The 54080-nt window shown below is 68.2% G+C and carries 58 protein-coding genes and 1 other RNA gene (1 of these 59 running past the window's edge); 29 read left to right on the top strand and 30 right to left on the bottom strand.

Annotated elements, in window-relative coordinates:
- Window positions 1–354: 354 nt before the first annotated feature.
- Window positions 355–1308, top strand: a complete 954-nt coding sequence (locus ASE02_RS04830) for an IS110 family transposase (RefSeq protein ID WP_056731706.1) — start codon at window positions 355–357, stop codon at window positions 1306–1308.
- A gap of 38 nt (window positions 1309–1346) precedes the next feature.
- Here ASE02_RS04830 and ASE02_RS04835 read toward each other — a convergent pair whose 3' ends face one another.
- Complete coding sequence (locus ASE02_RS04835) at window positions 1347–2324, bottom strand: NAD(P)H-quinone oxidoreductase (RefSeq protein ID WP_056731708.1); 978 nt, start codon at window positions 2322–2324, stop codon at window positions 1347–1349.
- An 84-nt stretch (window positions 2325–2408) separates the two neighbouring features.
- Here ASE02_RS04835 and ASE02_RS04840 point away from each other — a divergent pair, with 84 nt between their 5' ends.
- The gene (locus ASE02_RS04840; RefSeq protein WP_056731709.1) at window positions 2409–2615 is read left to right on the top strand and encodes a DUF1192 domain-containing protein; all 207 of its coding nucleotides are present in this window, start codon (window positions 2409–2411) and stop codon (window positions 2613–2615) included.
- 135 nt (window positions 2616–2750) lie between these two features.
- A complete protein-coding gene (locus ASE02_RS04845) occupies window positions 2751–3257 on the top strand; it encodes a DUF1465 family protein (RefSeq protein WP_056731712.1) in 507 nt (168 codons plus the stop codon).
- A gap of 266 nt (window positions 3258–3523) precedes the next feature.
- On the opposite strand, the gene rpmE is transcribed toward ASE02_RS04845, so the two are convergent.
- Window positions 3524–3748: a 50S ribosomal protein L31 gene (gene rpmE, locus ASE02_RS04850; RefSeq protein WP_056731714.1), complete on the bottom strand. Its 225-nt coding sequence runs from the start codon at window positions 3746–3748 to the stop codon at window positions 3524–3526.
- 119 nt (window positions 3749–3867) lie between these two features.
- Between rpmE and ASE02_RS04855 the strand changes: the two genes are divergently transcribed.
- Window positions 3868–5718, top strand: coding sequence for an ABC transporter transmembrane domain-containing protein (locus tag ASE02_RS04855; RefSeq protein WP_056731717.1), 1851 nt, complete (start codon window positions 3868–3870; stop codon window positions 5716–5718).
- Window positions 5719–5823: 105 nt separating this feature from the next.
- Here the strand turns inward: ASE02_RS04855 and ASE02_RS04860 are convergent, their stop codons facing one another.
- The 4 genes from ASE02_RS04860 to ASE02_RS04875 all read right to left on the bottom strand — a co-directional run bounded on the left by ASE02_RS04860 (window position 5824) and on the right by ASE02_RS04875 (window position 9563).
- On the bottom strand, window positions 5824–6846 hold the full coding sequence (locus ASE02_RS04860) for a glycerophosphodiester phosphodiesterase (protein ID WP_056731719.1): 1023 nt from the start codon (window positions 6844–6846) through the stop codon (window positions 5824–5826).
- A gap of 47 nt (window positions 6847–6893) precedes the next feature.
- Window positions 6894–7688 (bottom strand): inositol monophosphatase family protein, encoded by a 795-nt coding sequence (locus ASE02_RS04865; protein WP_056731721.1) that lies wholly within the window; start codon window positions 7686–7688, stop codon window positions 6894–6896.
- 104 nt (window positions 7689–7792) lie between these two features.
- Complete coding sequence (gene thiE / locus ASE02_RS04870; protein ID WP_056731723.1) at window positions 7793–8440, bottom strand: thiamine phosphate synthase; 648 nt, start codon at window positions 8438–8440, stop codon at window positions 7793–7795.
- 40 nt (window positions 8441–8480) lie between these two features.
- The gene (locus ASE02_RS04875) at window positions 8481–9563 is read right to left on the bottom strand and encodes a cytochrome ubiquinol oxidase subunit I (RefSeq protein WP_056731725.1); all 1083 of its coding nucleotides are present in this window, start codon (window positions 9561–9563) and stop codon (window positions 8481–8483) included.
- 193 nt (window positions 9564–9756) lie between these two features.
- Between ASE02_RS04875 and ASE02_RS04880 the strand changes: the two genes are divergently transcribed.
- Both ASE02_RS04880 and bfr read left to right on the top strand, forming a co-directional pair.
- Window positions 9757–9942, top strand: coding sequence for a bacterioferritin-associated ferredoxin (locus ASE02_RS04880; RefSeq protein ID WP_056731727.1), 186 nt, complete (start codon window positions 9757–9759; stop codon window positions 9940–9942).
- Window positions 9943–10053: 111 nt separating this feature from the next.
- Entirely contained in the window at window positions 10054–10545 is a 492-nt protein-coding gene (gene bfr / locus ASE02_RS04885; protein WP_056731729.1) for a bacterioferritin, read from the top strand.
- A gap of 66 nt (window positions 10546–10611) precedes the next feature.
- Here the strand turns inward: bfr and ASE02_RS04890 are convergent, their stop codons facing one another.
- Window positions 10612–10860, bottom strand: a complete 249-nt coding sequence (locus ASE02_RS04890; protein ID WP_056731731.1) for a hypothetical protein — start codon at window positions 10858–10860, stop codon at window positions 10612–10614.
- Window positions 10861–10964: 104 nt separating this feature from the next.
- On the opposite strand from ASE02_RS04890, the gene ASE02_RS04895 reads away from it, so the two are divergent.
- Entirely contained in the window at window positions 10965–12071 is a 1107-nt protein-coding gene (locus tag ASE02_RS04895; RefSeq protein ID WP_056731733.1) for an alpha/beta fold hydrolase, read from the top strand.
- 15 nt (window positions 12072–12086) lie between these two features.
- On the opposite strand, the gene fba is transcribed toward ASE02_RS04895, so the two are convergent.
- The 3 genes from fba to gap all read right to left on the bottom strand — a co-directional run bounded on the left by fba (window position 12087) and on the right by gap (window position 15490).
- Complete coding sequence (fba, locus tag ASE02_RS04900; protein ID WP_056731735.1) at window positions 12087–13172, bottom strand: class II fructose-bisphosphate aldolase; 1086 nt, start codon at window positions 13170–13172, stop codon at window positions 12087–12089.
- A gap of 23 nt (window positions 13173–13195) precedes the next feature.
- Window positions 13196–14386: a phosphoglycerate kinase gene (pgk, locus tag ASE02_RS04905; RefSeq protein ID WP_056731737.1), complete on the bottom strand. Its 1191-nt coding sequence runs from the start codon at window positions 14384–14386 to the stop codon at window positions 13196–13198.
- A gap of 93 nt (window positions 14387–14479) precedes the next feature.
- Window positions 14480–15490 (bottom strand): type I glyceraldehyde-3-phosphate dehydrogenase, encoded by a 1011-nt coding sequence (gene gap / locus ASE02_RS04910; RefSeq protein ID WP_056731739.1) that lies wholly within the window; start codon window positions 15488–15490, stop codon window positions 14480–14482.
- Between the two features lie 182 nt (window positions 15491–15672).
- Here gap and ASE02_RS04915 point away from each other — a divergent pair, with 182 nt between their 5' ends.
- On the top strand, window positions 15673–16500 hold the full coding sequence (locus tag ASE02_RS04915; protein WP_056731741.1) for an MliC family protein: 828 nt from the start codon (window positions 15673–15675) through the stop codon (window positions 16498–16500).
- Window positions 16501–16554: 54 nt separating this feature from the next.
- Here the strand turns inward: ASE02_RS04915 and ASE02_RS22215 are convergent, their stop codons facing one another.
- The 4 genes from ASE02_RS22215 to tkt are packed head-to-tail and all read right to left on the bottom strand — an operon-like array spanning window position 16555 to window position 20320.
- Window positions 16555–16731 (bottom strand): hypothetical protein, encoded by a 177-nt coding sequence (locus ASE02_RS22215; protein WP_156405909.1) that lies wholly within the window; start codon window positions 16729–16731, stop codon window positions 16555–16557.
- 59 nt (window positions 16732–16790) lie between these two features.
- Window positions 16791–17099, bottom strand: a complete 309-nt coding sequence (locus ASE02_RS04920) for a hypothetical protein (RefSeq protein ID WP_056731743.1) — start codon at window positions 17097–17099, stop codon at window positions 16791–16793.
- Between the two features lie 45 nt (window positions 17100–17144).
- Complete coding sequence (gene purT, locus ASE02_RS04925; RefSeq protein ID WP_056731745.1) at window positions 17145–18344, bottom strand: formate-dependent phosphoribosylglycinamide formyltransferase; 1200 nt, start codon at window positions 18342–18344, stop codon at window positions 17145–17147.
- 5 nt (window positions 18345–18349) lie between these two features.
- On the bottom strand, window positions 18350–20320 hold the full coding sequence (gene tkt, locus ASE02_RS04930; RefSeq protein ID WP_056731747.1) for a transketolase: 1971 nt from the start codon (window positions 20318–20320) through the stop codon (window positions 18350–18352).
- 149 nt (window positions 20321–20469) lie between these two features.
- Here tkt and ASE02_RS04935 point away from each other — a divergent pair, with 149 nt between their 5' ends.
- The 5 genes from ASE02_RS04935 to ASE02_RS04950 all read left to right on the top strand — a co-directional run bounded on the left by ASE02_RS04935 (window position 20470) and on the right by ASE02_RS04950 (window position 22888).
- A complete protein-coding gene (locus tag ASE02_RS04935; RefSeq protein ID WP_056731749.1) occupies window positions 20470–20775 on the top strand; it encodes a DUF4164 family protein in 306 nt (101 codons plus the stop codon).
- Between the two features lie 5 nt (window positions 20776–20780).
- Complete coding sequence (locus ASE02_RS04940; protein WP_056731751.1) at window positions 20781–21107, top strand: cell division protein ZapA; 327 nt, start codon at window positions 20781–20783, stop codon at window positions 21105–21107.
- Between the two features lie 174 nt (window positions 21108–21281).
- Window positions 21282–21442, top strand: a non-coding RNA gene (ssrS, locus tag ASE02_RS21935) — 6S RNA.
- Between the two features lie 23 nt (window positions 21443–21465).
- Window positions 21466–22041 (top strand): 5-formyltetrahydrofolate cyclo-ligase, encoded by a 576-nt coding sequence (locus tag ASE02_RS04945; RefSeq protein WP_235536614.1) that lies wholly within the window; start codon window positions 21466–21468, stop codon window positions 22039–22041.
- A gap of 7 nt (window positions 22042–22048) precedes the next feature.
- Entirely contained in the window at window positions 22049–22888 is an 840-nt protein-coding gene (locus ASE02_RS04950) for a TIGR00282 family metallophosphoesterase (protein ID WP_056731753.1), read from the top strand.
- An 89-nt stretch (window positions 22889–22977) separates the two neighbouring features.
- On the opposite strand, the gene ASE02_RS04955 is transcribed toward ASE02_RS04950, so the two are convergent.
- A complete protein-coding gene (locus tag ASE02_RS04955; protein ID WP_056731755.1) occupies window positions 22978–23550 on the bottom strand; it encodes a hypothetical protein in 573 nt (190 codons plus the stop codon).
- Window positions 23551–23649: 99 nt separating this feature from the next.
- A complete protein-coding gene (locus tag ASE02_RS04960) occupies window positions 23650–23859 on the bottom strand; it encodes a 4-oxalocrotonate tautomerase family protein (RefSeq protein WP_056731757.1) in 210 nt (69 codons plus the stop codon).
- A gap of 73 nt (window positions 23860–23932) precedes the next feature.
- On the opposite strand from ASE02_RS04960, the gene ASE02_RS04965 reads away from it, so the two are divergent.
- Entirely contained in the window at window positions 23933–24292 is a 360-nt protein-coding gene (locus tag ASE02_RS04965) for a phage holin family protein (protein ID WP_056731994.1), read from the top strand.
- Window positions 24293–24438: 146 nt separating this feature from the next.
- Here ASE02_RS04965 and groL read toward each other — a convergent pair whose 3' ends face one another.
- The gene (groL, locus tag ASE02_RS04970) at window positions 24439–26082 is read right to left on the bottom strand and encodes a chaperonin GroEL (RefSeq protein WP_056731758.1); all 1644 of its coding nucleotides are present in this window, start codon (window positions 26080–26082) and stop codon (window positions 24439–24441) included.
- Window positions 26083–26133: 51 nt separating this feature from the next.
- Window positions 26134–26421: a co-chaperone GroES gene (groES, locus tag ASE02_RS04975; RefSeq protein ID WP_056731760.1), complete on the bottom strand. Its 288-nt coding sequence runs from the start codon at window positions 26419–26421 to the stop codon at window positions 26134–26136.
- Window positions 26422–26635: 214 nt separating this feature from the next.
- On the opposite strand from groES, the gene ASE02_RS04980 reads away from it, so the two are divergent.
- From ASE02_RS04980 to ASE02_RS05000, 5 genes are all read left to right on the top strand, one after another.
- Window positions 26636–27055 carry a hypothetical protein gene (locus tag ASE02_RS04980; protein WP_056731761.1) on the top strand — a complete coding sequence of 140 codons (420 nt, stop codon included), beginning with the start codon at window positions 26636–26638 and terminating at the stop codon, window positions 27053–27055.
- Window positions 27056–27135: 80 nt separating this feature from the next.
- Window positions 27136–27516, top strand: a complete 381-nt coding sequence (locus ASE02_RS04985; RefSeq protein WP_056731763.1) for a VOC family protein — start codon at window positions 27136–27138, stop codon at window positions 27514–27516.
- A 361-nt stretch (window positions 27517–27877) separates the two neighbouring features.
- Window positions 27878–29191 (top strand): acyl-CoA dehydrogenase family protein, encoded by a 1314-nt coding sequence (locus tag ASE02_RS04990; RefSeq protein WP_369818524.1) that lies wholly within the window; start codon window positions 27878–27880, stop codon window positions 29189–29191.
- 290 nt (window positions 29192–29481) lie between these two features.
- On the top strand, window positions 29482–30240 hold the full coding sequence (locus ASE02_RS04995; RefSeq protein ID WP_056731767.1) for a sulfite exporter TauE/SafE family protein: 759 nt from the start codon (window positions 29482–29484) through the stop codon (window positions 30238–30240).
- Entirely contained in the window at window positions 30237–30824 is a 588-nt protein-coding gene (locus ASE02_RS05000; RefSeq protein WP_056731769.1) for a GNAT family N-acetyltransferase, read from the top strand. The genes ASE02_RS04995 and ASE02_RS05000 overlap by 4 nt, the downstream gene beginning before the upstream one ends.
- A gap of 134 nt (window positions 30825–30958) precedes the next feature.
- On the opposite strand, the gene ASE02_RS05005 is transcribed toward ASE02_RS05000, so the two are convergent.
- Window positions 30959–31834, bottom strand: a complete 876-nt coding sequence (locus tag ASE02_RS05005) for an SDR family oxidoreductase (protein ID WP_056731771.1) — start codon at window positions 31832–31834, stop codon at window positions 30959–30961.
- Between the two features lie 125 nt (window positions 31835–31959).
- On the opposite strand from ASE02_RS05005, the gene ASE02_RS05010 reads away from it, so the two are divergent.
- Window positions 31960–33678 carry an alkyl sulfatase dimerization domain-containing protein gene (locus ASE02_RS05010; RefSeq protein WP_056731773.1) on the top strand — a complete coding sequence of 573 codons (1719 nt, stop codon included), beginning with the start codon at window positions 31960–31962 and terminating at the stop codon, window positions 33676–33678.
- Window positions 33679–33844: 166 nt separating this feature from the next.
- Here the strand turns inward: ASE02_RS05010 and tadA are convergent, their stop codons facing one another.
- Window positions 33845–34303 (bottom strand): tRNA adenosine(34) deaminase TadA, encoded by a 459-nt coding sequence (tadA, locus tag ASE02_RS05015; RefSeq protein WP_056731775.1) that lies wholly within the window; start codon window positions 34301–34303, stop codon window positions 33845–33847.
- 12 nt (window positions 34304–34315) lie between these two features.
- Between tadA and ASE02_RS23300 the strand changes: the two genes are divergently transcribed.
- Window positions 34316–36250, top strand: coding sequence for a pseudouridine synthase (locus tag ASE02_RS23300; RefSeq protein WP_082601887.1), 1935 nt, complete (start codon window positions 34316–34318; stop codon window positions 36248–36250).
- The gene (gene rsmD / locus ASE02_RS05025) at window positions 36250–36825 is read left to right on the top strand and encodes a 16S rRNA (guanine(966)-N(2))-methyltransferase RsmD (RefSeq protein WP_056731777.1); all 576 of its coding nucleotides are present in this window, start codon (window positions 36250–36252) and stop codon (window positions 36823–36825) included. Before ASE02_RS23300 ends, rsmD begins: the two co-directional genes overlap by 1 nt.
- Here the strand turns inward: rsmD and ASE02_RS05030 are convergent.
- Window positions 36808–37083: a YjhX family toxin gene (locus ASE02_RS05030; RefSeq protein WP_056731779.1), complete on the bottom strand. Its 276-nt coding sequence runs from the start codon at window positions 37081–37083 to the stop codon at window positions 36808–36810. The genes rsmD and ASE02_RS05030 overlap by 18 nt on opposite strands.
- Before the next feature lie 291 nt (window positions 37084–37374).
- On the opposite strand from ASE02_RS05030, the gene ASE02_RS05035 reads away from it, so the two are divergent.
- The 4 genes from ASE02_RS05035 to ASE02_RS05050 all read left to right on the top strand — a co-directional run bounded on the left by ASE02_RS05035 (window position 37375) and on the right by ASE02_RS05050 (window position 41921).
- A complete protein-coding gene (locus ASE02_RS05035; protein WP_056731781.1) occupies window positions 37375–38412 on the top strand; it encodes a MerR family transcriptional regulator in 1038 nt (345 codons plus the stop codon).
- A 187-nt stretch (window positions 38413–38599) separates the two neighbouring features.
- Entirely contained in the window at window positions 38600–40213 is a 1614-nt protein-coding gene (locus tag ASE02_RS05040) for an ATP-binding protein (RefSeq protein WP_056731783.1), read from the top strand.
- A gap of 62 nt (window positions 40214–40275) precedes the next feature.
- Window positions 40276–41334, top strand: a complete 1059-nt coding sequence (locus ASE02_RS05045; protein WP_056731785.1) for a DUF2157 domain-containing protein — start codon at window positions 40276–40278, stop codon at window positions 41332–41334.
- Window positions 41331–41921, top strand: coding sequence for a GDYXXLXY domain-containing protein (locus tag ASE02_RS05050; RefSeq protein ID WP_056731787.1), 591 nt, complete (start codon window positions 41331–41333; stop codon window positions 41919–41921). Before ASE02_RS05045 ends, ASE02_RS05050 begins: the two co-directional genes overlap by 4 nt.
- Window positions 41922–42027: 106 nt before the next feature.
- Here the strand turns inward: ASE02_RS05050 and mutL are convergent, their stop codons facing one another.
- Entirely contained in the window at window positions 42028–43899 is a 1872-nt protein-coding gene (gene mutL, locus ASE02_RS05055; protein WP_056731789.1) for a DNA mismatch repair endonuclease MutL, read from the bottom strand.
- Window positions 43900–43964: 65 nt separating this feature from the next.
- On the opposite strand from mutL, the gene ASE02_RS05060 reads away from it, so the two are divergent.
- On the top strand, window positions 43965–44951 hold the full coding sequence (locus tag ASE02_RS05060) for a TraB/GumN family protein (RefSeq protein ID WP_056731792.1): 987 nt from the start codon (window positions 43965–43967) through the stop codon (window positions 44949–44951).
- A gap of 98 nt (window positions 44952–45049) precedes the next feature.
- Here ASE02_RS05060 and ASE02_RS05065 read toward each other — a convergent pair whose 3' ends face one another.
- From ASE02_RS05065 to ileS, 3 genes are all read right to left on the bottom strand, one after another.
- Window positions 45050–45616, bottom strand: coding sequence for a DUF3035 domain-containing protein (locus ASE02_RS05065; protein WP_056731794.1), 567 nt, complete (start codon window positions 45614–45616; stop codon window positions 45050–45052).
- Window positions 45617–45692: 76 nt separating this feature from the next.
- Complete coding sequence (gene lspA / locus ASE02_RS05070; RefSeq protein ID WP_056731796.1) at window positions 45693–46178, bottom strand: signal peptidase II; 486 nt, start codon at window positions 46176–46178, stop codon at window positions 45693–45695.
- Between the two features lie 2 nt (window positions 46179–46180).
- Entirely contained in the window at window positions 46181–49093 is a 2913-nt protein-coding gene (gene ileS, locus ASE02_RS05075) for an isoleucine--tRNA ligase (RefSeq protein ID WP_056731798.1), read from the bottom strand.
- 345 nt (window positions 49094–49438) lie between these two features.
- On the opposite strand from ileS, the gene ASE02_RS22220 reads away from it, so the two are divergent.
- Together ASE02_RS22220 and ASE02_RS05080 are read left to right on the top strand one after the other, a co-directional pair.
- Window positions 49439–49591, top strand: coding sequence for a hypothetical protein (locus ASE02_RS22220; RefSeq protein ID WP_156405910.1), 153 nt, complete (start codon window positions 49439–49441; stop codon window positions 49589–49591).
- 19 nt (window positions 49592–49610) lie between these two features.
- Entirely contained in the window at window positions 49611–50003 is a 393-nt protein-coding gene (locus ASE02_RS05080; RefSeq protein WP_056731799.1) for a GreA/GreB family elongation factor, read from the top strand.
- On the opposite strand, the gene ASE02_RS05085 is transcribed toward ASE02_RS05080, so the two are convergent.
- The 5 genes from ASE02_RS05085 to ASE02_RS05105 all read right to left on the bottom strand — a co-directional run.
- Complete coding sequence (locus ASE02_RS05085) at window positions 50000–50935, bottom strand: bifunctional riboflavin kinase/FAD synthetase (protein ID WP_056731801.1); 936 nt, start codon at window positions 50933–50935, stop codon at window positions 50000–50002. The two genes, ASE02_RS05080 and ASE02_RS05085, sit on opposite strands and share 4 nt — an antisense overlap.
- A 4-nt stretch (window positions 50936–50939) precedes the next feature.
- Window positions 50940–51374 carry a MaoC family dehydratase gene (locus tag ASE02_RS05090; RefSeq protein WP_056731803.1) on the bottom strand — a complete coding sequence of 145 codons (435 nt, stop codon included), beginning with the start codon at window positions 51372–51374 and terminating at the stop codon, window positions 50940–50942.
- 44 nt (window positions 51375–51418) lie between these two features.
- Window positions 51419–52282: a TIGR01459 family HAD-type hydrolase gene (locus ASE02_RS05095; RefSeq protein ID WP_056731805.1), complete on the bottom strand. Its 864-nt coding sequence runs from the start codon at window positions 52280–52282 to the stop codon at window positions 51419–51421.
- Between the two features lie 49 nt (window positions 52283–52331).
- Window positions 52332–53594, bottom strand: a complete 1263-nt coding sequence (locus ASE02_RS05100) for an EAL domain-containing protein (protein ID WP_056731807.1) — start codon at window positions 53592–53594, stop codon at window positions 52332–52334.
- 103 nt (window positions 53595–53697) lie between these two features.
- Window positions 53698–54080, bottom strand: the final stretch of a protein-coding gene (locus tag ASE02_RS05105) for a 3-hydroxybutyryl-CoA dehydrogenase (RefSeq protein ID WP_056731809.1). Its footprint extends 496 nt past the window's final position; 383 of the gene's 879 nt are visible here — the last part of the coding sequence; the start codon falls outside the window, past its right edge; the stop codon is at window positions 53698–53700.

Raw genomic sequence — 54080 nt, forward strand, 5'->3', positions numbered from 1 at the left:
GATCATCCTCAACCTGTCACGGATGTCTCCGAACACCCGTCACCGATGTCTCCGGTCTGAACAGTAGCGGGGGAGGGGGACCGCGAAGCGGTGGAGGGGGCGGCCTCAAGCTCAGAGCCCAGTCTCGCCCCCACCACCACCCTTCGGGCGGTCCCCCTTGTTTGTTGGAACGCTGGTAGTTTGCGGCTGTCTTCCGGGACGTCCGCCTGGCGTTAGGCGCGCCAGGCGGACAGCCTGCGGAGGGACCGTTTTCCCCTGAGCCTTTGTGGACTGTGGGGGAGCAGGGTCGCCGCTGGCGTTTCATGACCCGGATGGTTGCAGGGACTTTGGGTCCGAAGCCACAAGGATGGGTCGATGGAACAGCGCCAAACTAGCACGAAGATCGCCGGGATCGATGTCGGCAAGTCGAAGTTGGATGGCGCGGTGCATGGCCTGGAGGACACGACGCAGGTCGATAATGCGCCGGCCGGGTTCAGCGAGCTGATCGGCTGGCTGAAGGCCCGCGCGGTGGGCCGGGTGGGGCTGGAGGCCACCGGCGGCTACGAGCGCGCCGTGCGACAGGCCTTGGAGGCCGCGGGCTTCGAGGTGGTGGTGCACCAGCCCATCGAGGTCCGGCGCTTCGCTCAAATGAAGCGCTGGCGGGCCAAGACCGACCGGCTCGACGCCCAGCTGATCGCCGCGGCCACCGCGCAGGTGGATGCGGTGCGGGCCGCCCAGGATCCTCGACTGCAAGCGCTGGCCGAGCGGTTGACCACCTATGAGCAGATCACCGACCAGGCCGCCCAGCTCAAGACCTTCCTGGAGCACGTCACCCTGGCGGACCTGACCCAGGCCGTCTGTGTCCAGATCGCCGCCATGACCGCGCTAAAGGCCAAGCTCGCCGCCGAGATCCTCAAGCAGATCAAAGCCCACGACGACCTGCTCGCCCGTTACAGACTGCTCGTCTCGCTGCCTGGCTTCGGACCGATCGTGGCGGCCACCCACGTCATCCGCATGCCCGAACTCGGCCAGATGCGGCGCGGCCAAGCCGCCTCGCTGATCGGCGTCGCGCCCTTCGCCCGCGACAGCGGACAGTACAAGGGCCAGCGCTTCATCGGCGGCGGACGCAGCCGGCCGCGGCGGATGCTCTATATCGCCGCCCTCGCCGCCAAGCGCTGGGATCCCGCCCTCAGGGCCTTCGCAGAACAGCTGCTCGCCCGCGGCAAGCCGCCAAAACTCGTCATCGTCGCCGTCATGCGAAAACTCGTCGAGGCCGCAAATCTCGTCCTCAGCCGAGGACAGCCATGGCTGCGACAACCCCCAGCCTGAACATGGTTGCTCCCCCATCAGGATGGGGGAGGAAAGAGTCAGGCGGCGATCAGCATCACCTTGCCGACGTGGCCGCCGGCTTCGAGATAGGCGTGGGCCGCGGCGGCCTCCGCCAACGGGAAGGTCTTGTCGATCTGCGGCGTCAGCTTGCCCGCCGCGATCCAGGGCCAGACGGTCGCCTCGACGGCCGCCGTCAGGCGGGCCTTCTCGTCGGCGTCGCGGGGCCGCAGGGTCGAGCCGGTGATCACCGCGCGCTTCATCATCAGGGCGAAGATCGGCAAGGTCACTTCCGCGCCGGCCTGGCTGGCGATGTAGACGATGCGCCCGCCGGTGCGGATCGAGGCCAGGCCCTTGGCGAAATAGTCGCCGCCGACCATGTCCAGGATCACGTCGACGCCGCCGTCGGCCTTGGCGACCTCGGCGAAGTCCTGGGTGGTGACGTCGACGCTGAGGTCGGCGCCCAGCTTCAGCGCCTCGGTGGCCTTGCCGGCGCCGCGGCCGGTGGCGATCACCCGGGCGCCGGCGGCCTTGGCCATCTGTATCGCCGTTGTCCCGATGCCGGACGTCGCGCCGTGGATCATCACGGTCTCGCCGGCCTTCAGGCTCCCATGCTCGAACACATTGGCGAAGACGGTGAACACCGTCTCGGGCAGGGCGGCGGCCTGCACATAGTCGAAGCCGGCCGGGATCGGCAGGGCGTGGCGCGCGTCGCAGGCGGCGTATTCGGCGTAGCCGCCGCCGCCCAGCAGGGCGCAGACCTTGTCGCCCACCTTCCAGCGTCCGGCCGCGACCACGACCTCGCCGGCGACTTCGAGGCCCATCGTGTCGGGCGCGCCGGGCGGCGGGGCGTAGGCGCCCAGGCGCTGGATGATGTCGGGACGGTTCACGCCGGCCGCATGGACCTTGATCAGGATCTGGCCTGGACCGGGAACCGGTCGCGGAATCGAAACCGCCTTCAGGTTTTCCGCAGGTCCTCGCCCGCCCTCCACAGCGATGGCGGTCATGGTTTCGCTCACGGGTGTGCCCTCCGGTATTTTTGCGGGTAAAGTTTCCTTACGTGCTCAGATAGACGTCGAAGGACGCCCGGCAAAGGGAGGCTCTTGGTGGAAGAACCCGTGGAAGTCCGTGTGGGGCGCGGCCAGCGCCTGACCGAGGCGATGCGCGAGGACCTTGAACTCTACGCGGTCGCCGAGCTGGAAGAGCGTATCGAAGCCCTGGAAGCCGAAATCGCCCGATGTCGTGCCCAGATTGAGCGTAAGCGTGCGGGCCGCGCCGAGGCCGACGCGCTATTCTCACGCCCAAGCTGATCGTGCTCACGGCTAACCGAACGTAAACGACGATCATCGATAACGGATGTTTACGTTTGGCACGGGGGTTGCAAGCCCATCGGTCCGAGCGCCGCATTCCGAAGCGGGCGAAGTTTTTAGAGGCTAAGTGCTTTCATGACCGATGGATTTGCCCCGGCGGGCGCCTGGCGAGCGGACGTGATCCAGGACTTCGCCCGGTCCGAGTTGTTCGACCGGACCTTTCAGGAAGGCATGGACCTCGTCGAGGAGACCGCCGGCTATCTGGACGGCTCCGGCCGACAGGAATCCAAGCTGCTGTCGCGCAGCGCGGCTCTGGCCTATGCGGCCGAGAGCATGCGGCTCACCACCCGGCTGATGCAGGTGGCCTCCTGGCTGCTGGTGCAGCGCGCGGTGCGTGAGGGCGACATGCCGCCCGAGGGCGCCTGCGAGGAACGCTACCGGCTCGGCGCCGAAGACGTCTGCCGCGGCGCCACCACCGAAGACCTGCCTTCAGGCCTGCTGGCGCTGCTGGACCGTTCTGAGCGGCTCTATGAGCGCGTCCGTCACCTGGACCGCCGCATGTACGTTGAAGAGACCACCATCGAGGTCCCGAACCCGGTGTTGTCCCAGTTCGACCGCCTGCAAGCCGCCTTCGGGGCTTAAGCTTCTCTCAGGTGTCATCCCGGAAAGCGCGTAGCGCTTGTCCGGGATCCATTCGCGCCGAGCGCGCCGAATGAATCCTTGATCAGGGCGATCCTTATCCAGGCGCCCTGATCTCCACGATCAGGTGTTCATAGGTCCCGGACAAGCGCTGAGCGCTTTCCGGGATGCCAATCGTTGACGACCAGCCACGCAAAAAACGCCGCGCACGGGACGCGGCGTTTGTTCGCTTGTGAGGCGCCAGGGCGCGCTGAGCGCGCCGCAGGGGCCTACTTGCGGGTAAAGGCGCCGAACTTGGCGTTGAAGCGCGACACGCGGCCGCCGCGGTCCAGCATGTGCTGGTTGCCGCCCGTCCAGGCCGGGTGCGTCTTCGGATCAATATCCAAATTCAGCGTCGCGCCTTCTTTGCCGTACGTCGAGCGCGTCTGATAGCTCGTGCCGTCGGTCATCACCACGGTGATGAAATGATAGTCGGGGTGGGTGTCTTGTTTCATCGAGAGGGCAACCGACGTAAAGGAGCGGCAGGAATATATCGCTCCGCCAGAGATGGCAGGCGCGAGGAAGCCGCGCGTATACAGGAAAAGGCGCGGTAAGAGCAAGGGCGCTAGTTTATATGAGTGATTTGGCCCCTGAGGCTCCCGCCCCCGGTCGCCCCAGCGCGGGCGCCGCATTGGCCCAAGATCTGAACGAAGCCGCCGACCGCCGCGCGCGTAGCCGCAACGTCAAGGCGCTCGGCCGCCTGACGCCGTTCCTGGCCCTGCATAAGGGCGACGCGGCCTGGGCGGGCCTGTTCCTGATGACCGCGACGGCCTCGACCCTGGGCCTCTCCGGCGCCGTGCGGTTGCTGGTCGACCATCTGACCGGACCCAAGGCCAGCGCCGCGACGGTCGATCCCTGGTTCTGGCTGATCGGCGGGGTGGCCCTGGCGCTCGCCGCCTCCAGCGCCCTGCGCTACTTCTTTGTGACCAAGCTGGGCGAGCGGATCACCGCCGACCTGCGCAAGGCCGCCTACGCCCACATTCTCACTCTCGACCCGACCTTCTTCTTAAAGACGCGTACGGGCGAGGTGCTCTCGCGCCTGACCACCGACATCCAGATCGTCGAAAGCCTGCTCTCCACATCTATCTCCGTGGCGCTGCGCAACCTGCTGACCCTGATCGGCGCGCTGATCCTGCTGGTGATCGTCAGTCCCGGCATGACGGGCCTGGTGTTGGGCATCTTCCCGTTCGTGCTGGCGCCGCTGTTCCTGTTCGGCAGGCGGGTGCGCAAGCTGACCATGTCGACCCAGGACCAGTTCGCGGCCGCCGTCGGCCACGCCGGTGAAACCCTCGACGCTCTGGAGACTGTACAGGCCTTCGGGCGCGAGGACGCCGGCGCGGCGCGGTTCGGCGACGCGGTCGAAAGCTCGTTCCAGACCTCCCTGCGCCGGATGACGGCGCGCGCCATCATGACCGCCCTGGTTATCGGCCTGGTCTTCGGCGGCGTGGTGGTGATCTTCTGGCTGGGCGTCCATGCCGGACTGCGCGGCGAGATGACCTGGGGCGCGCTGTTCCAGTTCGCCTTCCTCTCTGTGATGGCCGCCGGCTCGGTCGGCGCCCTGGGCGAGACCTGGGGCGACGTCCAGAAGGCCGCTGGCGCCATGGAGCGGATCTCCGAGCTGCTGGCCGCCAAGCCGTCCATCGCCGCCCCGCCGGCGCCCAAGGCGCTGCCGGTCCCGGCGCGCGGCGAGATCGCGTTCGAGGACGTCAGCTTCGCCTATCCCGGCCGTCCCGACGCCCTGGCGCTCAGCGGCTTCTCCCTGAACGTGGCGCCTGGCGAGCGGGTCGCCCTGGTCGGCCCCTCGGGCTCGGGCAAGAGCACCGTCTTCCGGCTGCTGCTGCGCTTCTATGACCCGCAGAGCGGGACGATCCGCCTGGACGGCGTCGACCTGCGCGACGCCGATCCCGCGCAGGTCCGCGCCCGCATGGCGCTGGTCGCCCAGGACTCGCCGCTGTTCTCGGGGTCGGCGGTGGAGAACATCCGCTTCGGTCGCCAGGACGCTGATCTGGTCGCCATCCGCGCCGTCGCCCAGGCCGCCCAGGCCGAGACCTTCCTGGACGCCCTGCCGCAGGGCTTCGAGACCCCGCTCGGCGACCGCGCCCGCAGCCTGTCGGGCGGTCAGCGCCAGCGGCTGGCCATCGCCCGCGCCCTGATCCGCGAGACCCCGATCCTGCTGCTCGACGAGGCCACCAGCGCGCTGGACGCCGAGAACGAGCAATTGGTGCAGCGGGCGCTGGAGAGCGCCATGGTCGGCCACACCACCCTGGTCATCGCCCACCGCCTGGCCACCGTGCTGAAGGCCGACCGCATCGTGGTCATGGACGGCGGCAAGGTGGTCGAGCAGGGCACGCACGGCGAACTCGCGGCCAGGGGCGGTCTTTACTCCCGCCTGGCGGCTTTGCAGTTCGGGGATGCCGCGGCTTAGGCCCCCTCCGTCGCGCTTCGCGCGCCACTTCCCCCAGCGGGGGAGGATCGCGCACAATAGATGCTCCCCCGCTGGGGGAGCTGTCGGCGTAGCCGACTGAGGGGGTTAGCCCCGCGCGGCGACGGCGAGGCCGGGGAAGTCGCTGAACACGCCGTCGACCCCCGCGGCGTAGAGCGCGAGGAAGACGGCTTCAGCGTCGCCATGCTCGGCGAGCGAGGTTCCGCGCCGCAGCTTGGCCGGCAGGAAGCGGTTCTCGGCGCGCACGGTCCAGGGATGGACCAGGAGGCCCACGGCGTGGGCGTCGGCCACCAGGGCGCTGGGCGGGCCCAGCGCGCCGTCCAGGGTCGGCAGGACCATCGACCAGTCGGGGCCTACCCCGTCGGCGTATTGTGCGATGGCCTTCAGGCCCTCGGCGCTGACCATGGCAGGGTTGCCGGCGCCGACCAGCTGCACGCGGCGAGCCTTGGAGAGGGTCTTGAAGGTCGCCAGCGGGGCGGCTTCGAAGCACTGGACGAACACGGGGGCGTCGCGCGCGTCCAGGCCGTTGGTCTTCAAGGCGGCGGCCAGTCGCGCCTCGATCGGCAGGCCCAGGCTGGCCAGAAACGCCGGGTGCTTCATCTCAGGATAGACGCCGATCGTGCGGCCGACGCGGCGGCTCTCAGCCGTGGCCAGGTCGATGACTTCCTGGAAGGTCGGGACGGCTTCGCGGCCGTCGAACTTGGCGCTGCCGGGACGCAGGTCGGGCAGGCGCTCGCGGGCGCGCAGGGTCTTCAGTTCGGCCAACGTAAAGTCTTCGGCGAACCAGCCCTCGACCTTTTCGCCGTCGATGAACTTGGCCGTGCGGCGGACCGCGAATTCGCGCCGCGAGGCGATGTCGGTGGTCCCGGAGATCTCGTTCTCGTGACGAACCACCAGGACGCCGTCCATGGTCAGCACCAGGTCGGGTTCGATGAAGTCGCAGCCCTGGTCGACGGCCAGGCGATAGCCCATCAGCGTGTGCTCGGGCCGCTCTCCGCTGGCCCCGCGATGGGCGATCACGATCGGCTTGCGCGCCGGGCTGGCCAGGGCGGGCGTCGCCGCAAGGGCGGCGGCGGTGGCGGCGGTGAAGGCGCGGCGGGTCAGATGCATGAGGACGACTTAGCCGTCCTCGATGACATCTCCGTCAAGGCCAAGCTCTAGCCGGCGGCCTTCAGCTTATCGAGCATCAGCGGGTGCAGTTCGAGGTTGGCGGTGCAGATCGAGCCGTTGGTCAGCATGTCTTCGCCGCCGTCCATGTCGGTGACCTTGCCGCCAGCTTCCTGGATCATCAGCAGACCCGCGGCCATGTCCCAGGGCTTCAGGTCGCGTTCCCAGAACCCGTCCAGGCGGCCGGCGGCCACGTAGGCCAGGTCCAGCGAGGCGGCGCCGAAGCGGCGGACGCCGGCGACGCGCTGGCTGATCTGGTGCAGTTCCTTCAGGAACCGGGCGTGCTGGCCGTGGCCCAGGAACGGGATGCCGGTGCCCAGCACGCTCTCGTCCAGGTGCTTGCGGCCGGCGACGCGCAGGCGCTTGTCGTTGACGAAGCAGCCCTTGCCCTTTTCGGCCCAGAACAGCTCGTTGGTGACCGGGTTGTAGGTCACCGCCGCCACGATCGCGCCTTCGCGCTGCAGGGCGATGTTGATCGCGAAGTGCGGGATGGCGTGCAGGAAGTTGGTGGTGCCGTCCAGCGGGTCGACGATCCAGGTGTGGGTCTTGTCGGTGCCTTCGATCAGGCCGCGTTCCTCGCCGAGGAAGCTATAGCCGGGACGGGCCTTTTCCAGCGCTTCGAACACGGCTTGCTCGGCCTTGAGGTCGGCGGCGGAGACGAAATCAGCCGGCGCCTTGCGCGACACCTGCAGCTCGGAAAGCTCGCCGAAATCACGGTTCAGGCCCCGGGCCGCCTTGCGGGCGGCGTCGGACATCACTTTCAGAAGGGCGGTTTGCGTCGACACAGGTGTTCCAGTTCTAGCGCCCAGGGTGCGCCAAACGCGCCGGAAAGGCGGAAATTCGAGGCGCGGAACCTAGTGGGAGCAGGGCCTCAAGGCAAGGATAGGCCTCAACCCCGCTGCGACAAGCCCTGAGCGATGGCCGCTTCGATGGCCTTCACCGCCGCGACGGGGCCTTGCGGATGGGCCCAGACGCCGGCCGAAACCGCCAGGAAATCGGCGCCCGCCGCGGCCAGGCCCGCGGCGTTTTCCGCGTTGATCCCGCCGATGGCGACGCACGGGGTCTCCATGAACTGCTGCCAGATGGTCAGGATTTCCGGCTCGGCCTGGGTGGGCGCGTCCTTGGTGGTGGTCGGGAAGAACGCCCCGAAGGCTACATAGTCGGCCCCGCCCTCGGCGGCCTCCATCGCCAGGTGGCGGCTGTCGTGGCAGGTGACGCCGATCATCGCGTCCTTGCCCATCAGCTTGCGGGCCTCGCCGAGCGGAGCGTCGGACTGGCCGACATGGACGCCGTCGCAGCCCAGCTTGGCGGCCAGGTCGGGCCGGTCGTTCAAGATCACCGCCACGCCGCGCGCCTGGGCGATGGGGGCCAGCGCCGCGACGGCGGCGGCGATCACCTCGTCGGGCTGGTCCTTCATGCGGATCTGCAGGGCGGCGACGTCGCCGGCGTCCAGCGTCTGCGCCAGCAGTTGAGCGAAGGCGGGCAGATCGTCCAGGCGCGGCGGGGTGATCAGATAGAGGCGGCAATCGGCGGTCATGGCGCCTTCTAACCCCGCCTGTAGTCGGGCGACAGGGCGTTCATCGGGGCGCCGGTCCAGCCGGCCCCTGCGCGACCAGGCGCAGGATATAGAGCGCGCCCGCCGCGCAGATGACCAGCAAGCCTGACATCCAGGCCGAGACCTGGTTGGCGCTCACGGGCTGGGGGCCGCCCGTGGCTTGCAGCATGGCGATGGTCCAGCCGGTGATCGCGGCGACAAAGCCGGCCGGTCCCATGACGACGCAGGCGCGGAGAAAGGCCCCGGAGCGTTCCGGCGCGCTGCGCGCGCACAGCCAGGCGCCCCAGGCGCCCAGCACGATCATCGCCACGCCCAGGCCGGCCATGACCCGGAACGACCAGAAGGAGATCGCTGTCGGCCCGCCGTCCCCGGGGGCGAGGGGCCTCAAGTCCCGTGCTTCGGCCGCGCGGGGCAGGGCGGTGAGGTGGAACGCCTGCTCGGTCCCCCAGAACGTCTCGACGGCGGCCAGTTTGGCCGGCTGCGGCAGCATGACGTCCTTGCCGGACATGTCCCCGACCAGCAGCTGCATCGGCGCGACAATGGCGAGTATGCCCACGGCCATGCGCAGGCTCATCTGCGACTCCAGCTCGTCCTGGCGCTTCAGCAGCCGCCAGGCCGAGGCCGCGCCGACCACCAGGGCGGTGGTCAGGTAGGCGGCGAGCGTCACGTGCATCAGCCGCGAGGCGGAGCTGGGGGAAAGGGGCACCCAGCTGTAGGCCGAGCTGACCCAGAAGGCCCAGATCAGCGCGCCGAGCGCGATCAGAACGGTGGCCGCGGCGTGCAGGCCAGGCCCCGCCTTCTTCCAGCCGAACAGCATGATCGCGAGGAGGCTCGCCGCCAGGACCAGGGGCGCCAGCATCTCCCAGGCGATCACGGGGTAGCTCATCGCCAGGCTCGTCACGACGCTGAGGCAAAGCGAGACGGCGAAGATTTTCAGCCAGAAAACATAGAGGGCCTTGAAGACTTCATTGCGTGTCGCGAGCCAAAGTCCCTCGAGGACCGCGAGGTAGCCAGCCAAGCCGATCGCCAGATTCGAGAAGATGATGTGGAACGCAACAGTAGGAGCGAACTGCAGCCCAGGCGGAATCAAGGCGTCGACGTCCATCCGCCGTAGTCCCCAGCTCTGGCGCCGCCCTCGCCGTTGACGGCGGACACCTCCCACTCCACGCCAAGCAACGTGTCGGGCCAAGCTTCGCTTCAGCGACAAACCGCCGCAGGGCGGTGGCGTGCAACTTGCAAATGATTTGCAACGGCGTTCGCATTTGCTACATATGCCGGGTCGTCAGAGAGAAACTGCCTTGTACATCTGCAATTGTAACGGCATCCGTGAGCGCGAAGTCCGCGCCGCCATCGACGCCGGCGCGACGCGCCCGGCCGAGGTGTTCCGCGCATGCGGCTCGCAAGCCCAATGCGCGCGCTGCGTTTGCGAGATGCGCCAGATGATCAGCGAGCAGGGCGAGGCCCTGCGCTACGCCGCCGAATAGGTCGCTTCGCAAGCTTGCGAACGAAACGCGGAATCACTTGCAAACATAGGCTTTGACTCACATCGCCGTGGGTAAGAGTTTGCCCCTCGAAACGGATTCGAGGAGGTTCATATGCAAGGCGACAAGGCCATCATTCGGCGGTTGAACGCTGTGCTCACCAACGAGCTCACTGCGGTGAACCAGTACTTCCTGCATGCGCGGATGTACGAAAACTGGGGTTTCGCCCGCCTCGCCAAGATCACCTATGACGAGTCCATCGGCGAGATGAAGCACGCCGACAAGCTCATCAAGCGCATCCTGTTCCTCGACGGCCTGCCCAACCTGCAGGACCTGCACAAGCTGAAGATCGGCGAGACTGTGCCCGAGTGCATGACCTCTGACCTGTCGGTCGAGGTCAGCGGCCGCGCCGACCAGATCGCCGGCATCAAGGAGTGCGAGGCCGCCGAGGACTACGTCACCCGCCAGATCCTGCGCGAGATCCTCACCGACACCGAGGAGCACATCGACTTCCTCGAAACCCAGCTCAGCCTGGTGAAGTCGCTGGGCGAGCAGAACTACCTGCAGAGCGCGCTCGGCGAGCTCGAAGGCGCCGGCGGCCACTAGGTCGCCGACCAACGCGAGACGTCGTGGCCGGGCTTGTCCCGGCCATTTGCGTTTCAGGCCAGGTGATCAACGCCGCCTGCCGCGCGGGTGGTTGACGTCATAGGGTTCGTCATAGCCGCGCCGCGCCGAATAGAAGGCCAGCCACATCAAGCCGCCGGCCAGCGCCCCCACGGTCAGCAGGCCGCCGACGACATAGAGCAGGACCGGCGTCAGGGCGTCCCAGCCGCCGCCGATGCGCGACCCGGCATAGAAAATCCAGCCGCCGAACGCGGCCAGGACAGCAAAGCCGAGGAAGCAGGCGAAGAAGGTCTTCATGACCTAGCAAGCCGCGGGCGGGCCGAAGAGTTCCGATCCCCGCCAAAGCTTGACCATAGGTAGCATCCACCATCTCTTGCGTGTGGGCTGGTGAGGAGTGACCGATGCGTCGGTTCGCAAGATGGGCGCTGGCGGGGGTGATCGGCCTTGGCGTCCTGTTGGGCGGCGCGGCGGGTTACCGCGCTTGGCGCCAACACCAGATGGCCGAGCAGCTGGCGATCCGGACGCCCCAGGGCGTTCAGGAGTCCCGCTTCGTGCGGCTGAACGGCGTCGAGCAATGGGTCACGATCCGTGGCCAGAATCGCAACAACCCGGTGCTGTTGATCGACGCCGGCGGTCCCGGCGGGACCAGCCACCTGCGCATGTCGCTGATTCAGTCCTATGAACGCGACTTCACCCTGGTCCATTGGGATCGGCAGGGCGCCGGCAAGACCTTCGCGCGGGCCGGCGGCGTGATCGACCCGGCCCTGACCCAGGATCGGCTCGCGGCCGACGGGATCGCGCTGGCTGAGTATCTGCGCGGCCGTCTGGGCAAGGAGAAGATCGCCCTGGTCGGCGTGTCGTTTGGCTCGATCAGCGGGCTGAAAATGATCAAGGCGCGGCCGGACCTGTTCTCGGTCTATGTGGGGACGGGCCAGGAAATCGATCAGCCTGCCGAGCCGCAGCGTTACTACGATCAGGCCTTGGGCTGGGCGCGTGATGCGGGCGACGAGGCGACTCTCGCGGGGCTCAGGACCCTGGGGCCGCCACCCTATGACGCCGCCCAGGAAGAGACGCTCTGGGCTCTCGATGCGGCGGTCAGGCCGAGCGAAGGCTCGGCGGCCGACTTGCGGAACTTGGCGCTCACCCTGCCCGGATGGAGCCTCCGCGAATTACTGGCCGCGCAGGCGGCCGATAAGGCCGCCCGGCGCCACTTCACCGAGGTGAGCCAGGAGCACGGCCGGTTCCAGGCCGCGTCCCTGGGGCTCGACTACCAGGTCCCGATCGTCGTCATCCAGGGCGAGTGGGATGATCCGACGCTGTCGGCCGGGTGGCTGGATCAGATCCGGGCGCCGCATAAGGTCGGCGTCGTGCTGCCCAAGGCCGGACACAGCGCCATGATCGCCGATCCGGCGGCGTTCGGGGCGGCCTTGCGCCGCGAGGTTCTGCCGCTGGCCCGGGCGGCCGACATGCAAAAGCCGCCGCCCGGTGGGGCGACGGCTCTGCGGTAGATCAGAGGCTAGGGTCTACTCGGCGGCTTGGCGGGTGACGCCGATCTTCGGGGCCAGCTCGCCGGAGGCGTAGCGTTTGGCCATTTCCGACAGCGGGATCGGCTTGATCTTGTGAGCGTGACCGGCCGTGCCGAACTCCTCGAAGCGCTGCACGCAGATGGCGCGCATGGCTTCCTTGGCGGGCTTCAGGTAGCCGCGCGGATCGAACTCGCCCGGCTTCTCGACGAAGACTTTCCGGATCGCCGCGGTGATGGCCATCCGGTTGTCGGTGTCGATGTTGATCTTGCGCACGCCGTGCTTGATGCCGCGCTGGATCTCTTCGACCGGCACGCCCCAGGTCTGGGGCATCTCGCCGCCGTATTGGTTGATCAGATCCTGCAAGTCCTGCGGCACCGAGGAGGAGCCGTGCATCACCAGGTGGGTGTTGGGCAGGCGGCGGTGGATTTCCTCGATCACGCCCATGGCCAGGACGTCGCCGTCCGGCTTGCGGGTGAACTTGTAGGCCCCGTGGCTGGTGCCCATGGCGATGGCCAGGGCGTCGACCTGGGTGGCCTTCACGAACTCGACGGCCTGGTCGGGATCGGTCAGCAGCTGGTCGTGGCCCAGAACGCCTTCGAAGCCGTGGCCGTCTTCCTTCTCGCCCATGCCGGTCTCAAGGCTGCCGAGCACGCCCAGCTCGCCCTCGACCGAGGCGCCGACCCAGTGGGCCATGTCCACGACGCTGCGGGTCACGCGGACATTGTAGTCGTAGTCGGCCGGGGTCTTGGCGTCGGCCATCAGCGAGCCGTCCATCATCACCGAGGTGAAGCCGTACTGGATCGCCGTGGCGCAGGTGGCTTCGTTGTTGCCGTGGTCCTGGTGCATGCAGATCGGGATGTGCGGATACAGCTCGGCCATCGCGTCGATCAGGTGCTTCAGCACGATGTCGTTGGCATAGGAGCGGGCGCCGCGCGACGCCTGCATGATCACCGGCGAGTCGGTGGCCTCAGCGGCCTCCATGATCGCCAGCGCCTGTTCCATATTGTTGATATTGAACGCCGGGACCGCGTAGCCTTGCTCGGCCGCGTGATCCAGAAGTTGTCTCAAAGTAACTCGGGCCATGCCCTGCCCTCCGTAGTTGGTCGTTAATTGGCCAGCGCCGCCACTCCGGGCAGCTGCTTGCCTTCCATCCATTCAAGAAACGCGCCGCCCGCCGTCGAGACGAACGTAAAATCTTCGGCGCAGCCGGCCGCGTTGAGGGCGGCGACTGTATCACCCCCGCCGGCCACAGCCACCAACTTGCCTTCCCTCACCAGTTCGGCCGCAAAGTGGGCGGCGGTCATGGTGCCCTTGTCGAAGGGCGGGATCTCGAACACGCCGAGCGGGCCGTTCCAGATCAGGGTCTTGGAATTGGCCATGGCGCGGCAGAGTCGCTCGACGCTCTCGGGGCCGGCGTCCAGGATCCGTTCGTCCTCGTCGACCGCGCCCAGGCTGCGCACGCGGGCCGCGGCGCCGGGCGCCATCTTCTCGGCCACCACGATGTCGATCGGCAGGAAGAGCTTGCAGTTGTTCTGGCCGGCCAGGCGGATGATGTCGCGCGCGGTCTCGGCCAGGTCCTTCTCGCAATAGGACGCCCCGACGTCGTGGCCCTGGGCGTAGAGGAAGGTGTTGGCCATGCCGCCGCCGATGGCCAGCTTGTCCAGCTTGGTCACCAGGTTGCGCAGCAGGTCGAGCTTGGTCGACACCTTGGAGCCGCCGACAATGCCCATCACCGGGCGCTCGGGATTGCCCAGCGCCTTGTCGAGCGCGGTGAGCTCCAGCCGCATCTGCTCGCCCGCATAGGCCGGCAGCAGGTGGGCCAGGCCCTCGGTCGAGGCGTGGGCGCGGTGCGCCGCCGAGAAGGCGTCGTTCACATAGAGGTCGCCGTTCGCGGCCAGGGCCTTGGCGAACTCCGGATCGTTCTGTTCCTCGCCTGCATGGAAGCGGACGTTTTCGAGCAGCAGCACGTCGCCGGCCTTCAGGGCGGCGACGGCCGCAGCCGCGACCGGGCCGACGCAGTCGTCGGCGAAGGCGACCGGCGAGCCCAGGACCTTGGCCAGGGCGCCGGCGATCGGCGCCAGGGTCATCTCCGGCACGCGCTTGCCCTTGGGGCGGTCGAAGTGGGCCAACAGGATCACGGTCGCGCCGCCGGCGCGCAGCTTCTCGATGGTCGGCACGGCCGCGCGCAGGCGCGTGTCGTCCGACACCTCGCCCTCAGCCATCGGCACGTTGAAGTCCACGCGCACCAGGGCGCGTTTGCCGGCGAGGTCGGCGTCGTCGAGGGTGCGGAAGGTCATGCGAAGGCTCCGGTCGCCCGGAAGGTTCCGGGGGCCAGTGGGGTCCGAGAAGTGAAACGGGCGCCGTCTTTCGAGGGCGCCCGTCGCAGAGGTTTAGATCAGCTTGGCGAGCGCCACGGCGGTGTCGCTCATGCGGGTCGAGAAGCCCCACTCGTTGTCGTACCAGGACAGGACGCGGCCGAGGCCGCCGTCGATCACCTGGGTCTGGGCCAGAGCCGCCGTCGAGGAGGCGGCGATGTGGTTGAAGTCGATCGAGACCAGCGGATCGTTGGTCACTGCCAGCACGCCCTTCAGCGGGCCGGAGGCCGCGGCGGCCGACAGGGCCTCGTTGATCTCTTCCTTGGTGATCGAACGGCCAGGGACCCAGGTCAGGTCGACGACCGAGACGTTGGGGGTCGGAACGCGGATCGAGGAGCCGTCCAGCTTGCCGACCAGTTCGGGGATCACCAGGCCCAGCGCCTTGGCGGCGCCGGTCGAGGTCGGGATCATGGACATCGCCGCGGCGCGGGCGCGGTAGAGGTCCTTGTGCATGGTGTCCAGCGTCGGCTGGTCGCCGGTGTAGGAGTGGATCGTGGTCATGTAGCCGCGCTCGATGCCGGCCAGGTCGTGCAGCACCTTGGCGATCGGGGCCAGGCAGTTGGTGGTGCAGGACGCGTTGGAGATGACCAGGTCGCTGGCGGTCAGGGTCTGGTGGTTCACGCCGTAGACGATGGTCTTGTCGGCGTTGTCGCAAGGCGCCGAGACGATCACGCGCTTGGCGCCGGCTTCCAGGTGGGCGGCGGCCTTGTCGCGGGTGGTGAAGAGGCCGGTGCACTCCAGGGCGATGTCGACGCCCAGGTCCTTGTGCGGCAGGTCCTTGGGATCACGGATGGCCGTGACCTTGATCTTGCCGAAGCCCACGTCGATGGTGTCGCCGTCAACGACGACGTTGCCCGGGAAACGGCCATGGACGCTGTCGTAGCGCAGCAGGTGGGCGTTGGTCTCGACGGGACCCAGGTCGTTGATCGCGACGACCTCGATATCTTGTCGCGCATGCTCGACGATCGAACGCAGGACCAGCCTGCCGATACGGCCGAAACCATTGATGGCGACGCGAACGGTCATCGAGAGAACTCCTGAGCCAATTGATTTGGGGCGGTTTCTTGAGGTCGGGGGCCGGGGAGTCAACCCCGGGAGGGTAAAGTCTGGCCGCAACAGGCCATGGTATCGTTTTCATCGACCTGGGCGGGAACAGGAACAGGGTTCGGACGCTTCGGCTGGCGCTGAGCAATAGAGGAAGCAGCAGAGTGGCGAACCTTCACCAACTGACCGCGGTCGCGGCGATGGCGGCAATGGGCCTGGCGGGCTGCGGCAAGGCGCCTGAAAAGGCGCCCCCGCCGCAACCGGCGGCGCAGGCCGCGCCGGTCACGGTCTATGCGTGCGAGGACGGGCGCACGGTTCGCGCCAGCTATCCTGACGCCGACACCGCCGTGGTCGATGTCGGCGGGATGAAGCGCACCCTGAAGATCGCCATCTCGGCCAGCGGCGCGCGCTATATCGGCGAGGGCCTGCAGTGGTGGACCAAGGGCATGGATCAGGGTCAGCTCAGCCCGCTGGCCTCGGGCGAGGATATCGCCAGCGCCTCGGGCGTGAACTGCAAAGCGCCCGGAGAGACCGCCGCCGCCCCGCCTGCGCCTGGCGCGCCCGGCGGCCTGCCGGACGAGCGCAGGCCGGTCTCCGAGGGGCCGTTCACGCCGCAGAACGCCCAGGGCGCGGCCAATGTGGTGCAGACCTATTACGCCCTGGTCGCCGAGAAAAAATACCCCGAGGCCTGGGCTCTCTGGAGCGACGGCGGCAAGGCCAGCGGCATGGCGGCCAAGGACTTCGCCGCGAGCTTCGACAAGTACGAGAGCTATAACGCCGAGATCGGCGCGCCGGGCGAAATCGAGGGGGCGGCAGGGTCGCTCTATGTCGCGGTGCCGGTGGTGATCTACGGCAAGCTGAAGACCGGCGGCCCGGTGCACATGAAGGGCGAGGTGCGCCTACGCCGCGTCAACGACGTGCCAGGCGCCACGCCCCAGCAGCTTAGCTGGCATATCGCCGAGACGGCGCTGAAGCCCTCGCCGGGAGGCTGACAGGTTCGAATTTGGCGGACGCGACCGCAAGGCCGCGCCCGCCGGTCGGCTTAGTTAGTGCTGATGCTCAGCCGGCGGCTGGGCGGGCTTGCCGTCCGACGCCTTGTCCTTGCAGCACTCGCACTTGGCGCAACAGTCCATCTTCATCGCCTGCTCGGCGGCGAAGGCCGCTCCGCCGCTCACGACGGTGAGAAAGGCGGCGACCGCCAGGGTCTTCATTGCGATTTTCATGTTTCGTCCTTTCGGCCACGCGGGCCGTGATGTGATTGAACCTTGGAGGAGGACGTCCCTCAGGCGCGCGGGGGCGGTGTTTCCGGCGCGGGGTTCAATCCGATCATCCGCTGCGGGCTCTCAGCGGTGAGGGCGGTGAAGGCGACCGGCCGCGCGTCAAACCGCGGCGGGGCGTTGGGGATCGCGTGGCAGACCACGCAGACGATCTTGCAGGTCTCGTGCGCGGGTGCGCCGCAATCGCCCATGGGCTGATCGGTCGGGCTCATGGCCATCGTCGCGGCCATCGCCGGAGCCGGATTCGCCATCGCCATCGGCGCGTTGAGCGCGACGGCGAGGAGCACCAGGATGGCGATCAGGCTGCGGACCATGGCCGAAGTTCAATCACGGCCAGGGCGTTCCGCCAAGCGGGCTTACTAGCCGGCGACGGGCTTCACCCGCGAGGCGGCGTCATGGGCGCGTTCGCGGGCCTGGTCGGTATCGGCTCCGCGCGCCAGGGCCACGCCCATGCGGCGGCGCTCGAAGGCCTGCGGCTTGCCGAACAGGCGCAGGTCCGCGCCGGGCACGCTGAGCGCCTCGGCGACGCCCTCGAAGGCGATCGCCTGGGCGTCCATGCCGCCATAGATCACCGCGCTGGCGCCGGGCTCGCGCAGGTCCGTATTGACCGGCAGGCCCAGGATGGCGCGGGCGTGCAGGGCGAACTCGCTGAGGTTCTGGGTGACCAGGGTGACGAGGCCGGTGTCGTGCGGACGCGGGCTGACCTCGGAGAACCAGACCTCGTCGCCGCGCACGAACAGCTCGACCCCGAACAGGCCAAGCCCGCCCAGTTCGTTGGTGACCTCGCGGGCGATCTGCTGGGCGCGGGCCAGGGCGGCGGGGCTCATCGTCTGGGGCTGCCAGCTCTCGACATAGTCGCCCTTGACCTGGCGGTGGCCGATGGGATCGCAGAAGCTGACTTGGGGCCCGCCGTCCGCGCCGACCGAGCGGACGGTCAGCAGGGTGATCTCGAAGTCGAACTCGATCCGGCCCTCGACGATGACGCGGGTCTGTTCGACCCGGCCGCCTTCCAGGGCGTAACGCCAGGCGGCGGCGATCCCCTCGGGGCCTTCCACATAGGACTGGCCCTTGCCCGAGGACGACATCACCGGCTTCACGAAGCAGGGGAAGCCGGCGACCTGCGCGGCGGCGATGGCCAGCTCAGCCTCCGACGAGGCGAAGGCGTAGGGCGAGGTCGGCAGACCAAGCTGCTCGGCCGCCAGCCGGCGGATGCCCTCACGGTTCATGGTCAGCTGGGCGGCGCGGGCCGTCGGGATGACGGTGGCCAGCCCCTCGGCCTCGATCGCCACCAGTTCGTCGGTGGCGATCGCCTCGATCTCCGGCACGATCAGGTGCGGCCGTTCCAGCTCCACCAGGGCCCGCAGGGCCGCAGCGTCGGTCATGGCGATGACGTGGCTGCGGTGGGCGACCTGGTGGGCCGGGGCGTTCGGGTAGCGGTCGACGGCGATGACCTCGCAGCCGAGCCGCTGTAGCTCGATGGCGACCTCTTTGCCGAGCTCGCCCGAGCCGAGCAGCATGACCTTCACGGCGGTGGGCGAGAGCGGCGTACCGAGGCGCATGGTGTTTAGCCCAGCTTGGCTTTGGCGGCGGCGACCACGGCCTCGGCGGTGATGCCGAACTCCTTGTAGAGCCGCTCGGCCGGGGCGCTGGCGCCGAAGCCCTTCATGCCAACGAAGGCGCCGTGCTCACCGATGAACCGCTCCCAGCCAAAGCCGAGCCCGGCTTCGACGGCGACGCGGACCGGCGCCGTGCCGATGACCTCGGCCTGGTAGCTCGGCGATTGGAAGCTGAACAGTTCCCAGCAGGGGGTCGAGACGACGCGGGTGGCGACGCCTTGGGCTTCCAGGGTCGCGCGGGCGGCGACGGCGATGGAGACCTCGGTGCCGGAGGCGAAGATCGTCACCTGGGCCGGGCCGCTGGCGGCGATCAGTTCGTAGGCGCCCTTGGCCGAGAGGTTCTCGGAGCCGGAGTCGCGCACCGCCGGGACCTTCTGGCGCGACAGGGCCATGACCGACGGCGTCTTCTTGGTGCCCAGCGCCAGCTTCCAGCATTCGGCGGCTTCCACCGCGTCGGCCGGGCGATAGACGTTGAGGTTCGGGATCATGCGCAGGCTGCCGACATGTTCCACCGGCTGGTGGGTCGGGCCGTCTTCGCCGACGCCGATGGAGTCGTGGGTCATGACGTGGATGACTCGGGTCCCCATCAGGGCGCCCAGGCGGATCGCCGGGCGGCTGTAGTCGGAGAACACCAGGAAGGTGCCCGAGAACGGGATCACGCCGCCGTGCAGGGCCATGCCGTTCATCGCCGCGGCCATGCCGTGCTCGCGCACGCCGTAGTGGACATAGCGGCCGTCATAGTCGGGCAGGTCGAAGGCTTTGGTGCCCTTGACGAAGGTGTTGTTTGAGCCGGTCAGGTCGGCCGAGCCGCCGACCAGTTCGGGGATGGCCGGAACCAGGTGATCCAGCGCCGAGCCGGAGTGCTGGCGGGTGGCGGCGGCGGGCTTGGAGGCGGCGGCCTCGGCGATGTGGGCGTCGATGCGCTCGAAGGCGCCGGCCGGCAGGTCGCCGCGCATGGCGCGTTCGAACTCGCTCTTCAGCGCCGACTTGGACAGCTGGGCTTCCCACTTCTTGCGGACCTTGCCGCCCTTCTTGCCGGCCGCGCGCCAGGGCTTCAGGACCTCTTCCGGCACCACGAAGGGCTCGGCGGTCCAGCCCATGGCCAGGCGGGCGTCGGCGATCTCGTCGTCGAACAGGGTGTAGCCGTGGCTGTGGGGGTCGCCTTCCTTGCGGCCGGCGCCCTTCGAGATCTTGGTCTTGCAGGCGATGAAGGTCGGGCGGTTCTGGCGGGTGGCCCACTTCATGGCCGCGGCGATCTTGCCCGGGTGGTGGCCGTCGACTTCCTTCACGGCCCAGCCATAGGCCTTGAAGCGGGCGAGCTGGTCGCCGGTCTCGGAGATGGTGGCTTCACCGTCGATGGTGGTGTTGTTGTCGTCGAACAGCACGGTCAGCTTGGCCAGCTTGAAGCGGCCGGCGATCGAGGCGGCCTCGTGGCTGACGCCTTCCATCAGGCAGCCGTCGCCGGCGATCACCCAGGTGCGGTGGTCGACCAGGTCGTCGCCGAAGCGCGAGGCCAGGTGGCGTTCAGCCATCGCCATGCCCACGGCGGTGGCGAGGCCTTGGCCCAGCGGACCGGTGGTGGTCTCGACGCCCGGGGTGTGGCCGTATTCGGGGTGGCCGGCGGTGTTTGAGCCCCACTGACGGAAGTCGCGGATCTGGTCCATCGTCACGGCCTTGAAGCCGGTCAGGTGCAGCAGCGAGTAGAGCAGCATCGAGCCGTGGCCCGCCGACAGCACGAAGCGGTCGCGGTCAGCCCAGTCGGGCTTGTTGGCGTCGTACTTCAGGTATTTCGTCCAGAGCACGGTGGCGACATCGGCCATGCCCATCGGCATGCCTTGGTGCCCCGACTTCGCCTTGTGGACGGCGTCCATCGAGAGCACGCGGATCGCGTCGGCCATGGTGTGCTGCGGTGCGGACATTATCTCTTCCGGTGAATCTGGGCGGGATTTGCGCGCGGCGTCGCACGCACGGACTGAAGAATCAAGGAAGCGTCACGCCACAGGGCGGGTTTCAGCGCCGCCCCGACGCGGTCTATAGATTAACGGACACACTTTCGGAGCGTCGAATCATGCGGGAGCCGGTGGGCGACAGCCCCCTCGACCAGGCCGTGAAGCGGTTGGAACGGGCGATCTCCCAGTTGGAGCAACGCCTGTCTGGCCACGCGGGCAAGGCGGGCGCCGAGGGCGGCGGCCTGTTCGATCAGGATCGCGCCAAACTCGAGGCGGACCTGGACCAGGCGCGCGTTCGCGAGAAAGAGTTGGAGGAAGCCGGCGCCGAGGCTTCTGCGGCGCTGGGTCGCGCCATCGCTGAAATCAAGGCGGCGCTCGCCGGGCAACCGGGCGACGACGTCCCGTCGCAGACCGAGGAGGCTTAAGCGCCATGGCTCAGGTCAATGTCACCGTGAACGGCCGCCCCTACGCGGTCGGCTGCGAAGACGGCCAGGAAGCTCACCTGATCGAACTGGCGCGGTTGTTCGACCGCCAGGTGCGCCAGGTGTCCCAGGACATGGGGCAACTTGGCGAGACGCGGCTGTTCCTGATGGGCTCGCTGCTGCTGGCCGACGAACTGACCGACCTGCGGGCCCGGCTCTCGGTCGTGCAGTCCGAACTCGCCCGCCTGCAATCGGATCACGCCCGCGTCGAGACCCGCGCGGTCGGCGCGCTCGAAAACGCCGCCAAGCGCATCGAAAAGCTGGCGGCGGGCTGAGGCCTAGATCCTCCCCCGCTGGGGAGGTGGCGCGCGGAGGGGGCGGCGGCAGGTCAAAGTCCCCCTCACCCGGCCAAGCGGCCGGGAGCTCCCCCAGCGGGGGAGCATCCTTGATAGGAAAAGGTAGGCTCCGCTTGTTACTGGGGGCGCGCGGCCCTACCTTGCGTAACGGCGGGTCTGCTGCGGCTCTCGTCGAAGGCAAACTATCCCAGCGACCTTAATCGTCTCTAAGGGAGCTGTCCCTGTCTGGACCCGTGGGTTCAGGCAAACGGCGCCCACCTGGTTATCCAGGTCCGAGGGGATAAAACCGTCCTTCACGGCTCTCGCGGCGCCGCCACCGTTCGCCTATAGCGAACAGGTGAGCACTCCCATCGCCAAGTCCAAGCTGCGCAAGGCCATGCGCGCCCGCCGCCGCGAACTGGCGGCCGCCTGCCCAGACGCCGCCCAGCGCGCGGCCGATCATCTGCCCCTCGATCAACTGCCGGCTTTCGGCTGTTTCAGCGGCTACCAGCCTCAGGGCGCGGAGCTGGATCCTGGCCCGCTGTTGCGGCGGCTGGCCTCGACCGGCGCGGTGCTGGCCCTTCCCAGCGCCGATCGCGCCGACGGGCCGCTGAACTTCCGGGTCTGGAACGGCCGCGACGCTCTCGTGCCGGACAGCTTCGGCGTGCCGGCCCCGCCGCCCACGGCCCCGCTCGTGCGTCCCGACCTGATCGTCTGCCCGCTGGTCGCCTTCGACGGCTCGGGCCTGCGCCTGGGGCAGGGCGGGGGCCACTATGACCGCACCATCGAGGCGCTGCGGGCCAGCGGTTCGGTGTTCGTGCTGGGCCTGGCCTACGCCGGCCAGCAGGTCGAGGCGATCGCCGCCGAGGCCCATGACCAAAGGCTGGACGCCATTTTGACGGAAAGCGGGTATATGGCCGTCTCAAAGGACTGAAATTCACATGCGCTTTGCTTTCTTTGGGGATGTCGTGGGCCGCGCCGGCCGCGAGGGCCTGGCCGATCACCTGCCTGGCCTGCGTCGGCGGCTGGGGCTCGAATTCGTCATCGTCAACGCCGAGAACGCCGCCGCCGGCTTTGGGATCACCGAGAACACCGCGCGTGAGCTGTTCGACGCCGGCGCCGATTGCCTGACGCTCGGCAACCACTCCTGGGATCAGAAGGAGGCGATGACCTACATCGTCCGCGAACCGCGCCTGATCCGGCCGCTGAACTATCCGATCCTGGCCGACGCGCCGGGCCGCGGCTCGAACCTGTTCGAGACCCAGGACGGCAAGCGTATCGTGGTCATCAACCTGCTGGGCCGGGTGCACATGGACGCGCTCGACGATCCGTTCGCCGCTGTCGACCGCGAGCTGGACAAGGCGCCGCTCGGCATGGTCGCCGACGCCGTGGTGGTCGACATGCACGCCGAGGCCACGTCCGAGAAGATGGCCATGGGCCACTTCTGCGACGGCCGCGCCAGCTTGGTCGTCGGCACCCACACCCACGTGCCGACCGCCGATTGCCAGATCCTGAACGGCGGCACCGCCTATCAGACCGACGCCGGCGCCTGCGCCGACTATGACAGCGTCATCGGCAACCAGAAGGAAGAGCCGCTGCGGCGCTTCACCACCCGGATTTCGGGCGGTCGTTACAAGCCCGCCGAGGGCCCGGCCACGATCTGCGGCGTCTATGTCGAGACCGACGACAAGACCGGCCTGGCGACCCGCGTGGAGGCGATCCGCATGGGCGGCCGGCTCAGCGAGAGCATCCCGGAACCGGCGGCGGTCCTGGTGGCCTAAGCTGAAGATGCTCCCCCGCTGGGGGAGCTCCCGGCCGCTTGGCCGGGTGAGGGGGACTTTCAGCCCTTCAGCAANGGATCTATGGGCCGCTAAAGCCTTGGCCGCAGGGCCTCGATGGTCAGCTTGCCGTCCTTGTCGGTGTCGAGGATCTCGAACCGGCGCCGGGCGGCCTTGGCCCATTCTTCCGAACTGACCCGCTGATTGAGATCGGCGTCGGCCCCGCGCACCGGCTGGGCTTCATTCAGCAGCGAGAAGCGCGCCGCGCCGACCTTGGGCTCCTTGCGATCTGACCTGTGAATGAGCGCCTTCTTGGCCGGCGCCCCGCCCATCGGGCCGCCGAGGCCGAAGTCCGGGCGGGTGATCTCCGGCGCAACCCTAGTTTCGTAGCGGCTGTTCTCCGGCCCATCGATCGAGCCGTTCCCATCGACGTCCAGCAGTTTGAAGAACCGCATGGCGTCGTCGCGCAGCTCGACCAGGGTCAGCGCCCCGTCATGGTTGGCGTCAGCAGCCGCGAACCACTCGGCCAGGCCGTCCTGGCTGCGGAAGGGTTCGCCGGCCGGGCTGATGAACAAGCGTGCGCCGCCAGGCGGCCCGGCTGGCTGGGCCAGGGCCGGAGACGCCGCGGCGGCCAGGGCCGCGGCGATAGCGATCAAACGATACATCAATTGAGATCCTGTGCGCCCGTCCGACGCTCACGGCCAAGCTGACGCCCACGTGCGGCCAAAGCGGGGCGTGTGTGTGACCGGCCTGAAACCTGTTCGTCAGTCGCCGGCGGCGGCGCGCCGCGTGCGTTCGGCGACGCTGATCCCGCTGGAACCCCAGTTCTCGGGGGGCACCTCGTCGATGACCACGAAGGTCGCGGCGGGGTTCTTGTTCAGCACCTTGACCAGCAGCTCGGTGGTCCCGGCGATCAACTCGGCCTTCTGTTCGTCGGTGGCACCGGCGGTGATGCGGATGTTGACGTAGGGCATGGGGGCTCCTGGCGAGGTTGCGGTCGACACTTAAGCGCGCGTAGCTTCGCTGCAAGCTTCATGGAGTCCTTTGATGACCCGTTTCCTCGCCCGCGCCGTCTTCGCCGCCCTCGGCCTGGCCCTGGCGGCCTATCTGCTGAAGGGCGTTAGCTACAACGGCATTGTCGACCTGCTGATCGCCGGCGTCGTGCTGGGGGTGGTGAACGCCATCCTGCGGCCGATCCTGTTCATCCTGACCCTGCCGCTGACCATCCTGACGCTGGGCCTGTTCCTGCTGGTGCTGAACGCTCTGATGATCATGCTGGTCGCCTGGATGCTGCCGGGCTTCCATGTCGACGGACTTTGGAGCGGCGTGCTGGCGGCGATCATCACCGGCCTGGTCAGCTGGATCGGCGCCATCGTCATCGGCGACGCCAAGAAGCAGCCGCTTTAGCCTCGATTGTATGAGCTCCCTTTTTCCTCCCCTGCGCAGCGGGGGAGGAAAGGGAGGCAGACCAAACACCACCCATAGAAAAAGGGCGGAGCCTCGCGGCCCCGCCCTCGATCTTGTTCAAGCGTCTGAGCGCTTGAGCGTAGGACTTAGAAGTCCATGTCGCCCATGCCGCCCATGCCGCCCGGCATTCCGCCGCCGGCGCTGGCCTTCTTCGGAGATTCGACGATGGCCGCTTCGGTGGTGATCAGCAGGCCGGCGACCGAAGCCGCGTCCTGCAGAGCCGTGCGGACAACCTTCGCCGGGTCGATGACGCCGGCTTGGACCATGTCCACATATTCTTCGGTCTGAGCGTTGAAGCCGAAGGTGGCGGACGTGTTTTCCATCACCTTGCCGACGACGATCGAACCTTCGACGCCCGCGTTTTCCGCGATCTGACGGATCGGGGCTTGCAGGGCGCGACGGACGATGGCCACGCCAGCTTCCTGGTCAGCGTTGTCGCCCTTGAAGCCGTCCAGAGCCTTGGACGCCTTCAGCAGAGCCACGCCGCCGCCGGGGACGATGCCTTCTTCGACGGCCGCACGGGTCGCGTTGAGGGCGTCGTCGACGCGGTCCTTCTTTTCCTTAACTTCGACTTCGGTCGCACCGCCGACGCGGATGACCGCAACGCCGCCGGCCAGCTTGGCCAGACGTTCTTGCAGCTTTTCCTTGTCGTAGTCCGAGGTCGTGTCTTCGATCTGACGCTTGATCTGGCTGATACGGGCTTCGATCGCGTCCTTGGCGCCGACGCCATCAACGATGGTGGTGTCGTCCTTGGTGATCGTGACCTTCTTGGCGCGGCCGAGCATGTCGATCGTGACGTTCTCGAGCTTGATGCCCAGGTCTTCGCTGATCAGTTCGCCGCCCGTGAGGATGGCGAGGTCTTCCAGCATGGCCTTACGGCGATCGCCGAAGCCCGGAGCCTTGACGGCCGCGACCTTCAGGCCGCCGCGCAGCTTGTTGACCACCAGGGTGGCCAGGGCTTCGCCCTCGACGTCTTCGGCGATGATCAGCAGGGGACGGCCCGACTGAACGACGGCTTCCAGCACCGGCAGCAGCGGCTGCAGCGAGGAGACCTTCTTTTCGAAGAGCAGGATAAGGGGCTCTTCGAGCTCAACTTCCATTTTGTCGGCGTTGGTGATGAAGTACGGCGACAGGTAGCCGCGATCGAACTGCATGCCCTCGACGACGTCGAGTTCGGTCTCAAGGCTCTTGGCCTCTTCAACCGTGATGACGCCTTCGTTGCCGACCTTGGCCATCGCCTTGGCGATCATTTCGCCGACTTCGAGGTCGCCGTTGGCCGAGATGGTGCCGACCTGAGCGATTTCGGAGTTGGTGGTGACCTTCTTCGAGGAATTCTTGATTTCCTCGATGACCTTGATCACGGCCTTGTCGACGCCGCGCTTCAGATCCATCGGGTTCATGCCGGCGGCGACCGACTTCAGGCCTTCGACGACGATGGCTTGGGCCAGGACCGTGGCGGTCGTGGTGCCGTCGCCGGCCTTGTCGTTGGTCTTGGAGGCGACTTCGCGGATCAGCTGCGCGCCGAGATTCTCGAAGCGGTCAGCCAGTTCGATTTCCTTGGCGACCGAGACGCCGTCCTTGGTCGAGCGCGGAGCGCCGAAGGACTTCTCGATGACCACGTTGCGGCCCTTGGGGCCGAGGGTCACTTTAACCGCGTTGGCGAGAGTATTGACGCCGCGCAGCATCTTGTCGCGCGCGTCGGAACCGAAATAGACGTCTTTAGCGGCCATTTTCCTGCTCTTTCAGAATGTAGTGGATGGGGAGGGAAGGCGTCGGGGTGGCTATTCGACCACGCCCAGGACGTCGCTTTCCTTCATGATCAGCAGGTCCTTGCCGTCGATCTTGATCTCAGTGCCGGACCACTTGCCGAACAGGATCTTGTCGCCGGGCTTGACGTCGAGCGGCTGGATCTTGCCGTTGTCGTCACGGGCGCCAGGGCCGACGGCGATGATTTCGCCTTCCTGCGGCTTTTCCTTGGCGGTGTCGGGGATGATGATCCCGCCCTTGGTCTTTTCTTCTTCCTCGACACGCTTCACGAGGACGCGGTCTCCCAGAGGACGAAACGCCATATTAAAGTCTCCGTTCGGGACGTTTGAAATGCGGTGCGAAAACGCCCGGGGCCGACCTTTAGCAGCCGAGGCCCCTGAGTGCTAACGCAGCGCGGAGGTAGGGTTCGGGACGGGCGGAGTCAAGCTGAGCCCAGGCGTTTTGGATTCCGCTTTGTTCTGGGAGCCTTGCCCAGATAGGGTCCGGCGCGAGGGAACCTACCAGGAGATATATTTCATGCGCCGCGTAATCGCGATCGTCGCACTGTCGGCCTTGGCCGCTGCATCCGCCGCCCAGGCCGAAACCTGGAAGCCGTACGCCAAGACGGCGACCGGCCTCGAATGGTCCTACGACGCCGACTATTCCTACCGCGACGGCCAGAGCGGCCGGATTGTGGTGATGCAGGCGGTGGGCAAGCCCGGCGCCGAGCCGCGCATGGGACCTTCTGGTCCGGGCAAGGCCGACGGGGTCGGCTTCGTCACCGCGCTCGACTGCAAGGGCAAGACCCTGATCAGCCTTGGCGGCTATTCGCCGAAGAAGCCGCTGGAACTGTCGGCCAACTGGCGCACTGGCAATGTCGCGGCGGCCAAGAGCGCCGAGGACAAGGCCCTGCTGGACGTCGTCTGCTCCGCCGCCGACCAGGTGGCGACGAAATAGGCCGAGCGAGCGCTGCGGGCTGCTGACACGATCTGGACTGATCGGCCCTAGCCTGCGGCGCTCAAATCGGAGGAGAGCTCATGCTCGATCATGTCGGACTGTCCGTCAGCGACTTCGCCAAGGCCCGCGCCTTCTATGACGCGGCCCTGAAGCCGCTCGGTATCGCGGTGTTGATGGAGGTCACGCCCGAAATGTCGGGCGGGCAATCCCATCTCGGCTACGGCTCGGACGGCAAGCCCTATTTCTGGATCGGCACGGGCGGTTCGCCGGGGCATGTGCACCTGGCCTTGGCGGCGCCCGACCGGGCGACCGTGGACGCCTTCTACGCCGCGGCCATCGCGGCCGGCGGAACCGATAACGGCCCGCCGGGTATTCGGGCCCACTATCATCCCAACTATTACGGCGCCTTCGTGCTGGATCCCGACGGCCACAATGTCGAGGCCGTCTGCCACCAGGGCTGAGGACGATGCAGCGATCGGGGCACTAGCGATACCGACCGGTCGCTACCATCTGCGCGTCCATGATGCTTCTGTTGAAACTCGGCCCGGCCATTGCAGTGCTGGCCTTGGCCCTGGCGCTCATCGCCATGGGCCAGCCGGCGCCGCTGTACGCCTGAAAATCCGTGAGCCGCCTGAGCTTGGCCGCCTGCGGCGCGTCTCCGCGCCCGGCGATGATCGCCGCCTGACGCTGTAAAATTAAAACGCTTGTTTGATTTAAACCAAATATGGGTCAAAGGTTGCGGTCTACCTTTTAAGCGAAGCGCAGACCCTGACCATCGGGTCAGTCCTATCGCCGGCAAACGCAGGGAGAGACCAGATGACGATGAACGCGGGCAACCCAAAGTCCAGCTTTGCACTGAACCCCCAGGACGAACTCAACGACCTGCGGATGAGCGAGAAGGCGATGCCGCTGCTCGAGCATGTGCGTCGGTTCATCAAGGAAACCGTTCAGCCGATGAGCGAGGAATTCCATCGCCTCGGTGAGAACAAGACCGACATCTGGAGCTACGCCCCCGGCCAGCTCGAAGTGCTGGAAGTGGCCAAGGACAAGGCCAAGGCCGAAGGCCTGTGGAACTTCTTCCTGCCCGACGCCCACACCGGCGAAGGCCTGTCCAACCTCGACTACGCCTATATCGCCGTCGAGCTGGGCAAGAATCCGATGTCGTCGGAAGTGATGAACTGCGCCGCGCCTGACACCGGCAACATGGAAGTGCTGGAACGCGTCGGCACCCCGGCCCAGAAGAAGGAGTGGCTGGAGCCGCTGCTGGCCGGCAAGATCCGCTCGGCCTTCGCCATGACCGAGGTGAACGCCGCCTCGTCGGACGCCAAGAACATCAACACCCGCGCCACCCTGGTCGGCGACGAATACATCATCAACGGCGAGAAGCATTACATCTCGGGCGCCGGCGACCCGCGCTGCAAGATCATGATCACCATGGTCCAGACCAGCCCGGAGGGTCCGCCCCACCTGCGCCAGTCGCAGATCCTGGTCCCCACCGACGCGCCCGGCGTGAAGATCGTCGGCCCGATGAACGTGTTCGGTGATCCCGACGCCCCGCACGGCCACATGCACATCATCTTCGACAACGTCCGCGTGCCGGCGTCGAACATGCTGCTGGGCGAGGGCCGCGGCTTCGAGATCAGCCAGCTGCGCCTCGGCCCCGGCCGTATCCACCACTGCATGCGCGCCATCGGCCAGGCTGAAAAGGCCCTGGACCTGCTGGTCTCGCGCGGCCTGACCCGTGAGGCGTTCGGCAAGCCGATCATCCAGCTGGGCGGCAATATCGAGATCGTCAGCCGCGCCCGCATCGAGATCGAAGCCATGCGCCTGATGGTCCTGAAGGCCGCCAAGGCCATGGACGTGCTGCCGCGCGACGAAGCCCGGATCTGGATCCACATGGTCAAGGCCATGGTGCCCGAGCGCGTCTGCGTGATCATCGACCAGGCGATTCAGATGCACGGCGCCCTCGGCGTCAGCCAGAAGACCCCGCTGGCCCGCATGTACACCTCGACCCGCACCCTGCGGCTCGCGGACGGCCCGGACGAAGTCCACCACATGGTGGTCGGCCGCCACGAGGTGCGCCAGTACCGCGAAATGCCGGTCGATCCGTCCTCGGCGGCCGTCTTCCGGAACTAATCTTTCGATCCGACCCAGTCGGTTCTCTAGGAAAGGCCCTGGCGTTCGCCGGGGCCTTTTTCTTTGGCCGCGCTCGACGGCCACGCTTGCGGGGGTGTAGACCAAACATCGTTCCCAGGACGTCGGGTTTGATCGCCAGCGGCGCGGTCCCTGTTCCTGGAGCGACGGCGCCTTCCTCCGGAAGGTGAGCGGGCGGACCCGCACATTTCGCGCGCGACGCGCAGCAGATCCGTGACCGTGGGTGGCCTGTGTCCACCATCGGGGCGGGTCGCAACCCGGAGGACGACCCTTTGAGCATTCCAGCGGCTCTGTTCGTTATCGTACTGGCCTTCGTCACGGCCACCCTGTCCGGGGTCTTCGGCATGGCCGGCGGCCTGATCCTGATGGGCGGCCTGGCCTTCGTGCTGCCGGTGTCGGCGGCCTTCGTCACCCACGGAATCCTGCAACTGGTCGCCAACGGCTGGCGCGCGGTGCTGCACGCCAAGCACGTGCGCTGGGACATTGTCGGCTGGTACGCCCTGGCCTCGGCCATCGCCGGCGGAACCGTCGCCCTGATCTCCCTGGTTCCGTCCAAGCCGGTGCTCTACCTGCTGATGGGCCTGGTGCCCGGCCTGCTGTGGCTGCCCCAGCGGATGATCAATCTCGACGCCGCCCGCCCGCCCCAGGCCTTCGCCTCGGGCCTCATGGTCACTGGCCTCAACCTGACGGCGGGGGTCGCCGGCCCGCTGCTCGACCTGTTCTTCGTCCGCACCAGCCTGACCCGCCACGCCATCGTGGCCACCAAGGCCGCCACCCAGGTCTTCGCGCACTTGGCCAAGATCCTGGTCTACGGGACCCCGCTGCTGATCAACTCGGACCAGGGCATGCCGCCCTGGTGGATGTTCGCCCTGGCCATCCCGCTGTCGATGGCCGGCACCGTCGTCGGCGGCCGCATCCTGGACCGCATGAACGATGTGGACTTCAAGAGGTGGACAAAGTGGATCGTGACGGGGGTCGGCGCTGTCTATCTGATCCAGGCCGCTCAACTGTTCCTGAGAGGCGCTGGATGAAGATTGAACCGAAGGTCCTGGAGAGCCGCTTCGTGCGGTTGGAGCCGCTGGCGGAGACGCACAGGCAGGACCTGCGTGAGGCCTGCAACGCCGACCCCGACCTCTGGGCCACGCTCTATCCCTATTCCATGGCCGGGGAGCATTTCGACCAGCGCTGGGACGTCCAGATCCCCAAGGACAAGGCCACCGGAACCTGGATCCACTACGCGGTGGTGGCCGGCGGCCGCTGCGTCGGCATGACCTGCTTCATCGGCGCGGACGCCGTCAACGCGACGGTGGAGGTGGGCGGCACCTACTATCACCCGCAGTTTCGCGGTGACGTCGTGAACCCGGCGGCCAAGCGGTTGATGCTCAGTGACGCCTTCGACAGCGGCGCTCGCCGGGTCGCGCTCAACGTCGACGCCATCAACGCCCGGTCCCGCGCCGCGGTGCTGAAGCTGGGCGCGGTGCAGGAGGGGATCCGGCGGCAGGATCGGATCACCTGGACCGGCCGCATCCGCGACACGGTGATGTTCTCGATCCTGGCCGACGAATGGCCGACCGTCCGCGACCAGCTGGACACGCGGCTTGCGATGTTCACTTAAGCCGCGCCACCAGTCGTTATCCTCCGGTCGTCTGAAAGACGACCCAGGGGACCCAAGCGGCCTGGCAAGTTCTGCAACCCAGCTTGGGTCCCCCAGATCTCGCTTCGCGAGCCCGGAGGATGACGAAGTAGAAGTTACGCGCTGGCGGCCGTGCGCTCCGCCGCCGCCGGGAAGAACACCTCGGCGGCGTGCTCGGCCACCTCCTGGGCGGTGTAGGGCCGGCCGGGGTGGAAGCCGTCGGTCTGCACCATCTTGATCTCGCGCACGCCGCGCGAGGAGACGCCCAGCACCTTGCCGGTGTGATCGGCCGCCAGGTCCGAGGCCATGTAGAGCACGCCCGGCGCGATGTTCTCGGGCAGGGCCATGGCGTCCGGCTCGCGGTCACGGAAGCCGGGCAGGTCGGAGGTCATGCGGGTGAAGGCGCCCGGCGCCAGGCCCATGACCCGGATGCCGTACTTGCGGCCCTCGATCGAGAGCACGCGCATGAACCCGTAGATTCCCGCCTTGGCCGCCCCGTAATTGGACTGGCCGAAGTTGCCGTAGAGGCCGGAGGTGGAGGAGGTCATGATGATCGTGCCGGGCTTGCCGTTGTCCTTCATCCACTTCCAGACCGGCATGGTGCAGCAATAGGTGCCCTTCAGGTGCACCTTCACCACCAGGTCCCAGTCCTGTTCGGAGGTGTTGGCGAAGCTCTTGTCGCGCAGGATGCCGGCGTTGCAGACCAGGATGTCGACTTGGCCGAAATTGTCCAAGGCGGTCTTCAGGATGTTCTCGCCGCCCTGCATGGTCGACACGTCGTCGCCATTGGCCACGGCCCGGCCGCCGGCGGCCACGATGTCGTTGACGACCTTCTGCGCCGCCGATGTGTCGGCGCCCGAACCGTCGCGCGGTCCGCCCAGGTCGTTGACCACGACCGCCGCGCCTTCTTTCGCGAAGAGCTTGGCGTAGGCCTCGCCCAATCCGCCGCCCGCGCCCGTAATGATGGCGACCTTACCGTCCAATAGACCCATGTTCGTTCCTCCTAATGATCTAATTTTCGGGCATCATCGGCGGCAGGATTTCAGCTGACAAGCATTGACGCTCGCGAGGCGGCCGCGTCATTTGGCGCGGACCGTGCCAAATAAGGAGCTCGCCGATGATCCGTACCCTGGCCCTGATGGGCGCGCTCGCCGCCGCCACCGCCGCCACGGCGCGCGAACCGGCCCCCAGAATCGCGCCGTCGCTGGCCGTCCAGACCGCCGAGTTCGCGCCGCCCAAGGTCTATGAGCCGGCCCCCGGCGTCTTCTCGGCCGTCGGCTACGGGATCGCCAACTCGATCATGGTGGTCGGCAAGACCGGGGTGGTGATCATCGACACCACTGACAGCCTGGACGAGGCCAAGAAGGTCTGGGCGCAGTTCGCGCCCCACGCGGGCGGCAAGCCGATTGTCGGCGTGATCTACACCCACAACCACAACGACCACATCTCGGGCGCGGCCGGGTTCCCGCTGGCCAGGGGCGCCAAGATCATCGCCCATGAGAGCCTGATGCGCGAGGCCGCCAAGTGGAACGGCGTCGCCGCCCCGGCCATCGCCGCCCGCGCGGCCCGCATGTACGGCGTCTTCCTGCCCAAGGGCACGCCGGACGGCTTCGTCAATGTCGGGATCGGCCCCTATCTGTCGGCCTTCTCCGGCGGCGGCTCGGGCGGCTTCATCGCGCCCAACACGGTCTTCAAGGATCGGCTGGAGATCACGCTCGGCGGCGAGACGTTCGTGCTGGAGCATGCGCCCGGCGAGACCGAGGACCAGATCCTGGTCTGGATGCCAGGCCGCAAGATCCTGTTCCCTGGCGACAACATCTATAAGGCCTTCCCCAACCTCTACACGATCCGCGGCACCAGCTATCGCGACCCGGTGCAGTGGGCGGACTCGCTCGACCGGATGCGGGCGCTGAAGCCGGAGGTGATGGTGCCCTCGCACACCCGGCCGCTGGCCGGCGCCGAGGCCATTCAGTCGACCCTGACCAACTATCGCGACGCCATCCGCTTCACCCACGACCAGACGGTCCGCTGGATGAACCAGGGCCTGACTCCCGACGAGATCGTCGAAAAGGTGAAGCTGCCGGCCCATCTGGCCGCCGATCCGTACCTGGCCGAGCACTACGGCACGGTCGAGTGGTCGGTGCGCTCGGTGTTCGACGGCTATATGGGCTGGTTCGGCGGCGATCCGGCCGAGTTGTCCTTCGACGCCCCAGGGGCCAGAGCCAAGGAAATCGTCGCCCTGGCGGGCGGCGCCCCTCAGGCCCTGGCGGCGGCGGAAAAGGCCTATGCCGACGGGCGCTGGAAATGGGCGGGTGAGCTTTCCGGTTATGTCGGCCGCGCCGACGCGGGGCTGAAGGGCGCGGCGGACGCGGTCCAGGCCAAGGCGTTCCGGCAGCTTGGCTACGAGAGCGTCTCGCCCAATGGCCGCAACTACTATCTCGCCCGCGCCGCCGAGCTGGAGAAAAAGGCGCCCGGCTGGACGCAGATCGTCGGCGCGCGCCAGGGCGCCCAGGCCGCAGGCCTCCCGGCCTCGGCCCTGGTCGCCACCTTCCCGGTGCGGCTGAACGCTGAAAAGGCCGCGAGCGCGCAGAGCGCCATGGGCCTGCGGCTGGCCGGCGAGGGTGATTGGACCATCGCGGTGCGGCGCGGCGTGGCCGAGACCTCCAAGGGGCTAAGCGCGCAGCCGCCGCTGGTGGTCGCCGCCGCCAAGGCCGACTGGGTCGCCGCCCTGGCCTCGCCCCAGGCCATGTCTACGGCGCTGCAGACCGGTAAGGTGAAGATCGAGCGCGGCGATCCCGCCGCCCTGGCGGCGTTCTTGGAGCTGTTCAGGGGGTAGACGCTCTGAATGTCATCCCGGTTTGCGCAGCAAGACCGGGACCCATTCGCGCCGGAAGACCAGGAATTGGCGCTGGCCGAGGTGCACCACCCGATGCGGAGGCAATGGGTCCCGGCCTTCCGCTACGCTCCAGCCGGGATGACACTTTGGGTGGGCTCGCTCGCCCTCACTCCACCGGCCCGCCCTTTTTCTTCCGCCGCGCCCGGAAGAAATCTTTCAGCATGACCGAGCTCTCCTCGGCCAAGATCCCGCCGGTGACCTCCGGCCGCCAATGGCAGGTCGGCTGCTCGAAGAATTTCGGGCCGTGGACGACGGCGCCGCCCTTCGGATCCTCGGCGCCGAACACCACCCGCCCGATCCGGGCGTGGCTTATCGCCCCAGCACACATGGCGCAGGGCTCCAGGGTGACGACCAGGGTCAGGTCGGTCAGCCGGTAGTTTCCAAGCTTCCGGGCCGCCTCCCGCAAGGCGACAATCTCTGCGTGGGCGGTCGGATCGTGACTACCGATCGGTCCATTGGCGCCCACGGCGATGATTTCCTGCGTCGTCGGATCGACAATTACGGCTCCAACTGGAGTCTCTCCATTTGCGGCGGCGGCTTGCGCGGCTCGAAGCGCGATGCGCATGGTGCGTTGATCATGATCCACGACCCCCAACGAAACGATGAGACGGCCTCCGGTCAAGGTGAGCGCGTCGCAAAAGCCTTGGCGAGAGCCGGTGTTGCGTCCCGCCGCGATGTCGAAAAGCTGATTGAAGCTGGCCGCGTCGCCCTGAACGGCGCCGTTCTCACCACCCCGGCCGTCAAGGTCGAACCTGGCGATATCCTGACCGTGGACGGCGAGGTGGTCGAACAGGCCGAACCGACGCGCCTGTTCCGCTATCACAAACCCGTCGACCTGCTGACCACGCACAAGGACCCGAAAGGGCGCGCGACGGTGTTCGACGCCTTGCCGCCTGGATTGCCCCGGCTGATCTCGGTCGGCCGCCTCGACATCAACTCCGAGGGCCTGCTGCTGCTCACCAACGACGGTGAGCTGGCCCGCGCCCTGGAACAGCCGACGACCGGCCTGGTCCGCCGCTACCGCGTTCGCGCGCGGGGCCGCATCACCCAGCCCGAACTCGACAAGCTGAAGGACGGCGTCACCGTCGAGGGCGTCCAGTACGGCCCGATCGACGCCAAGATCGACAAGGCCAAGGATGGCCCGCAGGGCGCCAACATCTGGCTCACCGTGGTCCTGGCCGAAGGCAAGAATCGCGAAGTCCGCCGGGTGCTGAAGTCGCTGGGCCTGCTGGTCGGGCGGCTGATCCGCCTGTCCTACGGTCCGTTCTCGCTCGGTACGCTCGAGATGGGCCACATCGAGGAGGTGGGCCCCCGCGTGATCCGCGAGCAGCTCGCCGACTATATCGACGCCGAGTTCATGCCCACCGGCGACCGGCCGCTGTTCACCGGCAAGGCCGGCCCCTCCGGCCGCCGCGGCGTCAGCGCCCCGTCCGATGGCGTGCCCAAGCCGAAAGCTGTCTACAAGACCGGCTGGGCGACCCCGAAGATCGAGGTCAAGGTCCACAGCGGCAAGCCGCGCCGCGCCCCGCGTCCCGGTCAGGACGACTCCCAGGTGCCGGTCGCGCCGCGCATGCGCTCCTCGCGCCTGGCGGAAGACAAGCCCGGCGGCATCCGGACCTTCACTCCCGGCCAGGCTCCGGCCGTGACGCGCGATCGCCCGCCACGCGCCGCCGGAAAGCCGGTCTATGGCCGCGCCAAGAGCTTCGACGGCAAACGCGACGACGGCCGCTCGGGCAATGCGCGAGGCCCGAAACTCTCGTCCGGCCCGCCGCGTTCCGGTGGCCCGCGTTCGAGTTCGCCGCGCTCGGCGAGCGGCGAACAGTCGGGCTATGTCCGTTCGGGCCCGCCGCGCGACGGCCCCGCCCGTTCGGGGCCTCCGAGGTCTGGTCCTCCGCGCTCAGGCCCGCCCCGCTCGGCTGCGGCCGGCGAGTCGTCGAGCTACGTCCGTTCCGGTCCGCCGCGGTCGGGAGCCTCCGATGGGGCTCCGCGCTCGGGACCGCCGCGTTCCGGTCCGCCCCGTGACGGCGCCGCACGCTCGGGTCCGCCGCGCGATGGCCCCGCCCGTTCGGGGCCTTCGAAATCGGGTCCTCCGCGTTCTGGCCCGCCGCGTTCAGCGAGCGGTGAACAATCGGGCTATGTCCGTTCCGGCCCGCCACGTTCGGGATCTTCAGACGGCGCTCCGCGTTCCGGGCCGCCGCGTTCGGGTCCGCCCCGCGACGGCGCGACACGTTCCGGTCCTCCGAGATCTGGTCCTCCGCGCTCGGCGTCGTCCGATGGCGCGCCACGCTCGGGACTGCCGCGTTCAGGTCCGCCCCGCGACGGCGCTGCGCGATCGGGTCCCCCGAGGTCTGGTCCCCCGCGTTCGGGGCCGCCCAAGGATGGCGCGTCCAGGTCTGGGCCTCCGCGCTCGGGCCCGCCGCGTTCGGGTCCTCCGAAATCGGGCGCTCCGCGTTCCGGTCCGCCTAGGTCCGGTCCGCCCAAATCTGGCCCGCGCGGACCCAAGCGCGACTGATGCGGATCGTCTCCGGGGAATTTCGCGGTAAGGCGATCACCACGCCGGCCGGCGACAAGACACGTCCGACGTCGGACCGCGCGCGCCAGGCGGTGTTCAACATCCTTGAACACGCCGCCTGGTCGCCCGGGGTTCGCGACCTGCGGGTCATCGATCTGTTCGCCGGCTCCGGCGCGCTGGGCTTCGAGGCCCTGTCGCGCGGCGCGGCTTTCTGCCTGTTCGTGGAGACCGACGAGCTGGCGCGCGGCGCGATCCGTCAGAACGTCGACTCCCTGGGGCTGTTCGGCCGCACGCGGGTTCATCGCCGCGACGCCACCGATCTGGGCGTGCGGCCCGGCGGCGACGGCCCAGCCTTCAACCTGGCCTTCCTCGACCCGCCGTACGGCAAGGGGCTGGGCGAAATCTCGCTGGTCCGTCTGGCCGAAGGCGGCTGGCTGGCCGACGGGGCGGTGGTGATGTTCGAGCGTGGTGCGGATGAGCCGGACTTCGCCGTCGACGGCTTCGAAAAGCTGGACGCGCGCGACTACGGCGCCGCACGCGTCCACTTCCTCAGGTTCTCACCAGATCCGCATTGAGGTCCGGTTGTCGAGCTGACTGCGGAGATTGAGCAGACCCTGTCTGGTGATCAGGTAGGGCTTGCCCTCCCGGCTGGCGATCAGCCGCTTCTTCTTCAAGCTCTTGAAGACCAATAGATCGCAATCGCTCAGCGCCCACCCGTCGCGGGTGATGCACTCGGCTGCGATCAGGTCGCCGCGCTCATTGCGCTCAATGACGATTTTGCCCCCTTGAGCCAGGGCGTGCAGCGTCCGTTGCTGCGGTTTCGAGATGTTCAATGGAATGTCCGACGTTCAGGCGTGACGAGACGCACCCGCGCCAATCCCGTGGGAGGGCGGGTACGAACGAACGGACCTGACAGCCGATCTTAGGCGAGGACGCCGGTTCGGCGGTTAGGCCCGGGCCTCGAACGCAATCTCAGACATGAACCCTCTCTAGGCGGACGCGCGATCATGGCGAAACGCCGCGCCGTCGTCCAGTTTCCAGCCGCCATATCGCGAACGCCTGGTTGACCTGGCCCCTGGGACCGCCCCGATAAGCAGAGCGGTCAGCCAACAACGAGGTGATTCGTGAGCTCTTCCGCCCAGTTCCTGAACCCGTCGCAAGCCGCGCGGCGGCTTGGTGTTTCCGCCAAGGCCCTGCGCCTCTACGAGCAACGCGGCCTGGTCGCCCCGGTCCGCACGGCGGCCGGATGGCGCGTCTATGGACCTGATGAGATGGCTCGCGCGGCCGAGATCGCCGCCCTGCGCGCGCTTGGCCTCAGCCTGGCCCAGGTGGCGCGGGTCCTGGCCGGCGACCCTCAAGGCCTGGAGCCAGCCCTGGCCACGCATCAGGCGGCGCTCGAGGCTCGGCTGCGCCAAGTCGCCGACAATGTTGAAAGGGTCCGCGGCCTACGGGCCGACCTGGCGCGGGGCCAGGCGCCCGCCGCCAGCGAACTGGCGCGCGCGCTGGCGCCGACCGATGCGCTCAGCGTCGCCTTCGACCTGCCTTGGCCCTGGGGCGGGGAGCGGTTCGAGCTGCGGGGCGTCCGGCCGCTCAACTACATCACCGGCCCGCTGGGATGCGGCAAGACCCGGTTGGCCATGCGCCTGGCCGAGACCCTGCCGGGCGCGGTCTTCCTGGGGCTGGATCGATCGGCCGACGGCGGCGCGGCGGCCCGGAGCCGGCTGGAGGCCGACACGGCCCTGAAGGCGCGGGTCGATCAGGCCTTGGCCTGGCTGGTCGAGGACGGCGCCACGGCGTCGGACGCCCTGCTGGTGTTGCTGGCCGAACTGGAAGCCGAAGGGCCGGCCGCCTTCGTCATCGATATGGTGGAGCAGGATCTGGACGAGCCGACCCAGGAGGCGCTGATCGCCCGCCTGCGCCGTCGAGGACCCGAGGCGCGGCCGCTATTCCTGATGACCCGATCCTGCGCGATCCTTGACCTGACCGCGGTCGGCGCCGGCGAGGAGATCATCTTCTGCCCCGCTAATCACAGCCCTCCGATCCGGGTCGCGCCGTTTCCGGGCGCGCCGGGCTACGAGGCGGTGGCCACGTGCCTGGCCTCGCTGGAGGTGCGGGCGCGGACCGAGGGCATGATCGCCTGGCGACCGTCCGCCGCGCACTAGCGAGACAGTTCCTACTTCTGAAATATCTTCGCATATACTTAGATATTGTTTGACGATCGAAACTGTGACGCTTTTGTTTCAGTTTTATTACAGTGTAATCGTGGGTGGATAGAATAATTGTAAGTTCTATTCACCTGCCATTAGTCGAGTTTGTCTAAATCCCCGCTTGAACGCGGAAGGCTCCTCGATGACCGCCATTCTTCTTGACCTGATCCAGCCGGTTGCGCCGATCTCGCCGCAGACCCTGGGGCAGGACGTCTATGACCGCTTTCAGACCGAGCCCGAGACCCTGGCCATCGCGGTGGTCGACGCCGAGGGGCGGCCGGTCGGGCTGGTGGAGCGGAACGCCTTCTTTGTCGCCATGGCGGCGCACTATGGCCGGGCGCTTTACGCTTTGCGCCCGATCTCGCTGCTGATGAACCCCAGCCCTTTGACCGCCGAGGGCGACACCGCCGTGGCGGAGTTCTGCGGCGAGGTGCTGGCCGAGCGGTCCAACGAGGTGATGAAGGGCTTCGTGGTGGTCAGCGGCGGGCGCTACGCCGGGGTCGGCTCGACCCTCTCGCTGCTGAAGGCGACCAGCGCCGCCAACCGCGCCCATGCCGAGGAGATGACCCGGCTGGCCGAGACCTTGAACCAGGCCAAGCTGGAGGCGCAGAGCGCGTTGAGCGCCAAGTCCCAGTTCCTGGCGGTGATGAGTCATGAAATCCGCACGCCGCTGAACGGGGTGCTGGCCATCGCCGACATCCTGGAACGGAAGCTGGGCGACCCGGCGCTGAGGCCCTATGTCGCCACCATCCAGGATTCCGGCCAGACCCTGCTGCGGCTGCTGACCGACGCGCTCGACCTGACGCGGGCCGACGCCGGGCAACTGGAGCTGGCCGAAGACGGGTTCTGCGCGCCAGCCCTGCTCGACGACCTCTCGGCCCTGTGGTCGGCGCGGGCTGAACTCAAGGGCCTGAGCCTCAACTTCTCCTATGACGGCGCGCCGGACCAATGGGCGCTGGGCGACGCGGTGCGGATCAAGCAGGTGTTCAACAACCTGATCGGCAACGCGCTGAAGTTCACCCGGCAGGGCGGCGTCGAGGTGGCGCTGAGGGTTCGCCGCGAGGACATCCACGTCCATCTGGAGGGCGCGGTGCGCGACACCGGGGTCGGCATTCCCGATCACAGGCTGGCCACCATCTTCGAACCCTTCAGCCAGACCGAGGCCGGGGTGCGCGAGGGCGGGGCGGGCCTGGGCCTATCGATCTGCCGCCAGCTGGTCGCCCAGATGGGCGGGACCATCGAGGCGCGCGGCAATGTCAGCGCCGGGACCACCTTCCGCTTCGAGTTCCCGCTGTTCGACGTGCCGGCGCCGACCGGCGAGGAGGCGGCGGACGAGCCCGACCTGACCGTGGCCGCGCCAGGCGGCCTGCATGTGCTGATCGCCGACGACAACGCCACCAACCGGCTGGTGGCCGAGACCCTGTGCGCGATGTTCGGCTGCACCACCGAAACCGTCGAGGACGGCGAGCAGGCGGTGAGCGCCGCGGCCAGCGGCCGTTTCGACCTGGTGCTGATGGATATCAAGATGCCGAACCTGGACGGGGTGGGCGCCACCCGCCGCATCCGGGCCATGGCCGGCGCCGCCGCCGACGTGCCGATCCTGGCCCTGACCGCCAACGCCGATCCCTGGGACGCGGCGAGCTATCTCGCCCAGGGCATGGACGGCGTGGTCGAAAAGCCGATCAAGGCCGAGCGCCTGCTGCACGCCATCAACGTCCTGTTCGAGGACGAGGGCCGCCGCGCGGTCGCCGCTTGAGGTTGCGCGGGCTGGCGGCTTAGGCGAGGGTCCAGGCTGCGGAAGCGGCCTGGAGGGCGCAGATGGCGGGCTACAAGGCTCGGCTGGAACGGGATCTGGACCGTTGGATCGAAGACGGCCTGGTTCCGGTCCAGAACCGGGAGGCGATGCTCGCCAGCGTGGCCGACGGCCGGCGGGTGGACGCCTCGGTGGCCCTGGCCGTCATCGGCGCGCTGTTGCTGGGTGTCGCGGCCGTCGCCTTCGTCGCGGCCAATTGGGACGTGATCCCCCGCCTGGCGCGGTTTGGCCTGATCCTCAGCGTATTCCTGGCGGTGGTCGGGGCGGCGTCCTGGTTCAGCAAGGACGGGACGCGGCCGATCCTCACCAACACCCTGCTCAGCGTCGCGGCCCTGATCTATGCCGGGGCCATCGGCCTGACCGGCCAGATCTTCGACATCGCCGGCGATCCGCAGCGGGCCTTGCGCAGCGCCGGGCTGGCGGCGGGGCTGCTGGCCCTGGCCGGGCGTTCCAGCGGCGCCGGCGTCGCGGCCCTGGCCCTGATCTGCCTGGGCGAGTTCGCCGGGGGCTTCGACAAGGAAGAGAGCCGCTGGCTGATCTTCGCCGCCCCGGTCGGGATGGCGCTGGCCTGGCTCTGGAACTCCAAGCCGCTGGCCCATGCGTCCAGTGTGGCGCTGATCATCGGACTGATCGCGGTGCTGGCGCTCTACGAACAGACCTGGGGCGCAAGCGGGCTGGTGGCGGGGGGCGTGGTGCTCGGCCTGCTGGCCGGCGCGGCGCGGCAGCTTTCCGACCGGCGCACGGCGGTGATCTTCTTCTTGTGGTTCGTCTGGGGCGCCTTGGCCCTGTTCGCGGTCGGCGGCTTCGATGATCTGAAGGGCGCCTATCTGATCGCCCATCGCGCCGCCTGGCTGGTGGTCGCTGGCGGAGTGATCGCGCTGGGCATGCATGACCGCCAGGGGATGGTCACGGCGGCCGGCGTCGTGGCGATCATCGCCGGGGTCTGCACGATCCTGTTCGACCTGGGCCTTGGCCTGATGACCGCGGCGGGGTTGTTCGCCGCCTGCGCCCTGATCGCCCTGGCGGCCGGGTTCCTGACCCGCGGCCGGAGGGTGAAGGCATGATCAGGCGACTGCCTCTGCGTATTCTCGGCGCCGGCCTGCTGCTGGTCGCCGTGCTGGTCGGGCTGGTGATCTTCGAGAGCCGCGCCCGAACGGCTGGCCGCGAAGTGGTGCTGGCCATGGAGGCCGTCGATCCGCGCAGTCTGCTGACCGGCCACTATGTCTCTCTACGCCTGACCCAGGGGCTGCCGACCGGCCAGCGCTGCCCGCCCCGCACGCAGCCGATCAGCGAAGGCGGCTGGCTGGCCCTGCGCGCGACCGGCGGCCAGCATCGCTTCGTGGGCGCCGCTCCGACGCGGGAGGCCGCTAAGGCGTTCGGCGGCGACGTGCTGGTCAAGGGCGGGGTCTATTGCTCGCGCATGGCGATCGGCGACGCCGGCGCGAACGCCGAGGCGGTGACCCTCGATATCGGCGTCGACCGCTTCCACGCCGCCCAAGCCGAGGCCGAGGCCATGGAGAAGGTCCTGCAACGCCGGGTCGGCGACGACGCGGCGCCGGCCTTCGCGGTGGTCTCGGTGGGCGACGACGGCCGCGCCCGGCTGAAGGGCGTGATCCTCGACGGCAAGCGCACCGATCTTAGCTGGTGGTGAGCCGCCAGATCCTCCCCCGCTGGGGGAGGTGGCGCGCGTAGCGCGACGGAGGGGGTTTGCTGAAGGGGTTGTAGNCCCCCAGAGGGGGAGCATCTGGCGGCTGAGCCTACCGCCGCCCGAACAGCCGCTCGATGTCGGCGAGCTTCAGCTCCACATAGGTCGGGCGGCCGTGGTTGCATTGGCCGGAGTGGGGCGTGGCCTCCATCTGGCGCAGCAGGGCGTTCATCTCCGGGGCGTTCAGCCGCCGGCCGGCGCGGACCGAGCCGTGGCAGGCCATGGTCGAGCAGACCTCTTCCAGCCGTTCCTTCAGCGCAAGGGCCTGACCGTTCTCGGCCAGGTCGTCGGCGATGTCGCGGATCAGGCCGGCGACGTCGGTCTCGCCCAGCAGGGCCGGGGTTTCGCGGACCAGGATCGCGCCGGGACCGAAGGCCTCGACCATCAGGCCCAGCGCCGCCAGTTCGTCGGCGCGGGCGGCGACCCGCTCGGCCTCGGCGGGATCGAGCTCGACCACCTCGGGCAGCAGCAGCACCTGACGCGAGACGCCGCCCTGCGCCATCTCCACCTTCATCCGCTCATAGACCAGCCGCTCGTGGGCGGCGTGCTGGTCGACGATGACCACGCCGTCGCGGGTCTGGGCGACGATATAGGTCTCGTGCACCTGGGCCCTCGCCGCGCCCAACGGGAAGTCGACCGGATCAAAGACCACGGCCGGGGCGGGGCCTTCTTGCAGGCCGGGCTGGTAATCGGAGGCGGCCGAGGCCCAGTCGCGGTCCGGCTCGGCGCGGGCCGAAACCTGGGTCAGGCCCGGAATGGTCTGGGCGGCGGCCTGGGCGTTTTGCGTCCAACCGCCCATCTGCCAGGCCGAGAAGCCCTGGGCCGACGGCGCGTGGTGGGCCTGCGGCGACCAGCCAGGGCGCAGGTTGTTCAAGGTCTCGCTGGCGACCGTGGTGGCCGCCCGGTGCCCGGCGCCGGCCAGCACGTGACGCAGGCCGCCGACGATCAGGCCGCGCACCAGGGCCGGATCGCGGAACCGCACCTCGGCCTTGGCGGGGTGGACGTTGACGTCGACGTAGCTGGGATCGACTTCGAGATAGAGCGCCACCAGCGGGTGGCGGTCGCGGGCCAGGAAGTCGGCATAGGCGCCGCGCAGCGCGCCCTGCAGCAGCCGGTCGCGCACCGGCCGGCCGTTCACGAAGAGGTACTGGTGGGCCGAGTTGCCGCGATTATAGGTCGGCAGGCCGGCAAAGCCGGTCAGCCGCACGCCCTCGCGCTCATGGTCGATCTCCAGGGCGTTCTCCGAGAACTCCCGGCCCATGATCGCCGAGAGCCGCGCCAGGCGGCCGTCCGGTCCCTTGCTCTCGGCCGGCAGGCGCAGGGTGCGGCGGCCGTCGAGGTCGAGAGCGAAGGAGACCGCCTCATGCGCCATGGCCTGGCGCTTGATCTCGTCGGCGATGGCCAGGGCTTCGGAGCGCTCCGACTTCATGAACTTCAGCCGGGCGGGCGTGGCATAGAACAGGTCGCGCACCTCGACCCGCGCCCCGTGCGGACCAGGGAAGCCGGAGGGCGAGACCGCGCCGACCGCGCCGCCCTCGACCAGGATGGCGTGGGCGTCGGCGGCACCCTTGGCCCGTGAGGAGATCGACAGCCGCGCCACCGAGCCGATCGAGGGCAGGGCCTCGCCGCGGAAACCGAGGGTGGAGATGTGCAGCAGGTCGTAGTCGCCGGCATCGTCGGGGCTGAGCTTGGAGGTCGCGTGGCGCTCGATGGCCAGGGCCAGTTCGTCGGCCGAGAGGCCAAGGCCGTCGTCGGCGACCAGGATGCGGGTCAGCCCGCCGCCGTCGGCCTGCACCTCGATGGAACGCGAACCGGCGTCCAGAGCGTTCTCCACCAGTTCCTTCACGGCGCTGGCAGGGCGTTCCACCACCTCGCCGGCGGCGATGCGGTTCACGGTTTCGGGCGGGAGGCGGCGTATAGGCATGGTCACGCTTTGGTTAGCTGGTCAGTATATGGCGATTCCGGGGGGCAAGTCTGGAAGGTGACTTCGTGAAACGTGTCCTCGGCGTAGCGCTCGCCGCCGCTCTCCTCGCCTCGACGGCTTCCACCCCAGTCCTGGCCCAGGTTCAGCTGACGCCCGGCGCGCAGCTGCCGGCCGGCGCCGTCGACCCCAACGAGACCCTGGTCGAGGAACTGGTCGTCACCGCACGGCTGCCGGGGCCGGCCTGGTGGCGAGTCTCCGACGCCGACACCACCGTCTACGTGCTGGGCGCTCCGACCGTGGCGCCCAAGCGCCAGCAATGGGACCAGCTGCAGTTCAACCGCCGCCTGGAAGGCGCCAATGCGGTGATCTTGCCGTTCACGGGCCTGAAGGTGAAGCTGGCCGGCGCGCCGGGCGCGGCGATCAGCTATCTGCGCCTGAAGTCCGGTAAGCCGTTCGAGGATGGTCTGGACCCTGCGCAGCGCGAGCGGTTCGCCGCGGTGCGGGCGAAGCTGGGGCAGCCGGCCGACCGCTACAAGACCAAGCACCCGCTGGCCGCCGCCCTGATCCTCACCGACGACTATCGCGAGAAGGAGGGGCTGACGACCACCGACCCGACCAAGCTGATCAAGCTGCTGGCTCAGCGTAGCGGCGTGAAGGTCGTGCAGCGCTCCTACGACCTCGGCCCGCTGCTGGGCGCGGTCATCAAGACCTCGAAGAGCGCCGGTGCAGCCTGCCTGGACGAGGTGATGGGCGAGATCGAGGCTGGGCCGGGGCGGACGCTGGCGGCCTCGCGCGCCTGGGCGGCGGGAGACGTCGCCGGGGCCTTGGGGGCCGAGCGCAGCTATGAGCGGTGCATCGCCGTCACGCCCGGGGCCCAGGCCTTCGACGCCCGCGTGAAGGGCGACCTGACCAAGGATATCGAGGCGGCCCTGAAGACACCGGGGCACGCGATCGCCGTGGCGCCGCTGCGCACCCTGCTGGCGCAAGGCGGCGTGCTCGATCAGCTTCGCGCCAAGGGCTACGAGGTCAAGACGCCTGGGGATGAGGATTAGTCTGTCCAGATGCTCCCCCTCTGGGGGAGCTGTCAGCCGTATGGCTGACTGAGGGGGACTACGACGCATGCGGCGCTGNAGGATCGAGGTTGTAGAGCCTACAGGCCCGGCAGCTTGATGCGGGTCTGCTTCTCGCGGGAGATGACCACCGCGCCGCCGCCAGTGAGCGGCTTGACGCGGGCTTCCTCGGCGGCCGGATCGACCGGAGCCGGGACGTTGTCGGCGGCCGCGGCGGTGGAGGCCGGGCTGGCCGTTTGGCCGTCCTTCCAGAACATCACCTTGTCGGCGAAGCCCTTTTCCTTGTGCGCCAGGGCGCCGGTCTCGTCGTCCACCACGTAGCGGATCAGCGGATCGGCCTTGTCGGCGCCGGCCTTGGCGACCAGCAGCTTTTCACCGTCCGAGCGCGATTGAGCCTCGCGCTGGCCGAGCAGGGCGACGCGCGCGGCGCTTTCCGGCTGCAGTTCCTGCGGACGGGGTTCACCTGGCGCCGGCGGGCGCAGGGCGTAGTCCGGCGGCACCACCAACGGCGCCTTGGACACGACACGGAATTCGTCGGGCGTGACCTTGGTCATGCCAAGCGCGCTACGGGTCGACCCGCAGCCGGAGAGGCCCACGCCGGCGGCCGCCACCAGAGCGGTCGCGACAAGCACACGGTTCAGACTCATGAAACTTAGCTCCGAAAACCGCCCCCGGCGGTAAGGGAAGGTTGAATAGCGCATACGGCAAAACCCGCCAATGCGATTAAGAGGCCGATTCCTTACGCATGGAATCGAGCAACAAGAAGACCACCCCCACGGTGATGGCGCTGTCGGCGACATTGAACACCCAGGGGAAGAAGCCGAGGCGCTGGAAATCTAGGAAATCGGCCACCGCGCCGAAGCGGATCCGGTCGATGACGTTGCCCAGCGCGCCGCCGATCACGAACCCCAGACCAAGCGCCATCAGCGGTCGGTCGGCCTTGCGGGCCCAGACGGCCAGCATCACGGCGACGATCACCGAGAACCCGGCCAGCAACCAGCGGACCAGATCAGCCTCGGCCCGGAACAGGCCGAAGCTGACGCCGCGGTTCCAGACCATGGTCAGCGAAAAGGGGCCGGCGATCGGCACCGAGAGCCGCGAGGGCAGGTCGTAGACGAACAGCACCCAATGCTTGGACAACTGATCGGCGACGATGACGAAGGCGGCCAGAGCGTAGGCCGTCCAGCCAAGTTTCGAGACTGCCTTCATGCTCAAGCCCGAACCGCGTCCCAGGCCGCCACCGCCTCGGCGTCGCGGAGCGACAGGTCCGGGTAGCGCGGGTCGGAGCCGACTTCGGGCAGGATGCGCCAGGAGCGGGCGCATTTCGTGCCCTCGGCCCGCAGAGGCTCGGCGGCCACGCCGCCGACGTCGGGCAGGCGGAAGGCGCCCTCTAGGCCATCGCCGGCGATCAGGGTCGCCTGGCTGGTGCGGAACACCTCGGCGGCGTCCAGACCCTCGAAGGCGGCCATCAGGTCGGCATCGGCCAGGTAGACGCGCGGGGCGGCTTCGAGGGCCGCGCCCATGCGCTTTTCGCGCCGTTCGACTTCCAGCGCGCCGGTGACCACGGAGGTCACCTGCTGCACCTTGGCCCAGCGGGCGGCCTCGGCGTCGTTGCGCCATTCGGCCGGGGTCGCCGGGATCACCCGCATGCAGTTGGAGTGGGCGTTCGGATAGCGCGTGGTCCAGGCCTCTTCGGTGGTGAAGGGCATCAGCGGCGCGAGCCAGGCGGTGAGCCGCTCGAACGCTGCTTCCATCACCGTGCGGGCCGCGCGACGGCGGAGTTCGCCGGGCTGGTCGCAATAGAGGCTGTCGCGGCGGATATCGAAGAACAGCGAGGACAGGTCGTTCTGGCAGAATTCGATGATCGGCCGGATCACGTCCTGGAACACATAGCCTTCGTAGGCGGCGCGCACCTGGCCATCCAGTTCCCACAGCCGGTGCAGGATGAACCGCTCCAGCGGCGGCATCTGCTCCAGCTCGACCGCCTCGTCCGGCGAATAGTCGGCCAGGGCGCCTAGCATGTAGCGGATGGTGTTGCGCAGCTTGCGATAGGCGTCCGACGTGGTCTGCAGCACGGTCTTGCCGATGCGGCTGTCGTCCGAATAGTCGATCATCGCGGCCCACAGGCGGATGATCTCGGCCCCGGACTCGCGGATCACCACCTCGGGATCGACCACGTTGCCCTTGGACTTCGACATCTTCTCGCCGGCCTCGTCCATGGTGAAGCCGTGGGTGAGGATGGCGTCGTAGGGCGCGCGGCCGCGCGTGCCGGAGCTTTCCAGCAGCGAGGACTGGAACCAGCCGCGATGCTGATCGGAGCCTTCGAGGTAGAGGTCGGCCGGCCAATGGGTGTGGGCGCGGTTCTCAAGCGTGAAGGCGTGGGTCGATCCTGAGTCGAACCAGACGTCGAGAATGTCGTCGATCTTCTCGTAGCGGTCCGGGTCGTGGCTGCCCAGGAAGTCGGTCACCGGGCGGTTGAACCAGGCGTCGGCGCCCTCGGCCAGGATGGCCTCGACGATCTTGCGGTCGACCTCGGGGTCGTGCAGCGGCTGGTTCGTCTCCTTGTCGACGAACATGGCCAGCGGCGCGCCCCAGGCCCGCTGACGGCTGACCAGCCAGTCGGGGCGGCTTTCGACCATCGAGCGGATGCGGTTCTTGCCGCCGGCCGGATAGAAGGCGGTGGCCTCGATGGCGTCCAGCGCGGTCTCGCGCAGCGAACGGCCGCCATTGGCGGGCGTGTCGATCGGTTCGTCCATGCGGATGAACCACTGCGGGGTGTTGCGGAAGATCACCGGCGCCTTGGAGCGCCAGGAGTGCGGATAGGAATGCTCCATCCGGCCGCGGGCCAGTAGGCGTCCGGCCTCGATCAGCTTGTCCATGACCGCGCCGTTGGCGGGGCCGAACTTGCCGGCCTTCTTGCCCTCGGTCTCCAGCACCTTGAGGCCCGCGAACAGCGGCACGTGCGGGTAGTAGGCGCCGTCCGGGTCGACGGTTTCGGGGATCTCGCGATGACCGTGGGCCAACCAGACCACGTAGTCGTCGGCGCCGTGGCCCGGCGCGGTGTGCACGAAGCCGGTGCCGGCGTCGTCGGTGACGTGATCACCCTGCAGCAGCGGCACCTGGAACGCGTAATGGGCGTCCAGCGCGTGCAGCGGATGCTCGCAGACCATGCCCTGGCAGTCGATGGACTCGACCTTGCGCCACTTGGCGATCTTGGCGGTCTTGAAGACGTCTTCGGCCAGTTTCTCGGCCAGGATCAGCCGGTCGCCGGGCTTGGCCCAGGGCTCGAACTCCAGGCCCTCTTCCATCGCCTCGACCTGATAGACGGCGTAGGAGATCGACTCCGAATAGCTGATCGCCCGGTTGGCCGGGATGGTCCAGGGCGTGGTCGTCCAGATCACGACGCTGGCGCCGAGCGCGGCGTCGGAGCCTTGGACGACCGGGAACTTCACCCAGATCGTCGGCGAGACGTGGTCGTGATACTCGACCTCGGCGTCGGCCAGGGCGGTGCGCTCGACCGGGCTCCACATCACCGGCTTGGAGCCGCGATAGAGCTGGCCGGTGGCCACGAACTTGTGGAACTCGGCCACGATCGCGGCCTCGCTCGAATAGTCCATGGTGGCGTAGCGGTTCTCCCAGTCGCCCAGCACGCCCAGGCGCTTGAAGCCGGCCATCTGCACGCCGATCCACTTGGAGGCGTATTCGCGGCAGCGGGTGCGGAACTCGGCCTTGGAGACCTCGTCCTTGCGCCGGCCCTGGCCGCGCAGTTCCTCCTCGATCTTCCACTCGATCGGCAGGCCGTGGCAGTCCCAGCCGGGCACGTAGTCGACGTCGTAGCCGAGCAGGAACCGCGAGCGGACCACGAAGTCCTTCAGGGTCTTCTGCAGGGCGTGGCCGATATGGATCGCCCCGTTCGCATAGGGCGGCCCGTCGTGCAGCACGAACAGCGGCGCGCCCGCCCGCTGCCGGTCGGCGCGGATGGCGTTGTAGAGGTCGAGCTTAGCCCAGCTCTCCAGGATCTCGGGTTCCTTCTTCGGCAATCCGGCGCGCATCGGGAACGGCGTGTCGGGAAGGAAGACGGTTTCGCGGTAATCGCGCGAAGGCATTTCGGCGTCGTCGGCCATGGGACTTTCCAGCTTGGCTCGGAACTTGGGGACTTAGACGGGTGGANCCGAACCGAAGTCATGCTCGGGCTGTAGCAGAGGGCGCCGCCCCGCGCGAGCCCCCATTGCCCGGCCAGGCGCTCGATCGCCGGTGATTTGACTTCCGAGGCCAGCACCCCCACTATCTGGGTACGATGAGTATTTGCATGAACATGCCGCGCCGAGCGCACCATGCGGGCCGCCTAGTCCAAGGAGACTAGCCCCGAGCTCATAACGGCTGCGCGCCGTGAGTTCGGGGATGCTTCCTCAAAACCCCTGATCACTATCTCGATAACCGTGGCGTTTCGTCACGGGGAGCATCGTGACATGTCGAAACAGAAAACGCCGCCCGCAGATACTGCGGGTGTTCTTTCCCGTGCGCCGAAACCGGACGAACCTTCGGCCGAGGTTTTGCCGTTCCCGGTGCGCCGCGAGGCTGCATCTCCCGATCCCGACGACGAGCCGCCGACCGCGGCCTGACCCCACCTAAGGACCTGACATGACCACCAAGACCAAAGCCCGCCCCAAGGTGCGGGTGACCGAAGCCGACTTCGAAAAGCTCGCCGCCATTGGCCGCGCCTCGCGCGCGCCGATGCCCGGCGCGTCACTGCTGCTGGAGGAACTGGAGCGTTTCTCCATCGTCTCCGACACCGACCGGCGTCAGAAGTTCGTCCGCCTGGGCTCGCAGGTGACCTATCGCGACCTCGTGCTTCAGCGCGAGCGGACCGTCCGCGTCGGCCTGCCCGGCGAGGCCAATGTGGACGAGAACCGCATCTCGGTCCTGGCCCCGGTCGGCGCGGCCCTGATGGGCCTGTCGGTAGGCGACGTCTTCCGCTGGTCAGGGGTCGACGAAAAGCCGCGCGAGATCGAGGTGCTGAAGATCGAGGACTAGAACTCAGGCAGCAGCAGCGCCCGGGCTTGGGCGGCGTCGGCCATGACTTGGTCGGTCATGATCTCCAGGCTGTCGAACTTCTCTTCCGGGCGCAGGAAGGCGACCAGGTCGGTTTCGATCACCTGGTCGTAGATGTCCTCGTCGAAGTCGAACAGCCAGACCTCCAACAGGGGGGCGATCTCGCCGGCCACGGTCGGATTGACCCCGACATTGGCCACGCCGGCGATCTCGCGCCCGTCGGGCAGGCGGGTGCGGGTGGCGTAGGCCCCGAGCTTGGGGATCACATAGTCGGTCAGCGCCACATTGGCGGTTGGGAAGCCCAGGGTGCGGCCAAGCTGACGGCCGCGCTCCACCGCGCCCTCGATGGCGAAGGGCCGGCCGAGGATGGCCGTGGCCTGCTCGGGATGGCCGTCGCGCAGGGCGTCGCGCACCCCGGTCGAGGAGAACTTGGTCTCGCCCTGGCCCAGCGCCTCGGCCACCGAGACGGTGAAGCCCAGCGTCTCGCCGTACTGCGCCATCAGCGCCGGGCTGCCGGTGCGGCCCTTGCCGAACGAAACGTCGAAGCCGACCGCCACGTGGCGCACGCCAAGGCCCTGGGCCAGCACCTGGGCGGCGAACTCGTGATCGGTGAGGGCGGCCATCTCGCGGTCGAAGGGCAGGACGTAGAAGACGTCGACCCCCAGGGCCGCGAGCGCGCGGGCCTGCTGGTCGGTCTTCATGATGCGGAAGGTCGGCGCGTCGGGCTGGAAGATCTGCCGTGGATGCGGATCGAAGCTGATCACCCCCAGCGGCGCCTTCAGCGCCTGGGCGGCCTTGGCCGCCTGGGCGATCACCCGCTGGTGGCCGCGATGCACGCCGTCGAAATTGCCAAAGGCGACAGCCGCGCCGCGATCGGCCTGCGAAAGCCCCTTCCAGCCGTGAACAATACGCATGGGCTTAGCCGGCTTTCGGAGTGTTGCGGCGCGGCACCATGACCACGGCCTCGCCGTCGACCACGGTCTTGCCGTCCACCAGGCAGAGGGTGGTGAGGGTGGCGTGGGCGCGCCGCTCGTCCAGGGCCGCGACGGTGACGCGGGTGACGACCGGATCGCCGATCTTCACCGGTCGGCGGAACCGCAGGGATTGGGTGAGATAGATGGCCCCGGGGCCGGGCAGCTTGGTGCCCAGCGCCGCCGAGATATAGGCCCCCGACAGCATGCCGTGGGCGATGCGGCCCTGGAACGGGGTGGTCAGGGCGTAGGCCTCGTCCAGATGGACCGGGTTGGTGTCGCCCGATACGGCGGCGAAGGCCTCAATGTCGGCCACGCCCACGATCTTGGTGGTCTCGACCGATTGACCGATGGTCAGATCCTCGAAGAAGAAGCCCTGCACGCCGTTACTCCTGACAGCCCGTCGCCCTAGTTAGCGGCTTTTGCTCACCACGCCAGATCGGCGATGGCGTAGGTGGCGCGCGCGCCGTCCTTGGCGAGCAGGCGCTCGACCGCGCCGGCGTCGAGGCCGCTTTCGCCAATGGTCTCGGCGCCATGGATGCCGCTGGCGACGAACAGCACGTCGAGGCCCTGGTCGTTGGCGCCCTTGGTGTCGGTCGCCACGGCGTCGCCGATGCAGAGCACGCGCGAGCGGTCGAGATGTTTGCCGAGCAGCACCTGCGCCTCGCCCAGGCAGAGGTCGTAAATCGGGGCGTGCGGCTTGCCGGCCATGATCACCTCGCCGCCGAGCTCGGCGTAGCGTTGGGCCAGGGCGCCGCCGCAATAGATCAGCCTGTCGCCCCGCTGCACGACGATGTCGGGATTGGCGCAGATCATCGGCAGGCCGCGCGCGATGGTCGCCTTGAAGCGCTCTTCGTAGTGATCGGGGCCCTCGACCTCGTCGTCATAAGGGCCGGTGCAGGAGATGAAGGCGGCGTCCTCGGGACCAGCGAAGGCGAGGTCCAGGCCCTCATAGAGCGGGAAGTCGCGGTCGGGGCCGATGGCCCAGGCCGGGCCGGGCGCGCGGCCGCTGAGCAGGATGCGGGTGGCGTCGCCCGACGAGACGAAGGCCGACCAGGCCGCGCGCGGCACGCCCAGCTGGTCGAGTTGCTCGTGAACGGCGCTGGACGGGCGCGGAGCGTTGGAGATCAGGATCACCGGGCCACGCTCGGCGCGCCAGCGGGCCAGGGCCTCGCAGGCGGCGGGGAAACTCTCCCGCCCGTTGTGGATCACGCCCCAGACATCGGAGAGCAGCACATCGTAGCGGTCGGCCACGGCCGACAGGCCGGAGATCAGGGCGGGTGCGGTCATGCTCGGGCGGTAACCGGCCGTGCGGCGAAGGTCAATGCGCCGAAGGGTTTCAGCCCCGGGCGCCGGCGCGCCGGCGCGAGGTCGGGTGCTTGAATTCGGCCGGCGGATCCGTCTCGGCCAGCACCGCGTCGCGGATCGGGCGCGGCTCGCCGAACAGGTGGCCTTGGCCAAAGGCGATGTCGAGTTCCAGGATGTCGACGATCTGGCGCTCGCTCTCGACCTTCTCGGCGATCAGGTCGACGCCGTAGCGGCGGGTCAGGGACGCGAAGTCCTGGGCGGCGAGGTCGGGCATCGAACGCAGGACCAGGCCCTCGTCGGTCTCCATCAGCTCGTCCAGCAGGAAGGGCGCGCTGACCTTGAGGAACTTCACGTCCGAACGGGCCAGGTCCTGGAAATCGATGTCGAGGTCGCTGACCTTGTCGATGGAGAACCGGAAGCCGAGTTCGGCCAGCTTGCCCATGTTGCGGGCCTCGACCGCGCCGCGGGCGTCGAACGCCGCCTGGCCCAGTTCGAAGATCAGGGCGCCGGACAGGTCGCGGTTGGCGGCCAGCAGTTCCAGGAACTGCGGGAAGAAGGTCTCGTCCGCCAGGCTGGAGGTCGAGATGTTGCAGAAGATGCCGACCTTGCGGTCCTGCTTGGCCAGCCGGCGCACGATCTGCACGCAGCGGAACAGCAGCAGGTTGTCGATCGAGGTGACCAGGCCCTCGGGCTCGGCGACCGCCAGGTACTCGGCCGGCATCATGACGCGGCCGGTTTCGTCGCGCAGGCGCGAATAGCTTTCGTAGAAGACCGTGCGGCGCTGCGGCAGGCCGACGATCGGCTGCAGGTAAAGGTCGACGCGGTTCTCGGCCAGGGCCTCGCGCACCGTCTCCAGCAGGGCGGCCGACTGGCGCGCGCGGGGACCGGCGTCGTGGCGGGTCTGCAGCGGGCTGACGGAGATCCGTTCCTCCAGCCGCTGGCCCATGCGCTGGACCAGGTCCTCCAGCATGTGGACTTCGTCGGAGAGCGCCTCGGAGCGGCCGGCGTCGTCGCTGACGGCGTCGGCGACCTCGGTCATCCGGGCGTCGACCAGCTCCATCTGGCCCAGCATGATCCGCTGGGCGTCGCGCACGGAATCCAGTTCCTTGCGCAGGGTGCGAAGCTTCAGGGATTGGGCGACCAGGCCGTGGACCGCGAAGCAGAGGCCAAGCCCGCCGACCAGAGCGGCGACGCCCGCAGCCCAGCCGCCGCCGTTCCGCCACAAGAGGAGGGCGACGATCAGAGCGAGACAGAGATAGGTGGCCGAAAGCGCGACCGAGGTGAACTGCCGCATGAACCCGCGTGTCCGAATCACTTGGGATTATCGGACGCGTAAGCTCAACAAGTCGAATGGATTAACGGTTTCGTACCCAAGCTTCGCCAGGGCAGGCCGAAATCTACCGGGTGGGGACGGGCGTCTCGCCGCGATAATCGTAGAAGCCGCGACCGGCCTTGCGGCCCAGCCAACCGGCTTCGACGTATTTCACCAGCAGCGGGCAAGGACGGTACTTGGAGTCCGCGAGGCCCTCGTAGAGCACGTTCATGATCGACAGCACGGTGTCGAGGCCGATGAAGTCGCCCAGTTCCAGCGGACCCATCGGGTGGTTGGCGCCCAGCTTCAGGGCGGTGTCGATGGCGTCGACCGTGCCGACCCCTTCGTACAGGGTGTAGATCGCCTCGTTGATCATCGGAACCAGGATGCGGTTGACGATGAAGGCCGGGAAATCCTCGGCGTTGGCGGTGGTCTTGCCCAGCGATTTGGCGAAGTTGACGGCGGTCT

The sequence above is a fragment of the Phenylobacterium sp. Root700 genome (assembly GCF_001429025.1).
Taxonomy (GTDB): domain Bacteria; phylum Pseudomonadota; class Alphaproteobacteria; order Caulobacterales; family Caulobacteraceae; genus Phenylobacterium.

Bases quoted from the DNA above. Each gene is read 5' to 3' on its own strand.
- ASE02_RS04830 (WP_056731706.1), top strand. From the start codon at position 355: ATGGAACAGCGCCAAACTAGCACGAAGATCGCCGGGATCGATGTCGGC.
- ASE02_RS04845 (WP_056731712.1), top strand. From the start codon at position 2,751: ATGACCGATGGATTTGCCCCGGCGGGCGCCTGGCGAGCGGACGTGATC.
- rpmE (WP_056731714.1), bottom strand. From the start codon at position 3,748: ATGAAACAAGACACCCACCCCGACTATCATTTCATCACCGTGGTGATG.
- ASE02_RS04855 (WP_056731717.1), top strand. From the start codon at position 3,868: ATGAGTGATTTGGCCCCTGAGGCTCCCGCCCCCGGTCGCCCCAGCGCG.
- ASE02_RS04860 (WP_056731719.1), bottom strand. From the start codon at position 6,846: ATGCATCTGACCCGCCGCGCCTTCACCGCCGCCACCGCCGCCGCCCTT.
- thiE (WP_056731723.1), bottom strand. From the start codon at position 8,440: ATGACCGCCGATTGCCGCCTCTATCTGATCACCCCGCCGCGCCTGGAC.
- ASE02_RS04875 (WP_056731725.1), bottom strand. From the start codon at position 9,563: ATGGACGTCGACGCCTTGATTCCGCCTGGGCTGCAGTTCGCTCCTACT.
- bfr (WP_056731729.1), top strand. From the start codon at position 10,054: ATGCAAGGCGACAAGGCCATCATTCGGCGGTTGAACGCTGTGCTCACC.
- ASE02_RS04890 (WP_056731731.1), bottom strand. From the start codon at position 10,860: ATGAAGACCTTCTTCGCCTGCTTCCTCGGCTTTGCTGTCCTGGCCGCG.
- ASE02_RS04895 (WP_056731733.1), top strand. From the start codon at position 10,965: ATGCGTCGGTTCGCAAGATGGGCGCTGGCGGGGGTGATCGGCCTTGGC.
- fba (WP_056731735.1), bottom strand. From the start codon at position 13,172: ATGGCCCGAGTTACTTTGAGACAACTTCTGGATCACGCGGCCGAGCAA.
- pgk (WP_056731737.1), bottom strand. From the start codon at position 14,386: ATGACCTTCCGCACCCTCGACGACGCCGACCTCGCCGGCAAACGCGCC.
- gap (WP_056731739.1), bottom strand. From the start codon at position 15,490: ATGACCGTTCGCGTCGCCATCAATGGTTTCGGCCGTATCGGCAGGCTG.
- ASE02_RS22215 (WP_156405909.1), bottom strand. From the start codon at position 16,731: ATGAAAATCGCAATGAAGACCCTGGCGGTCGCCGCCTTTCTCACCGTC.
- ASE02_RS04920 (WP_056731743.1), bottom strand. From the start codon at position 17,099: ATGGTCCGCAGCCTGATCGCCATCCTGGTGCTCCTCGCCGTCGCGCTC.
- purT (WP_056731745.1), bottom strand. From the start codon at position 18,344: ATGCGCCTCGGTACGCCGCTCTCGCCCACCGCCGTGAAGGTCATGCTG.
- tkt (WP_056731747.1), bottom strand. From the start codon at position 20,320: ATGTCCGCACCGCAGCACACCATGGCCGACGCGATCCGCGTGCTCTCG.
- ASE02_RS04935 (WP_056731749.1), top strand. From the start codon at position 20,470: ATGCGGGAGCCGGTGGGCGACAGCCCCCTCGACCAGGCCGTGAAGCGG.
- ASE02_RS04940 (WP_056731751.1), top strand. From the start codon at position 20,781: ATGGCTCAGGTCAATGTCACCGTGAACGGCCGCCCCTACGCGGTCGGC.
- ASE02_RS04950 (WP_056731753.1), top strand. From the start codon at position 22,049: ATGCGCTTTGCTTTCTTTGGGGATGTCGTGGGCCGCGCCGGCCGCGAG.
- ASE02_RS04955 (WP_056731755.1), bottom strand. From the start codon at position 23,550: ATGTATCGTTTGATCGCTATCGCCGCGGCCCTGGCCGCCGCGGCGTCT.
- ASE02_RS04960 (WP_056731757.1), bottom strand. From the start codon at position 23,859: ATGCCCTACGTCAACATCCGCATCACCGCCGGTGCCACCGACGAACAG.
- ASE02_RS04965 (WP_056731994.1), top strand. From the start codon at position 23,933: ATGACCCGTTTCCTCGCCCGCGCCGTCTTCGCCGCCCTCGGCCTGGCC.
- groL (WP_056731758.1), bottom strand. From the start codon at position 26,082: ATGGCCGCTAAAGACGTCTATTTCGGTTCCGACGCGCGCGACAAGATG.
- groES (WP_056731760.1), bottom strand. From the start codon at position 26,421: ATGGCGTTTCGTCCTCTGGGAGACCGCGTCCTCGTGAAGCGTGTCGAG.
- ASE02_RS04980 (WP_056731761.1), top strand. From the start codon at position 26,636: ATGCGCCGCGTAATCGCGATCGTCGCACTGTCGGCCTTGGCCGCTGCA.
- ASE02_RS04985 (WP_056731763.1), top strand. From the start codon at position 27,136: ATGCTCGATCATGTCGGACTGTCCGTCAGCGACTTCGCCAAGGCCCGC.
- ASE02_RS04990 (WP_369818524.1), top strand. From the start codon at position 27,878: ATGAACGCGGGCAACCCAAAGTCCAGCTTTGCACTGAACCCCCAGGAC.
- ASE02_RS05000 (WP_056731769.1), top strand. From the start codon at position 30,237: ATGAAGATTGAACCGAAGGTCCTGGAGAGCCGCTTCGTGCGGTTGGAG.
- ASE02_RS05005 (WP_056731771.1), bottom strand. From the start codon at position 31,834: ATGGGTCTATTGGACGGTAAGGTCGCCATCATTACGGGCGCGGGCGGC.
- ASE02_RS05010 (WP_056731773.1), top strand. From the start codon at position 31,960: ATGATCCGTACCCTGGCCCTGATGGGCGCGCTCGCCGCCGCCACCGCC.
- tadA (WP_056731775.1), bottom strand. From the start codon at position 34,303: ATGCGCATCGCGCTTCGAGCCGCGCAAGCCGCCGCCGCAAATGGAGAG.
- ASE02_RS23300 (WP_082601887.1), top strand. From the start codon at position 34,316: ATGATCCACGACCCCCAACGAAACGATGAGACGGCCTCCGGTCAAGGT.
- rsmD (WP_056731777.1), top strand. From the start codon at position 36,250: ATGCGGATCGTCTCCGGGGAATTTCGCGGTAAGGCGATCACCACGCCG.
- ASE02_RS05040 (WP_056731783.1), top strand. From the start codon at position 38,600: ATGACCGCCATTCTTCTTGACCTGATCCAGCCGGTTGCGCCGATCTCG.
- ASE02_RS05045 (WP_056731785.1), top strand. From the start codon at position 40,276: ATGGCGGGCTACAAGGCTCGGCTGGAACGGGATCTGGACCGTTGGATC.
- ASE02_RS05050 (WP_056731787.1), top strand. From the start codon at position 41,331: ATGATCAGGCGACTGCCTCTGCGTATTCTCGGCGCCGGCCTGCTGCTG.
- mutL (WP_056731789.1), bottom strand. From the start codon at position 43,899: ATGCCTATACGCCGCCTCCCGCCCGAAACCGTGAACCGCATCGCCGCC.
- ASE02_RS05065 (WP_056731794.1), bottom strand. From the start codon at position 45,616: ATGAGTCTGAACCGTGTGCTTGTCGCGACCGCTCTGGTGGCGGCCGCC.
- lspA (WP_056731796.1), bottom strand. From the start codon at position 46,178: ATGAAGGCAGTCTCGAAACTTGGCTGGACGGCCTACGCTCTGGCCGCC.
- ileS (WP_056731798.1), bottom strand. From the start codon at position 49,093: ATGGCCGACGACGCCGAAATGCCTTCGCGCGATTACCGCGAAACCGTC.
- ASE02_RS22220 (WP_156405910.1), top strand. From the start codon at position 49,439: ATGTCGAAACAGAAAACGCCGCCCGCAGATACTGCGGGTGTTCTTTCC.
- ASE02_RS05080 (WP_056731799.1), top strand. From the start codon at position 49,611: ATGACCACCAAGACCAAAGCCCGCCCCAAGGTGCGGGTGACCGAAGCC.
- ASE02_RS05085 (WP_056731801.1), bottom strand. From the start codon at position 50,935: ATGCGTATTGTTCACGGCTGGAAGGGGCTTTCGCAGGCCGATCGCGGC.
- ASE02_RS05095 (WP_056731805.1), bottom strand. From the start codon at position 52,282: ATGACCGCACCCGCCCTGATCTCCGGCCTGTCGGCCGTGGCCGACCGC.
- ASE02_RS05100 (WP_056731807.1), bottom strand. From the start codon at position 53,594: ATGCGGCAGTTCACCTCGGTCGCGCTTTCGGCCACCTATCTCTGTCTC.